This window comes from Cellvibrio sp. QJXJ (genome assembly GCF_024452345.1).
Classification (GTDB): Bacteria; Pseudomonadota; Gammaproteobacteria; order Pseudomonadales; family Cellvibrionaceae; genus Cellvibrio.
The window spans coordinates 2823596-2881266 of record NZ_CP101662.1 but is presented as its reverse complement, the minus strand read 5'-3'; the positions used below and the strand labels follow the sequence as shown (position 1 = coordinate 2881266).

Below are 57671 nucleotides of genomic sequence, written 5' to 3'. Positions count from 1 at the left end.
ATGCACAGAGTCTTGCCAGTGAGGTGCTTGTGGAAGTTCAGCCGCAGCTGGCAGAAAAGTTAACGGAATTTATGCTATTGCAAAAACCGTATTTGGAACCGCACATCACCGTAGAGCGTTTGGCGATTAAATTAAATGTATCGCCCAAACTGTTGTCCGGAACCATTAATAATGAATTGCAGATGAATTTTTTTGAACTGATCAGTAATTATCGTGTGTTGGAAGCCAAAAAACGTCTAGCTGACCCGACACTGCAGGATAAACCGATTTGCGAAATTATGAAAAGTTGTGGTTTTAACAGTAAATCTGTTTTTAACCAGGCATTTAAAAAAGCGGTGGGCGTAACGCCTAGCATTTATCGGCAACAGCACTGCCGCTAACAGCTTGCAGGCACTCAATAACGCTGCGCTTAAGTAACTCTTTTAGAATTTGCTGACGTTCGACTTTTAGTAGTGACAGTACGACTTTGGTTTTGCTGTGGCACTTAAAAAAACAGAATGTTAGCGTCGGAATTTGCGCTTTAACGAAAAAATAAGGCTGCTTTTTTGTTTGTCGATAAATCTCGCACAAACATTGACAGGGCCGCGAGTGCAAATGGGGAAAGTCATCGGGTTTATAAAGTGTTAGTCCTTTATAAGTGTCGGTATTTTTGCGAGAGAAAAAAACTAAAGGGGTTACTTATGTTTAACAGCAAAAAAGGTGTGGCAGCAATGTCAGGCACTCACTTCAAACACTCACTGCTTGCAGCATCGATTATGGCACTTAGTGTGCCGTCGTTTGCGCAAACCAATAACGCTGCCACGGCTGACGTGGAAGAGGTTGTGGTTACGGGCATGAGAAATAGTATTCAGAATGCGCAGGATTTAAAAAGAAATTCCGATACGGTAATTGATGCTATTACCGCTACAGATATTGGCGCATTGCCTGATAAATCAGTAACGGAAGCCTTGCAGCGTGTTCCGGGCGTTACTATCGAGCGCTTTGCCTCGTCGGAAGATCCAAATCACTTTGCCGATGAAGGTACCGGGGTATTGGTGCGTGGTTTGGATCGCGTGCGCAGTGAAATAAATGGCCGCGATGCATTCAGTGCAAATCCCTGGGGTACTTTAAATTTTGAGGATATTCCACCGGAATTGTTGGGCGCGGTAGAGGTTGTAAAAAACCAAACCGCTGACCGTATTTCGGGTGGTATTGCCGGTACAGTAAATTTGGTTACGCGTAAGCCATTTGATTCCGAAGGGCGCGTATTAGCCGCAAGTGCAAAAGCCTCTTATGGTGATATGCGCGAGACAGTAACACCGGTTGCTTCCGCATTATTTAGTGATCGCTGGGAAACCGGTGCTGGTGAATTTGGTTTCTTGGTCAGCGCTATTCAATCTGAACTTGAAACACGCGGCGATGGTATAGGTGTAGGTAACTATTATTCGCGTGGCCCTGGTGCCGATGCTGATGGGGCTCCGTTGAATGGCTATGAAGACCAGCAGGTATACATGCCTGGGGTTATCTCCATTCGCACTGCCAATAATGATCGTACCCGCGAAGGTTTCGGCAGCTCGCTGCAGTGGCAAAATGCCGATGAAACTATTGTTGCCACAGTGGAATACATTAAAGCTGAAGCCGAATTAATTACGCGCGAATATGTGGTTTATTCACCCTATGAGCAGGGTTTTGTGATCGGTGGTAACACGGCGATTAATCTTTCAACCAATCCTGATGATGCAGATTTTCCGACAGTGATTGAAGATGGTTTCTTCAAAGCTGGTGCATTGGATTCAGGTTTGTTGTGGTACAACACTCGCTTCAATGACACCGATAACTCAGTGGAAGATGCGAGTTTTAATCTGAAGCTGCGCCCGATGGATAACCTGACCATCGATCTGGATGTTCAGCGTGTTGATTCTTCCAATACGGTTATGAACAATAGTTTTATGTCGCAATCAACCGGTTCAAGATTCTATGTGGATCTGCGCGGTTCAAATCCAAGTATTGAATACCTCAGTCCGTCGGTAAGAAATCCAAACACCAACGGTGCCGCTGCGACCAATACCAATTTTATCCGTTCGCTGTTAGAGCAAAACGTTGATAACGATGCAAAAATGGATGCCTATTCGGCAGACGTTACCTATGAGATAGATGACAACTGGATCACCGGTGTTAAAGCGGGTGTTTATTATGCGGATAAAGATCTTGTGGTGCGTGACACCGAATATTCCAACTGGGGTGTAGTGGGTGGTTGTGGTTGGTGTGCCGGTGGCCCAGGCTTCTCCGGAACCAGTGCCGATTTATCCCAGAGCCCAACCGAATTTGAAAAAGTGACCTTTGATAATTTCTACCGCGGCGCAGGCATTAATGGTGATACCAATGAATTCTGGTTTGCCAAAATGTCCAGCGTGGAAAATCTGGTTGAAACAACACTGCGCGGTTACGAAAATGGCTGGATGCCCTACGGCACTGGCTCACAATGGTTGAGAACGGACCGTATTCCCGGCACACCGTTTGCGCCTAATCATGTTGGCGCTGTGAATGAAGAGCGTCAGGAAGCTTATGTGCGCGTTGATTATGCGTTTGATGATTTGGCAATTCCGTTAAAAGGTAATTTGGGTTTGCGTCAAGTGAATTACCAATTGACCTCTACCGGTTTTGAAAATTATCCAACACTGTCAAATAACGCCGCGCTCTATCCACAAAATGTGCAGGATTTTGCAACCGGTGGTTCGAGCGAAGGTGTCACCGTAGAGGGCACGGATTACTCCACGGTTCTGCCAACATTTAACCTGACCGCCAGTTTGCAAGATGATTTGATTGCGCGTTTTGCCGTTTCCAAAGGGCTTTATTACCCATCGCTTACCGATACGCGCAATATCAAAGTGATGCAGATTAGTAAAACGGATATCACTGATCCAAATGATCCTACACAAGTGATTGGTGTTACCGATGTTCAGTTAACGGGTCAGGCGAAGAACCCCTTCCTTGAGCCGGAGGAGTCAACCAATATTGATGTCACTTTAGAGTGGTACTTCAATAAAACGGATTCCTTAACTGCCAGTTTATTCCACAAGAAACTCGACAATATTATTCGTGAGCGCGCCTTTGCTGCACCGGTTACTAATAATGGTGTGACCTTGCCTGGCAGCTTCAGTGGCCCGGTAAATGAGGGCTCGGGTGATATCCAGGGTATCGAATTGTCCTACACACAATTCTACGATTCCCTGCCAGGCTTGTGGTCCGGTTTGGGCTTGCAACTTAACTACACCTATATCGATCAGCAAGATATTAATGACTCGGAAGGTATCGATGTTATTGAAGATATTCGTTTAGGTGTTGATGGCCTGCCATTGCCTCAGGATGGTCGCAATACTTTCCGTTCGTTTACGGATTTGCCACTGCCTTCCTATTCAGAAAATACCTTCAATATCACCGGTATGTACGAGTATGAAAGTATTTCGGCGCGTCTGGCCTACAACTGGCGTTCGGAATATTTGATTACCCGTCGCGACAGTGACTGGTTTGCTCCGGTATATGCTAAAGACACCGGTTATTTGGACGGTTCGGTTTTCTACACCCTCAATGAAAATATCAAAGTGGGTCTGGAAGTTTCTAACCTGTTAAATACCGAAACCAGAACCATGAATCAGTTGAATCAGGAAGGTGATAAAACCGATGGTTTGAACTTTGTCACTGACAGACGTTATGCGTTAAGTCTGCGCGCGCAATTCTAATCGGCGTAGGTTTGGTGAAAAATACGCGTCGCTACAGCGGCGCGTATTTTTTTCGGTGATATAGTTAGTTATCGCAGCTACGTTATATCGAGAAAAAAATGCAGCAAAACAAAACTCAGCAAGATGCGATGCAACAACAAGGGTTGCAAAAAAAAGGGTTTCAAAAAACGGTACAGTCCATTGTTATTGTGGGTGGTGGTACTGCAGGTTGGATGACCGCCGCTGCGTTGAGTCACTTTTTAAGTGCACAGCATTATCACATAACGCTTATCGAGTCCGATCAAATCGGCACTGTGGGTGTGGGCGAGGCTACGGTTCCGCACATCCGCTATTTTAATCAGACCTTGGGAATTGATGAAAATGAGTTTATTCGTCAAACCAATGCGACCTACAAATTAGGCATCGAATTTATTGATTGGGGAAAGCTGGGTGATGCCTATATTCACCCGTTTGGTATTTACGGCCGAACAATTAACGATGTCAGTTTCCATCACTATTGGTTAAAGGCAAAACTCGCTGGCGATAGTCGGCCAATCGGCGATTATTCTCTGGCTGTGCAAGCGGCCTTACAGTCCAAATTTTCTTACCCCTCTGCTAACCCGGAATCACTGGCCTCCAAATACAGTTATGCATTTCATATTGATGCATCGCGTTACGCACAATTTTTACGTACCTATGCTGAGCAAAAAGGCATCACCCGGCGCGAAGGAAAAATTCAACAGGTAAATCAATGCACTGACTCGGGTTGCATCACCTCAGTCATATTGGATGATGGTTCCACCATTGGTGGGGATTTGTTTGTCGACTGTTCCGGCTTTCGCGGCTTGCTAATAGAGCAAACTTTACAGGTGGGTTACGACGATTGGAGCCAGTGGCTGCCCTGTGATCGCGCTATTGCCGTTCCCTCCGAAAAAATGTCTCCACCGCTGCCCTACACCAAAGCAACGGCCAAAGCTGCCGGTTGGCAATGGCGAATTCCGTTACAAAATAGAAATGGCAATGGCCAGGTTTATTGCAGTCACTATGTGACGGAAGAGCAGGTTGCTGAAAATTTATTGGCGAGTTTGGATGGCAAACCTCTCGCTAATCTTAATCATATTCGTTTCACTACCGGGTGTAGAAAAAAGACCTGGTATAAAAACTGCGTTGCAGTAGGGCTATCCAGTGGATTTCTGGAGCCACTGGAGTCGACCAGTATTTATTTAATTCAAATGGCCATCACCAAACTGGTTGAGTATTTCCCGCGCACCCAAAATGACATTACGTTAACGGAAGAATTTAATCGCGACATGCGTTTGGAGTATGAGCGTGTGCGCGATTTTCTGGTTTTGCATTACACCGCAACCACACGTGACGATACCGAGTTTTGGCGTTACATGCGCAATATGAAAAAGCCCGCCAGTCTGGATGAAAAAATCGCTCTTTTTGTAGAGCAGGGGCATGTGATGCAATACAAAAAAGGCATGTTTCTTGAGCCTAGTTGGGTGGCGGTTTATCTGGGGCAGGGCATAGTTCCCACGGGCTATCACCCGGCCGTGGAGCGTTTAAGTAAGACCGAACTGGATTCGCACATGGCGAACCTGCGCGCAGAAATTAATAATTATTGCGCTGACATACCGCCGCACTCCCTGGCGATAGAAAAACATACCAATGCAATGTCAAATGTGTGGCCGCCCGCTGCCTTGAGCCTGTACGAGGTGTTTTCATGAGTATGCAGCAAACGCGAGTGTTTAGCCTTGTGATTGTGGGCAGTGGGGTCGATGCTGCGGTCACCGCGGCAGTGCTCGCCAATGCGCTTGAAAACACAGCGGTTAAGATTACCGTGATTCAAACGGCGCAAGAAAGCGAAGTGGATCGCTGCGCGGCGTTATCGCCGTCCATACAGGTATTCAATAAAATTCTGGGTATTCACGAAGTTGATCTTGTGGCGGCAACAGCCGCTACATTTACGCTGGCCCAGCGTTATACCGGTCATCATAAATCTGCATATTTTTTTCCTTATGGTGAACATGGTTTTACGCTAAAGGGCATGAACTTTTTTTCCTATGCAGCGCACCTGCAATCTCTGGGTGACAACACTCCCTATGATCAATATTCGCTAAGTGCAGTTGCGGCTTCACTCGGGCGCTTTCGGCATCCGGCAGCAGAAGCGAAATCCTTATATTCAACCTTGGCTTATGGATTAAATTTCTCTACGTCATTATTTTCCCGTTACTTAATACAATATGCACAAAAAAAATCCGTTGAATTTATTGATGCAACCATTGAGCAATATGTGTTTTCTACGAACACAGGCAATATTGATAAAGTAATGCTGCAAATTAATGCGACAGGGGAGAGCTACACACTCGGTCAGCAAGTAACACTGGAATGCGACTTAATAGTGGATTGTTCCGGTAAGCGCGCCGCGGTGATGGGGGATGCGTTAGCCGTCACTTGGCTTGAGTCAACCCGGTCACTTCCGGTTGATCGCCGCATAGATGTTATGCAAGCTGGTACTCGCGGCGCGCCTGTGAATCAGCTGCAGTTTTTATCTTCAGGGTTGAGTCGCAGCGTATCCCTAAAAAATAATAATGCTATTTCTTATATTTATAACTCTGCTTTTATAACCGAGGACCAGGCATTATCTGAGTTGTCAGCGCAGTATGAAATTGCGCGCCACTCGCTCGAAAACAATAGTGCAGCAATCCAGTTAAAACCGGGAAGAAGAGCAAGTTTCTGGTATAAAAATTGTGTGGCTATCGGAGCCTCTGCAGGTGATTTGACCTCAACCTACATCGATCAATTGCATCTCACCCAAAGCGCCGCTTTGCGTTTGGCGACGCTGTTTCCTGCGTCGCCTTCATTTGCGCATTTGTCGGCTGAGTACAATCGCCTTACGCATCTTGAATATGATCATGTGGAGGATTTCCATTCACTTCATTTTCAGGTGCCGGGCATGCCGCTTACTGATTTTTGGTCAGTGCAGAAAAAGGCTGTTATTTCTGATCGACTCCAGCACCGTATCAGTTTATTTACGTCAGCAGGGCGAGTGCCTTTTTTTGAAGGTGAAACACTGGCTGAATCCGCATGGTTGTCGTTTATGGTGGGCTTGTTCGGCTGGCCGAAAGATTACAGCTGTTTAATCGAGCAAAATGATTCTGTGTGGATTAAAGAGCAGCTGCAGAAAATGCAGAACATGATGTACCAAGCAGCGCAAGCAATGCCAGATCACAATACTTATCTGGCGCAATATCTCGCCAGCAACGCGCCATAATCCCGCTAAGTTTTACAGGATTTTTTTATGAACGATAATGCCAAGCGTAGAATTAAAAAGATAATCATAGTGGGCGGTGGAACGGCGGGTTGGATGACGGCTGCAGCCTTTTCAAAAGTGTTAGGCACAAGTTGCTACGACATAGTGTTAATTGAATCCGACGATATTGGAACTGTGGGTGTGGGTGAGGCAACGATTCCATTGATTACATCCTTTAACCAAATTCTGGGTTTGGATGAAAGTCAGTTTATGAAAAAAACCCAAGCGACATTTAAGTTGGGCATTGAGTTTGTTAACTGGGGAAACATTGGCGACCGCTATATTCACCCATTTGGTGTTTATGGCAAAGGCATTGGCTCACTGGCTTTTTATAATTTTTTGCTTAAACAGCAAAAAATTAAGCCGGATACTGATGTGGGGGATTATTCAATTAATATCCAGGCGGCGCGCCATAACAAATTTATGCGTGCACCCAACTTACCAAACTCCCCGCTTGCTGACATTCGTTACGCCTATCACTTTGATGCAGGGCTTTATGCGCTTTATCTGCGTAATTACGCTGAGCAGCAAGGTGCTATTCGTGTTCAAGGCGAGATAACAAACGTAAGCCTTGATGATGATTCCGGTTGCATAACGTCAGTTATCTTAAAAGACGGACAGACGCACAGCGCCGATTTTTTTATTGATTGCAGTGGCTTTCGCGGTTTGTTAATTGAGCAGGCATTAAAAACAGGTTACGAGGATTGGAGCCATTTACTGTTGTCGGATACTGCGGTCACAGTCCCTTCGGAAGTTATTCATCCGTTACCCTCTTTTACTCGTTCGACTGCACATTCTGCTGGTTGGCAATGGTGTATTCCGCTGCAGCACCGCACGGGCAATGGGCATGTTTTTTCCAGCCGTTTTATGTCGGAAGATGAAGCAACCAGTTTACTGTTGCAACATTTGCCCACACCTGCGCTTGCAGAGCCAAGAACAGTAAAATTCAAAACGGGTATCAGGCGAAAACTGTGGAATAAAAATTGTGTCGCCATTGGTTTGTCTAGCGGTTTTATCGAGCCGCTGGAGTCCACCAGTATTCATCTGATTCACAGTGCAATTCATAAATTGCTAACGTTTTTTCCTACCGGTGCTTTGTCGCAAGTGGATATCGATAAATACAATGATGTAATGCGGACTGATATAGAGTTTATTCGCGATTTTATTCTGCTTCATTACAAGGCAACGTCCCGCACTGACTCCGCTTTTTGGAATCACTGCAGAACTATGGATGTGCCCGATGGCCTGCGGAAAAAAATGGAGCTTTATATCAAGAGTGGCCGCCTTTACCGGGATAACAATGAGTTATTTACCGAAGATAGCTGGTTTGCAGTGATGGAAGGGCAGGGTATGAAGGTGGAGGATTATCATCCGCTGGTTGATTCAGTTGAACAGGTTAAATTCGATGCAATGCTTGGTGATATTGCGCGAGCGATTCGCGAATCTACCGATGTTATACCTTCCCATGCTGAATATATTGCGCGTTACTGTAAGGCGTAATCTGCAAGTAATCAAAACGATAGGGCAGTGTGATGGTAATCGATGAATATCGCGATATAAACCGCGAATTATTTTTTAATGACATTATTCCTCGCTACAGGCCCTGTGTGTTCAGAGGGCTATGTTCGGCGTGGCCTTTGGTAAAAAAGGGCAGGGAATCGTCACATGGTTTTGCGCAGTATTTGTTGGAGAGTAGTGCCGGCCACCATGCTGATGTGGTTGACATTTTTTATGCGCCGCCCGGAGCGGATGGACGCATGCACTACAATGATGCCATGAATGGTTTTAACTTTAATAAACTTAAAGTTCCATTTTCTCATTGTCTGGAGCGATTGCTGTTGGCCCAGCGCGAAAATCCATCGCCGTTAATTTATATGGGCTCCACACCCACAGAGGATTTATTGCCGCGTTTAAAGCACGAAAACCCAATGACATTGTTGGGAAATAGTATTAAACCGCGCCTGTGGTTGGGCGGAAAAACCTTGGTGCAGCCGCATTATGATGTGTCCGATAATATTGCGGTGGTGGTTGCGGGTCGCCGGCGATTCACCCTATTTCCTCCCGATCAAATCGGCAACTTATACGTTGGGCCGATTGATGTTACTCCCGCCGGCCAGCCCATGAGTTTGGTTCCCATCAACAATCCTGATCTGCAAAAATTTCCGCGCTATGCCGATGCACAGAAAAATAAAGTAGTGGTCGAACTTGAACCTGGCGACGCTATTTTTATTCCCTCGTTGTGGTGGCATGGTGTTGAGGGGTTGGAATCTTTTAATGGTTTGGTCAACTACTGGTGGAAATCATCAGCGTTAGCGAATGACGATCCCTATGCCGCACTTATTCACGGCGTGCTCACGATTAGTTCGCTACCCGAGCCTGAGCGTCATGCATGGAAAGCTTTTTTTGATCATTATGTGTTTCAGGAAGGTGGTCACCCGCTTGATCACTTACCTGAATCGGCGCGCGGGGTTTTATCTACAATGACACCAGAATTACAACAACTTATTCGCAGCTATTTGTATGCGCGAATGGGAATTAAGTAGCTGCTATTTCTGTTTTGTATGAGGTATTTTTTTTCACCCATCGTTCGACTTTTGGTTTTGCGCAAAGTCATCATTGTCCCGCTAAAAAGCAGCTGCTACTGTTGATGTGAGTTTATTTTTCTGTGAGAAGTTTCATGCAAAGCAATAACAACAAATTGATATCCTTAATGCGTGTTATCAACCTCATGATGCTGATGATTTTTTTTGTGGTGCTCTGGCGTCTCTAGCCAATCAATTGTTGTTGTTTCCCGTGACTTGCCAGACTCTGTTCTGGCTTTTTTATAACTGGGTGTTCGTTTTGCAGTGCGGCGCTGAAAACAGCAATGCGTAAGGATTGGTTAAGTCGATTTGCGCCAGCTGGCAGCGCATCCAAAAAGGCTTACACTGCGTAAATCAAGCGAAACCATACATTGTTAATTGATAGCACCCACCACGAGGATTCATCTGTGAACAGTTTGATAAAACCTATCATCGCCCTTGCTGCTTTAGGTTTGGCACAGCTAGCCAGCGCCGCGTGCCCTGAGTATATGCAGGGCGAGTACCGCAAGTTGCACTCCAAAGACATGATCAATATCTGTGAGTTAATGGAAAATAAAACCGTGCTGGTAGTGAATACCGCCAGCCACTGTGGTTTTACCTCCCAGTTCAAAGGTCTGGAAGCGCTACATAAAAAGTATCAGGACAAAGGTTTGGTGGTGGTTGGTTTTGCCAGCGATGACTTTAAACAGGAAGACGCCAGTGAAGAGAAGGCGGCGGAAATCTGCTACCTGAATTACGGTGTGACCTTCACCATGCTCTCACCTACACCTGTCACGGGTGATAAGGCCAACACCCTATTCAAGGCGCTGGCTGCGCAAAGCGAACAACCCAAGTGGAACTTCAATAAGTATCTGTTGGGTAAAGATGGCAAGGTCATTGAGCATTTTGGCAGTATGACCAAGCCCGAATCGACGAAGCTGACCAGAGCAATTGAGAAGCACTTGTGATCTAGCTTATCAATAGCAGCACGCCAAGCGTGCTGCTGTTTTTCGGTAACCGGTTACTTTATTACCCATCAGTTGAGCCCTCTACCTGATTACCCTTCCTTCTAGTCCCCCTTCTCTTTCAGGTATCCAAAAAACATAACATTATGATTTTTAATGGATATTTCTGTTTTTACTAACGAAGGTTTCATTTTTTCCATTTTCTATTTTCAGAAGCAGCAAAAAATATAGAGTTTTTCCACTTAAAATAATTGTAAACGATTACATTTTTATGCAAGATATTCCTGAAATGAGGAAGGTAAACCTCATTGATACGATAAAAATTTACAGAGCAGGTGATCCTAACGCTTGCCTTACCACAGACCCATCGCCACCTGAAACCAATGCAGACCTAAGGTCGTTCAACATCATTTGTTGGGTGTTTTCTTATCGTTTTTGTGTGTTTCGGTATTGCGGTTTAATACTACGAGGGGTAGTTCATGAGTTATCCACAGTTTAGAAAGACTCTTTTATCATCGTTTGTGGCCGCTGTTTCAGTTGCCACATTGGGTTCTCCTGCTTTTGCTCAAAATGAATCCGATGAGCAAGGAATGATTGAAGAGATTGTTGTCACAGGAATCCGCGGCTCTCAAAAAGCGGCAGTAGATGTAAAGCGTAACTCGGCAGTAATTGTTGACTCAATTGTGGCGGAAGATATAGGTAAATTGCCGGATGTGACGATTGCTGACTCATTGCAGCGTGTAACCGGTGTGCAAATCCAGCGTACGGCAGGTGAGGGTTCTAGTTTGAACGTGCGTGGTATGCCGCAAGTTTTGACCACCCTTAACGGCGAGTCTTTTCTAAGTCCTTGGTCGATTACTGGTGTTGGCGCTAACTATTCTGATATCCCGGCATCAATGATTTCTGGAGTTGATGTCATCAAATCACAATCAGCCTCGACTACGGCGGGCGGGATTTCCGGTGTAGTTGATTTGAAAACCCGTCGTGCTTTGAATATGGACGAAGGTTGGACGGCGACGGCGGCAATCGAGGGTTCTGAGGGCTCTATTACTAAAGACACCAACCATGATTTTAATGGTTTTGTGGGTTGGAATAATGGTGATATGGGCTTCACGTTTGGCGCATTTAGCTCTTTGACCAACGCGGCTAACTATCAAATGTATGAAGATTCACGCTTGGGTTTTGTTAACTCTGGTGGTGACCCCTATGATCTAAATGATGACGGTAATACCACAACTGATCGATACTTGGTACATGGTGGTTATGGTGTAAAAGCTTATGTAATGGAGCGTGAGCGGGAAGGTTTTGCTGCGTCATTCCAATCCAATCTGAGCGATGCCCTGACTTTCACAGGTGAAGTTTTTTACACCAAAATGGATCAGTATGATCGCGGTGTAGAAACGCAATTTAACGGTAGTCGCGACTCTAACTACGATGTGCTTCGCCCTGGCACGGTGACCCAGAAAGAGGCGGTGGTTCCAGGCAGTGGCAGCACGCCTGATCGTGTTATTAACTCAGTTCAAGTTGCCGTAGTAGAGGCGCCGGATTTTCAGGCGACGACCAAAAGCAAACAAAATCATACCGATGCCATTAATACGAATTTCGAGCTGGCTTTTGATTCCGGTGATGCGTTTACAGGAACGATTCGTTACGTACACTCCGAAGCCAATAAAACCTTTGAAGAGGCAACGTTTCAGCAGGGTACTCCTGTTTGGTACTGGGTGGACGCTGACGGAGATGGACAGGATGATCCGGTTGACCCCTTTCTCGTAACCGTGGATTACACGAAAGAGTATCCAACATTTGCTTACGCCGATGATCTTTCCAGTGCCGACCGTTTAAACCTGTTTCAGGCGTTTGCTATAGGGCAAAAAGACGAAGCTACCATGGATGTGTTGCGTGGCGATGGCTCATATGAATTCGAATTCTCCGGCTTTAAATCGGTTGATTTTGGTTTGCGTCTGGATCGTCGCGATGTCGAAACCACAAAATATGATTATTTGACCCCAACTGGCCGTTACTCCACATGGGCTGATCCTAACGTTCCTACTGATTTATGGTTCGAGCCTTTGCCTGGTGATTATGTGTGGCAGCGTTATCCGGATTGGTATGACTTCAAAGGCAACGCCGATATTGGCCTGGCGCCGTTTGATGATTTGAGATCGCAATTGATCTCTTACACTGACTTTGGCCCCTTCCAGGGGTTTGAGACGGGGGTTGCTGCCCTTGATCCCAAATCACTGGATGATGTAAATGGCTTTATGAACTCCATTTATCCCGGTGCAACCAAGTTTGCTGATCCAGCCAAGGCTTATTCGGTGGTAGAGGAAACTGCATCAGCTTACCTCCAGGGCAACTTTGAGAGTGATGCTGGTCTATTTGGTATTCCCTACTCGGGTAATCTTGGTGTGCGGGTTGTGCAAACCGAGCGCGAAGTGGTCAACAGTACTTATGCCGCAAGTGCAGTACCGGCAGAAGGCACCTATTACGGTGGCGGTGCTGATGCTGCATTAGGTAAGCCGCCGCAAGGTTGGCAGGTAATGTTTAAGTCCCTGGGCACCAAAACGACTGAGGCATCATTCACTGATGTGCTCCCTGCTGCAAACATCAGTTTCTTCCCTGCAGATGATGTAATTGTACGTTTTGGCTACAACAAAACCATGAGTCGCAACGATTTGGTTAATGTGGGCGAAGACGAAACCCTGTGGTATCAGGAATACAAGGTCTATACCCCCGATGGTGATCGTGAAGATGCGGAGGGTAAATACAAAGTGGTCAATAGCCCCGGTGGCGGCAACGATCAAGGTAATCCCAACGTTAAACCTTGGCGCGCGGATAACTGGAATGCATCCACCGAATGGTACTTCAGCGAGGGTGGTATTCTTGGGTTGGGTGTGTTCTTAATCCAGGTAGATACCGCTACCGAAACTCTGCAGGAGGCACGTGCATATCCTGATTCGGATGGTGTTGTGCGCCGTACAGCCAACGTTTGGACTACCCAAAACGTGACTGGCTCTGACTTGAAGGGTTTTGAGATCGGCTATAAACAAGCGTTCGACTTCCTCCCCGGGTTATTGAGTAAAACCGGTATGGAGTTTAACTATACCTTCTCGGATAGTGATTCCGGTGATGAAGATTTGGAGGGTAGCAGCTTCCCGCTACAGTCCAACTCAAAGCATCAGTACAATGCCATCCTATGGTTCCAGGGAGACAAGATTAGTTCGCGTATCGCCTACAATTGGCGCAGCGAGATCTATCAGGGGCGCGTTGGTTTGAATACTAATGAAGCGGCCATAAGTTTGGGTAATTGGACCGAAGCGGCCGGTTATTTGGATGCTTCCATTAATTACGATCTAGTCGAAAATGTAACCCTTTATTTGCAAGGGACTAACCTGACAGAGACTAACTATCGCAATTATGCTCAATTTGAAGATCAATTCCACTCGTTATCCGTTCAGGAGCGTCGTGTAGCTCTTGGTGTGCGCGTGCGTTTGTAATTCCTCTATTCCGGCACACTATCCCTTTTGTCTAAATTAGATGGTGAGAGGTTGGATTGCCGGAGTTGGGAGGCTTAATCGCCCGGGGCTGTCATGGTCTCGGGCGTTTTTATTTCATCCCTTGGTTTTCACTATTTCTCCCCTATCTGTTGCCGTCCTTCGCAATTCCCATGAAGGTTAGCGCCTTCTTATAAAAGTTATTCTTTTGTTCAAAGCTGTAACCCGCCAGTTATCATCAAGGCCCATTTCCGATAAGTATCTTTATGCGACAAGGAAAAACTGTATTTACCTCGTTACCAATTACGTCAATCAGTGCGCAATAGATTGTCGAGTGAAATTACAAGCCATGGGAAATTGAGCTGGGGTTTTGCGATATTAAAAGTTCATTTCAAAACAATGCGATGGGCTTGCGTAGCAAGAAGGTAGCGCTGGTTTATCGGGAGTTGTGGAGGGGGTGTTGTTGGGTTGCAACCTCATTAGGGGGGGGGCGGCTATGTGGCTGTTGCGCATAAAAAGTGTCTGCGAGTCTGAGTTTTAAATTTGCCTATCAGTATATTGCCACGCAATTAATTGTGATGGGAGGTGCTCTGTCACCGCGAAATACCTTCGGATGATTATTGGAACTGCTTGGTAATACACTGAGCTGGTTATAAAAAAACGTCCGAGGCCATCACGACCTCGGGCGGTTAAGATTTTTCCAAAACCTTGGTTAATCACAATGCTGCTCCGCTTAAGGGAATAGCATTGCGAGGTCATCAGGGCTTTTTGAAAAAACTAATTAATGGCTAGCTTTTAATTGATGGTAGTTGTGTAACTTCTTGTACTTCCAATTACCCCAGACTTTGTGGGAACTTCGACAACAACTTTGAACGAACCTGATGCTGCGAGGGCTGAATCCCCTTTAATTGATACTGTAAAAGTTGTTGGGGTTGTTCTATTGGTGGCAATCTCTACTGGATCCGGGTTAATTGAAACGGTAGCGTTATCTACATCAGCATCATCGATAGTAACAGTTGTTCCCGCTGGCATACTGTTACCCTTAGAGTCTCGCAGTGTGATACTTATCAGCTGGGTTTCACCAAGAGCAACGGCAATATTGCCTGGCTGTCCAACTAGCAGGCCATCAATATTGGTGTCAGCTATACCTGTTGACATAACCAAAACAATATCTTGGCGTACGCTAACTGTGTTGCGTGTACATACATTTGGTGCGGCACCTGTGCGACAAAGGATTCCATTATAAATGCCGTTGCCTTCGTTGCGTATGCCGTCTTGGCCCAAGCTTCCGTTGGCATCATAAACATCTATAAACACCTCTTAGCCAATATCGTACTCACCAATGATACCGCCGAGTGCTGCTGGATGGCTGTCGACATAAGCCTCTCCAAGGTCATCGCAAGCATCACTGTCTTTTAATAGTGAGGGGGTTGGTGCATTGTTTTTACAAATACTGCTGCCAGCTGCAAAGGTGTCGGTCAAGTCATATAAGCCATTGCCGTTTGTGTCTATGAAGCTTTCATTGCCCAGTGCAGTGGCAAGTATGGTTACCCTACCGTCTGCGGGAGGATTTTGTGTAAACCAAGTTACGGTACAGGTACTCAGTAGGTTGGTTTCGCATGAGCTTTCGATCAGGCCATTGGAGGCGGTAAAGCTCACCGTAGTGCCTTCTTGTACGGGGTTGTTGAATGCATCTGCCATTCTGACTGTTACATCTACTTCATAGCCGTCTACATAGGCTGGCGGATTATATTCAGACGCCGCCATGGATATGCTGTCTTGATCAGGGATGCCAGTTGAAATAACCAAACGACTGGATTGGGTTGAAATAGTTTGCGCACTGTCATTTTCTGCAGTGGCGGTAACCCGTACTGAGGTTGCGATAGAGCCTGCCTGGACGCGTGCAGTTACCTCGCCAGCTGCGTTACTGGTTGCTTCTATCGATTGAACACAGTTTGCGCCGTCAATGATGCATACACCACCAATGGTGCTATTCAGTGTAAGTGTCACTGGAATATTTGCGACAGGATTACCATTGCTATCGTTTACGACAAAACGCACTTCTGAGATCTCCGGGCGCTCTGCACTGCCAGCACCTTGGAGACTGATTTGAGAGGGTTCGGCACTATCAAAGACGATATTTTGTGCAGAGCTATCAATCTCAGGTATTGCAAGAGTGGTTGTGGCGGTATTGCCGATCAAGCTCGGCAAGCTCGATGTTGCAATAACCTCGTCGCTGCCGGTACATGTTCCTGCATTGTATGTAATCGTTGCTCTGCCAATTGTTGTTACAGCTGTGTTGGTTACGTTGTTTGCCGAGTCGGTAAAGCTTGCCTTACCTTCTGATACACAATTGGAAGAGAAGGTAACAGCGGCATTACCTGTCGTCAGGTTTCCTTCTAAATCCACCAAATTGACGGAAAGGGACGTGCTTCCTTCAGGAGCTAAAACCGGATTTCCTGTCCCTATTTCTATCTCGCCCCCAATGAAGTTTTCTCCTAAGCCACGGCCTATATATTTTGCGGTAGTGTTATCTAAGGGTTTCGGTACAAGGCTAGTTTGGAAGGAAGTTTCCAGGTAAGGAGATTTTACCGCAATGCTGAATGCACCGGATGGACGCTCGGTTTTACTGGCCTTGAGCGTCACAGTAAATGCTGTCGGGCTGCGAGTGTTTGCCACGCCGCCGCTAGGCATACTGTGATTTATGGTTACATCGCTTGCGGTGTTGGTAATTAAAGAAATCGTAGTGCCAAGCGGCATTGAATTGCCGTGGATATCAGCCAAGGTAACGTTGAAGGAATAAGTTTCATTGGCGCCCATTTCAATGCTGGCTGGCTGGCCAATCAACAAACCATTTTCGCTGTAGGGCATATCGCTGGACATGACCAGCACGATGTCTTGTCGAATGTTGACGGGGTCTTTTGTGCAGCCTTCACCGGGAGTGCTACAAAGCACACCGTTGTAAATACCGTTCTCAATATCATGAGTACGATCTAAATCAAAGTCAGTGAATTCTTCAGTGTTGTCACGAACGCCATTTTCGTTTTTGTCGAGATAGGCTTCGGCCAAGTCATCACACGGCGCGTCATCACCATTTGACGATGCAGTAGATACCGGTACATTGGGATCGCAGTTGCCGTTGGCACCGGGAGTATTAAATGTGGTGAATACATCTATTTCAGGTGAGTAAAGACCGTCACCGTCAGTATCAACAAAGCTTTCATTGCCTACTGTGGTGGCGAGAATAGTTACTCTGCCATTGCTAGGGCGAGTATCCTGACTTTCCCATTTCACAGTACATACGCCATTAAGGGTGGTGCAATTTGGCGCTATCACGCCACCTTCTGTGGTGAATTGCACGGAGGTTCCGTTCGGTGGTGGGTTGTTAAACGCATCGGCAAGTCGAATAGTTATATCTACCGCTTCGCCATCATGATTCCAACCTGGTGGGTTAAAGCGCGAGGCTGAAATAGACATGCTGTTTTGATCAGGCATGCCGGTGCCTATAGAGAGCTTGTTGGAGCGCGCAGACACACCGGATTCGGTTTCAGTGGCGATCACTTCAACGGCGGTTGGAATTGTGCCTGCTTGAACAACGGTTGATGCATGGCCTGTGCTGTCTGTAGTTGCTGAAGCTGCGGTAAGGGCAATTCCACCGACTTGGGTGCTCAGGGCAAAATTGAGGGGAATATTTTTGATTGGTGCCCCTGTGCTACCGAGAACCAGGAAGCGCACAGCAGAAGTTTGGGCTCCACCGCTATCTTTCAGGAATATCTTGTCTGGAGTTGCATCAACAAACCGAATTGATTGCACGGTGTCTTGCGCTACATCAATGGTAACGCGTGCCACTTTGGCCGTGTTATCGATAACTGCGGATGCCGTTATTTCATCGGCACCAACGCAGCCTTTTGCAGTGTAAATAATGCTGGCTTGGCCTATTGCTGTAGAGGTTTTATTGGTTGCTGTTCCTCCTACAGTTAGGGTCGCTTCACCAGCCGCATAACAGCGTGAGTTAAATGTGACTTCAATCGGTGCGGTAACCAGCGTATTGGTGCTGCTGACGATATTTACTGACAGAGTTGTAGCTGCGCCCGCCGCTAACTCTTCAGTTGTATGGCTGACCGCTATTTGCCCTGAGACAAAGTTGTCTCCATCGCCACGACCTATATCGGCAGGTGAGGTTGTATCAATACTGCTTGCTGCTCCTGAGCTTGGCTGTGTTGCGGCGCTAGAGCTTGCCGCTGATGAGCTTGGCCTGGGATCTAATGGTGAACTGCCGCCGCCGCCACAGGCGGAAAGTAACAGGCTTAGAAACGCTGCACTGACAATCGTCGTTGTTTTTAGGGTTCGCATGGTGTCTTCCTAGGTTACCGGCCGCGCTGGATTGCAGTTCAGGCGGAAGCAGGTAGTGAATTCAATGATATAAATGGCATAAACAATCAGCGCTAAGCTCTTGAGCTTATTGGTACTTATCGCCACAGCTTACGTTAGCGTATATCCCTATAATGATAAAGTCCCGCGTGTTCAAAAAATGCGCTGGCTGGCGCATATATCCTGATATTTGTGCGTTTCTTAGCATTTTGCCGGCTGCATCGAGTTGACACGCGATCATTTTGTACGCTCCGCCTTTTTATTTCTGTGTGTTGGTCGCACAAGGCTTATAATCGCGCCACTTTATTTTGCCTGATGAGCGCTATCATGAATTTGCCAGTTCTAATTTTAAAACCCCAAGCCGATCGTCGACTGAAGCTGGGGCATTTGTGGATTTATAGCAACGAAGTGGATGTTGATAAATCGCCGCTCAAAACTTTTGCTATGGGGCAGCAAGCACTGGTAACAACACAGGGCGGCAAGGCACTGGGGATTGCATTGATTAATCCCAATGGTTTGATTTGCGGCCGCTTGGTGAGTCGCGATGAGAAATACCCGCTTAATAAATCCCTGTTGGTGCATCGCATCAAGCAGTCGCTGGCGCTGCGCGAGATGGCATTTCCCGAGCCTTATTACCGGTTGATTTACGGTGATGCCGATCTACTTCCGGGTTTGGTAGTGGATCGTTTTGGCGATTATCTGGTGGTGCAGATTGCCAGTGCGGGCATGGAGCTGGTGAAGGATGAGATTGTTGAAGCGCTGGTACAGGTGCTCAAGCCACAGGGGGTGTTGCTGAGCAATGAGCACAGTGCGCGCGGTTTGGAGGGGTTGTCTGAATACACCGAGGTGGCCTACGGTGAGGTGCCTGAGTCGGTGGAATTGATTGAGAACGGCGCGCGGTTTATGGCGCCAGTACGCGGCGGCCAAAAAACCGGTTGGTTTTATGATCACCGTATGAATCGCGCTTTGTTACAACAATATGTGCAGGGCAAGCGCGTGTTGGACGTGTTTTCCTATATTGGCGGTTGGGGGGTGCAGGCGGCGGTAGCTGGTGCGAGCGAAGTATTCTGTGTCGATGCTTCAGAAGCTGCGACCGATGCGGTGCTTGAGAATGCCCAGCTCAATGGTGTCGCCGACAAAGTGGCGGCGATTCAGGGTAAGGCAATTGATGTGCTGAAGGAGTTGATCGCCTCCGAGGAGCGCTTTGATGTAGTGGTGCTTGATCCTCCCGCGTTTATCAAAAAGCGCAAAGATCAAAAAGCCGGCGAGGCGGCGTATCGCCATATCAATGAATTGGGTATGCGTCTTTTAGGGCGCGATGGTTTGCTGGTGTCGGCATCCTGCTCTATGCATTTGGGCAAGGACACGCTACTGGAAATCGTGCGTGCGTCGGGTCGCCATTTGGATCGCCATGTGCAGATCATCGGTCAAGGCGGGCAGGGACCGGATCACCCGATTCACCCGGCTATTCCTGAAACGGATTATCTTAAAGCCGTGTTTGCCCGGGTTTACCTCGCTTAGTTTTTCCTCTGATCAAGCCTGTGCGCTAGTCGCGCAGGCTGATGATGTTCCAGTTGCGCTCATTAGCGATAGCGGTGAGACGCTCATCCGGATCTACTGCTACCGGCTTGTCCACTAATTCCAGCAAAGGTAAATCGTTGATCGAGTCACTGTAGAAATAAGCACCCGTTAATGAGTGATTGGTGTGTTTAAGCCACTCCTGCAGGTTGGTGATTTTGCCGGATTGAAAGCAGGGCGTGCCCACAAACTTGCCAGTATGGCGTCCATCAATTACTTCAGGGTCGGTGGCTAGAATATCGGCGACGCCCAGGCGTTTGGCGATGGGGCGTGTAATAAAGCCGTTGGTGGCGGTGATAATTAACAGGTGATCGCCCTGTTCGCGGTGCTGACGCAGCAGCGCTTCGGCTTTGTTGAGCATCAGCGGCTCAACATGTTGTTGCATAAACTCCGCGTGCAGCTCACGCAGTTCATCCTGAGTAAAGCGGGTCAGTGGTGCCAGTGAAAATTCCAGATAAGCACGAATGTCCAGGGTGCCATTTTTGTAATCCTGATAGAAGCGCTCGTTGGCAATCCGGTAGGTTTCGGCGTCAACCAATTGTTTCTCTACCAAAAAAACGCCCCAGCTGTAGTCGCTGTCGCCTGCAATCAGGGTGTTGTCGAGATCAAAAATAGCCAATGCCACAGGGGTAATCCTCATGTCGTTCGAAGTGGGACTTGCATCGGCCTTGGGCGCGATCAAGGGGGCGCTAGGATAGCGAGAGTGCTGTGAGCACTCAATCACAAAACCATTTCCAAGATTCAGGGTTGCGGCTTTGAGCAAGCCTGATATAGTGCGGAAAACGCTATTTCGTGGAACATGGCTGCTGCTTTTTTGTGCGCGTGCAGTTAGCGGCTCCATCAGCAAAACTCTTTATATGGATGATTCCCCCCGTGATAGATTCCGACGGATTTCGCCCCAATGTGGGCATCATTCTGACTAATGATCAGGGCCAGTTATTGTGGGCGCGCCGTGTGGGCGGGCATGATGCATGGCAGTTTCCGCAAGGCGGGATTAATCCTAACGAAACCCCCGAGCAAGCACTATATCGCGAACTTTATGAGGAAGTGGGGTTGCGTCGTGAGGATGTAGAAATACTGGCGTGCACTCGTGGTTGGCTGCGCTATCGCCTGCCACATCGCCTGGTGCGCCATAACTCTATGCCGCTTTGCGTAGGACAAAAGCAAAAGTGGTTTCTGCTGCGCTTGCGCAGTGACGACAATAAAGTGAGCCTCAACAATGGCGGCCGCGCCGAGTTTGATGACTGGCGCTGGGTTAGCTATTGGTATCCGCTGGGCAAGGTTGTGTCTTTTAAACGCGATGTTTACCGTCGTGCGCTCAAAGAGCTGTCATTATTCCATTCGCTGCACGAGGATCGCCGCACTCGCGCTCGCTAACCCGAATCATCTTTTAACAGGCTCAATCCAGACTCTATGTTGAACTCACTTAGGTCCATCGTTCAGGAAGTAAACGCTGCGCGCGATATGAAATCGGCGTTGGCGATTATTGTGTCGCGAGTCAAAGAGGTGATGAAAACCCAGGTTTGCTCTGTTTATCTGCGCGACCTCAAGGGTGATTATGTGCTGATGGCCACTGATGGCCTAAATGCTGATGCGGTGGGCAAGGTTCGTCTGGCGGCAGGCGAGGGGTTGGTTGGGCGCGTGGTGGTACGTGAGGAGCCGATCAATCTGGAGCATGCCGAAGCGCACCCCAGTTATCAATATTTCCCGGAGACGGGCGAAGAGCGTTACAGCAGTTTCTTGGGGGTGCCAATTATCCATCATCGCAAGGTGTTGGGGGTGTTGGTTGTCCAGCAGGCGGATCAGCGCCGTTTTGACGAGGGAGAAGAAGCGTTTTTAGTAACTATGTCAGCGCAGTTGGCTGGTGTTATTGCCCACGCTGAAGCTACCGGGGGCATAGTTCCGCCCGGCGCCAAGGCGACGCAAGCTAAATTCCTCGGTGTCTCTGGTGCATCCGGCATCGCTATCGGTGAGGCGGTGGTGTTCACGCCAACGGCTGATCTGCGCGCGGTGCCTTATCAGGTTTGTAAGGATGTTGAGGCGGAAATTGTCTTTTTCCAGCGCAGCCTCACTGCGGTGCGCGAGGATATCAAATCCCTCGGTGAGCAGTTGCGTGCGCGAATTAATCGCGAAGAGCAGGCGCTGTTTGATGCTTATCTCGCAATGTTGGATGACGCTTCGCTTGCCCGCGAAGTCACTGACCGTATCCGCAAAGGTGCCAATGCACCCTATGCCTGGAGCGAGGTGATCATCGAACACGAAACCATCTTTAACAGCATGAATGACCCCTATTTGCGAGAGCGCGCTACCGATGTGCGTGATTTGGGGCGTCGTGTGTTGGCTTATTTGCAAGAGTCCAATCAGAAGGCTCGCGTCTACCCCGACAAAACTATTCTGATTGGCGAGGAGCTAACGGCTTCCATGCTGGGCGAAATTCCCAAGGAAAAGCTTGCGGGCTTGGTGTCGGTATTGGGCTCATCAAACTCCCATGTTGCAATCCTGGCGAGGGCGATGGACATCCCCACGGTAATGGGGGCGGTGGATTTGCCTTATGCGCAAATGAATGGCCGCCCGGTCATTGTGGATGGCTATAAGGGAGCGGTGTACTGCGACCCTAGTGCTCAGCTGCGCAAGCACTACAAGGCTATCTATCTGGAAGAGCAGGCATTGGTGAAGGGCTTGGAGGCGCTTAAAAATTTGCCCTGCGAAACCCAGGATCGCTACCGTTTGCCGCTGCATGTCAATACGGGTTTGATGGCTGACGTGGTGCGTTCATTGGAGCGCGGTGCAGAAGGTGTCGGGTTGTACCGCACAGAGGTGCCGTTTTTGTTGCGTGATCGATTTCCCAGTGAGGAAGAGCAGCGGGCAATTTATCGCGAGCAGTTAGAGGCATTTGCCCCTCATTCTGTCACTATGCGCACTCTTGATATTGGTGGTGATAAGGCCCTGCCTTACTTTCCTATTGAGGAAGACAACCCTTTTCTTGGCTGGCGTGGCATTCGGGTGACGCTTGACCATCCCGAGATATTTTTGGCGCAAATCCGCGCCATGATCAAGGCCAGTGAGGGCCTGGACAATTTGCGTATTTTGTTGCCCATGATTACCAATATGCAGGAAGTTGATGCAGCCAAGGGGCTTATTCAGCGTGTGCACAAGGAATTGCTCGAAGAAGGGTATAGGGTTCGAAAACCGCAGGTCGGCGTAATGATTGAGGTGCCAGCCGCTGTTTATCTGGCGCCGGAGTTGTCGCGCAAGGTGGACTTTTTATCTGTCGGCAGTAATGACCTGACGCAATACCTGCTTGCGGTGGATCGCAATAACGCGCAAGTAGCGGATTTATACCAGGCCTTTCATCCCGCGGTATTGCGCGCCCTGCAATATATTGTCTATGCCGCCCACGATGCCGGTATTAGTGTCAGTATTTGCGGTGAATTGGCGGGTGATCCGGGGGCTGCCATTCTGTTGATGGCCATGGGCTTCGACGTGTTATCTATGAATGCCACGAACCTACCCAAGGTCAAATCCGTGATTAGAGGGATCACCTTTGCGCGCGCCAAACAGCTGTTGGCAGAGGTGATGAGTATGTCCAATGGCGATCAGATTCGCGATCACATCGCTCGTGAGTTGCGCGATACCGGGTTGACCCGTTTGATTCGGCCAGTCACTTCCGATAGTAATTGAGCGTAAAAAATATAGTTTTGTCATAAATCAGCGTCATAATCCCGGCCCCACGCCGGATGAGTCAGGTCTAACTGTTTATGCTGCAATACCCCGATATAGATCCCGTCGCGTTTTCTCTTGGTTCATTTAAAGTGCATTGGTACGGAATCATGTACCTCTTTGCCTTTGTCAGCGCCTGGCTTGTAGCTATGCATCGCGCAAAACAGCCCGGCGCTTTGATCAACAAAGCTCAGGTTGAAAATCTGATTACCTATGGCGCTTTCGGCGTCATTCTGGGTGGCCGTTTTGGCTATGTCGTGTTTTATAACTTTGACTATTGGTTGACCGATCCGCTTTGGCTCTTCCGCGTATGGGAGGGGGGTATGTCATTTCATGGTGGTCTTCTTGGTGTAATTGTTGCCATGATGATTTATGCCAAACGTATTGATCGCTCATTTATTGGGCTCATGGATTTTGTGGCCCCAATGGTGCCACTCGGCTTGGGTTTCGGTCGCTTGGGCAACTTTATCGGTCAGGAATTATGGGGGCGAGTTACCGATGTTCCATGGGCTATTGTTTTTCCCAAGGCCATGGATCCGGAAGGCGTAGGTCGCCACCCCAGCCAACTCTATCAGGCATGTCTGGAGGGTTTGCTGCTGTTCATTATTGTGTTTTGGTTCTCCGCCAAGCCGCGCCCACGCGGAGCTATTTCTGGCATATTTCTTATCGCCTATGGCACTTTTCGTTTCGCGACGGAGTTTGTGCGTGAGCCCGATAAAGGGGTGGCGCTGGTGGGCTGGATGACTCGCGGTCAGTTGCTTTGCCTCCCAATGTTTGCCGTGGGGCTTGGGCTGTTGATATACGCCTATGTGGTGACTGGTAAAAGTGATAGAGCTAAATAAATGACAATTTTTGACGGGTTATTGAATGAAGCAGTATCTTGATTTAATGCGTGATGTCGTAGAAAACGGCGTCACTCGCGGCGATAGAACCGGCACTGGAACTCGTTCAGTTTTTGGTCGGCAGCTACGTTTTGATCTTGGCAAAGGGTTTCCTTTGGTAACAACTAAAGCGGTGCATTTAAAGAGTGTCATCGTTGAGTTGTTGTGGTTTTTGCAAGGACGCACTGATGTGAACTGGCTCAAAGAGCGCGGCTGTAATATCTGGAATGAGTGGGCAACAGAAAGTGGTGATTTGGGGCCTGTCTACGGCAAGCAGTGGCGTAGCTGGGTTTGCCCGGATGGTTCTACAGTAGATCAAATTTCCCAGGTTATTGCCCAGATAAAAAAGAATCCCTACTCGCGGCGCTTGATTGTCAGTGCTTGGAATCCTGCTGATTTACCCGACGAATCCATGAGTCCACAGCAAAATGTGGAGCAGGGACGTATGGCGCTTGCAGCATGTCACACCTTGTTTCAATTTTATGTTGCTGATGGAAAACTGTCTTGTCAGTTGTATCAGCGCAGTGCGGATTTATTTCTCGGTGTACCTTTTAATATTGCCAGTTACGCATTGCTGACGCATATGATTGCGCAGCAGTGTGATTTGGGCGTGGGTGATTTTGTGCATACTTTTGGCGACTGCCATTTGTACAACAATCATATCTCTGACGACATAGTTTACGAACAATTAACACGCACTCCCAAAAACTTGCCTACACTAAGAATCTCGCGTCGACCTGATTCTATATTTGGGTACGAATTACAAGATTTTGAGTTTGAAGGCTATGATCCTCATCCTCGAATAGTTGCGCCTATTGCCGTCTAGTTGGTAGTTGTAGGTTGTTGGCAAATTTAAGTTTTAATAAAAAGGCGAAGGCTCCGCATGAAACTAGCCATTATTGTGGCGGCAGCAAAAAATGGTGTCATCGGTATAGAAAATCGTTTGCCATGGCACCTTCCGCAAGATCTGAAATACTTTAAGTCAGTGACCATGGGTAAGCCTGTAATCATGGGGAGAAAAACCTATGAGTCTATCGGTCGGTCTTTGCCGGGGCGCATGAATATTGTAGTGACGCGCGATAAGTCATGGAACGCATCATCTGATTTGGTGGTCGTACACAGTCTTGATGATGCGCTTAAGGTTGCTGCATGCAATGAGTCGGGCGCTGAAGAGGCAGTGGTTATTGGTGGTGAGCAAATTTATCGAGAAGCTCTTCCCTTGGTAGATAGGGTGTATTTAACCGAGGTGGGTATTGAGCCAGAGGGAGATGCTTTTTTTTCATTACCGGATATGCGGATTTGGTCTCTTGAGTCGTCAATAGCCGGCGAGGAATCTGCGCAGCTACCCCACCGCTTTTTGGTTTATCGGCGAAACGCCTAATTAAATGCATTTTTCTTTTTTTGATTTTTTTCGTTGTGGTTTTTGTTGTTTTAATTTTTTGTGTTACCGGTTCGCTTATTTTGAAAGGTAATGTGTTACCGGTTTGATACCTAAATACACATGTAGAAGGTATAAGGATAAATCATTGGAAGTAGGCTATGTCGCTTATTACAATGCCGCCGTTCTTAGCCGCCTCGAAGAGGCTACGTGGATAACGCGTCTGTGGCAGCCTGTTGCCGCAAACTCACTTGATTGAACACCCAGTTGGGGGGATTATGAAAAAGCAGCGATTGAAAGCGGTGGCAATGACCACGATGCTTTCTGCCGGCGCGCTAATGGGTAGCGTAGCCATGGCAGATCAAACTCTGGATGCCGTACTTAAGGCGGGTCAAGCCAAAACTACTTTGGCGCAAGACTCCCAGAAGCGCATCGACAGATTGGCTCAGGAAACTGACGATCTGACACAAGAATTCAAACAACAGAATAAGTTGATTGACGATCTTCGTGTGTTTAACGCCCAAATGGAAAAACAAGTTGCCAAGCAGCTGGTTGTTGTTCAAGAGCTCGAGCAGTCAATTGAGAAAGTGACTGTTATTGAGCGTCAGATTCAGCCTCTGGTCTTCCGCATGCTGGATAGTTTGGAGCAATTTGTAAGTCTCGATAAGCCCTTCCAAGTAGAAGAGCGTAAAGAGCGTATTACTATGCTGCGGGCGAATCAGGATCGTGCTGACATCTCTGTTTCCGAAAAATTCCGTCAGGTGTTGGAAGCCTATAAGATTGAATCTGCATATGGCAGCACAATCGAAGCTTACAAAGGTACTCTGCCTATTGATGGACAAGATCGTGAAGTAAACATTCTTCGTGTTGGTCGCATTTCATTGATGTACCAAACAACTGATGCCAAGCAGTGCGGTACTTGGGATGCTTCTCAAGGTCAGTGGGTTTCTCTTGATGGTTCATACAATTCTTCCATTCTCAAGGGGCTCCGCATCGCGCGCAATCAAGCATCCAAAGATATCATGACCATGACAGTTCAAGCGCCGGAGGCAGCACAATGAAAATGAAGTTTGTAAAAAGCTGCTTGATGCTTGCTGTTGCTGGTCTTCTTGGCAGTTCATTCGCTGTTGCACAAGAAAAGGCTCAGACTTTAGACCAGTTATTGGATATGGTTAAGAAGTCTCAAATCAGTGAGTCTGCAGAGCATAAGCAACGTGAAGCAGAATTCGCTCGTGACAAAGCTAATCAGGCCAACTTGCTTGCCCAAGCAAAAGCAACTCGTCAAGCGGAAGAAGCTCGTTCTGCTGCGCTCGAGAAAAAATATCAAGAACAAGATATTTTGGTAGCCGCAAAAAAGACTCAATTGAATGAGCGTTTGGGTTCTATGAAAGAACTCTTTGGTCATTTGACGTCTACAGCCGGTGACCTCCGGGCAACACTGGAAACTTCAATAGTAAGTGCGCAGTACCCTAACCGTGGCGAGTTCCTCGATACATTAATCGAGAAAATGAACAGCAATACTCAATTACCAGATATCGAGGAAATTGAGCGCTTGTGGTACGAAGTGCAAAGAGAAATGGTTGAGACTGGTCGTGTTGTGAAATTCAACTCAACAGTTATTAAACCAAGTGGTGAGCAAGCACAACAAGAAGTTGTTCGTGTTGGTGTTTATAACCTGGTTTCTAATGGCATGTACCTGACATTTGACGGTTCTAAGATACAAGAGCTGCCTCGTCAACCAGTTGATCATTTGGCAGGTGCAAAAGCACTGCAAGACTCGACTTCAGGAATTGTTGACTTTGGTGTGGATCCAACAGGTCCTGCTGGTGGTCAACTTCTGACGGCTTTGATTGATACTCCTACTTTCCTTGAGCGTGTTGATCAGGGTGGTGAGGTTGGATATGTAATTGTTGCGGTAGGTTTCATCGGTGTTTTCCTTGGTTTGTGGCGGATGCTAGTTTTGTTCGCAATGACCTCAAAGGTGAAGGCGCAATTGAAGTCAGATAAGCCCAACTCTAACAATCCTCTGGGTCGTGTGCTGAAGGTTGCAGAAGAAAATAAGAATGTTGATACCGAAACTTTGGAGCTGAAGCTTGAAGAGGCTGTTCTTAAAGAGCGTCCATCAATTGAAAGTGGTCTGGCCGTATTGAAGATCATCGCAGCTGTAGCACCTCTCTTGGGGCTCTTGGGTACTGTTACCGGTATGATCGAAACCTTCCAGGCTATCACTATCTTCGGTGCTGGTGATCCTAAAAACATGGCCGGTGGTATCTCGGCAGCGTTGGTTACTACTGTTCAAGGTCTTGTGGTTGCAATCCCGGTTGTGTTGATGCACACCTTGGTTAACGGTCGCGCTAAAGCAGTTATTCAAGTGTTAGATGAACAAACTACCGGCATTATTGCTGAAAACTCTGAGCGTAAGTAGGAGATAACACATGCAGGCTTTAACGGACGCTTTTGCAGCCATTGGAGCCTTTATGGATCAGGGCGGCCCTTTGATGTATTACATTGCCGCCCTTACCTTTGCAATGTGGACTCTCGTTTTTGAGCGTGTGGTCTACTTTAAAGGTGGTCTAAAAGGTGAAGTCCAACAGGCTCTGAATAGTTGGGAGCAGCGTAAAGAGCGAAAGTCATGGAATGCACATCAAATTCGTGCAGCTATGGTTTCGCGTATGTCAGCAAAAATTAACAAAAACTTGGACATGATCACTACATTAATTGCTCTCTGCCCCCTTATGGGGTTGCTGGGAACTGTTACCGGTATGATTGAAGTGTTTAGTGTTCTGTCTCTGACTGGTGGTGGTGATGCCAAGTCAATGGCGGGTGGGGTATCGAAAGCAACAATTCCTACAATGGCTGGCATGGTTGCAGCTCTATCTGGATTGTTTGTAAATACATATCTTTCTCGAATTGCTGAGCGTGAAGATCGCTTGTTTGCTGACCATTTGACAATGGATCACTAAGTGATGCCGCAGTATTAACCTGTAATTAAGAGATGTCTCATGAGCAGGAACAACGCAAAACCTGAAGAAGAACCGCAGGCAATCGACCTCACGCCTATGCTTGATGTTGTATTTATTATGCTGATTTTCTTCATAGTTACGGCAACGTTCATTAAAGAAGCTGGCAAAGAGGTTGTGAGACCTGATGCGGTTACTGGTGATTCGAAGCCTAATGCTAGTATTCTGATTGCTATTGGTGATGACAATGAAATTTGGATTGATAAGAAACAAGTTGATCCACGTAGCGTTGTTAAAGTGATTGAGCGTATGCGCGCAGACAATCCCAATGGTTCAGTTTCAATTCAAGCAGATACTAAAGCTCGTATTGAATTCGTATTGGAGGTCGCTAATGCTGCGCGTGAAGCTGGCATTACCGATGTGTCTGTCTCTACTGAAGAGAAATAGATTGCTATGAACTTCGCAAAAGTAGGTATAGCAGGGCTGTTGGGGGTGGTTACCACCTTCTTGCTCTTATTTTTGATGTATCAGTTAGTGAATAATGATTTAGGCGAAGTTGCGCAGAAAAAGTCTGTGAAAATTCCTGATATCAACATGCCTGATACAAAAATTGAGACTCGTTTTGAGGATGCTAAACCAGAGAAACCAGAAGCCCCTGAAACTCCTCCAGATCTTCCGGAGCCAGAGTTTGAAGCGCCTAATGTGTCTGGTGAAGCATTGAATATGAGTGCTCCTATTGCTAAAGCAGGCATTGATGTTGGTGCTGGTTCATTGGCTTTTAGTGAGGGTGAATATTTACCTATCGTTAAAGTGCCGCCAGAGTATCCAAGTACTGCGTTGTCGCGTGGTATTGAAGGCTTTTGTACGGTTGTGTATACCGTTACAGAAACTGGTGCTACTCGCGATCCAGAGCCTATTGCTGATCAATGCGTCACCAAAGAGGGCAAGCCGACAACAGTATTTAACCGCGCGTCTGTTCGTGCAGCGCTCAAATTTAAATACAAGCCAAAAGTTGTGGACGGCAAGCCAGTCGAAGTGCCTGGTGTGAAGAACCGCTTCACTTACACTATGCAGAAATAAGGGGTAATGAAATGAGACAAGTATTTCCTGCCGTTTCAATTGCTCTTGGCAAAACTTTGCTAGTTACCGCCGTTGCTATTTCGCCAATTTTTGTTAATAACGCTGTGAATGTTTTTGCTCCCGGCGTTATTGAAATCGGAGTTGTACACGCACAGGTTAAAGCGAAGAATAAATACGCTTCGGCGGAGCAACGCAAATTCCCCAATGTTAGCGAATCTTTCGGTAAAAAAATTACCGAGGCTGCAAACTTCCTTCAACCGCAAGACGAATCTGTAAAGCCCGATCCACGCAAGGCTATGCAATTGTTGAATGAAATGGCTGCTAACTCAGCTAAGGCGAATGCGTATGAGCTGGTGTTGCTTAATCAGTATACTGGTTATGCTCATCTTGGGGCCGAGAACTATACTAAGGCTATCGAAAGCTTCAATAAAATGCTTGCTCAATCGCCTAACATGCCATTAGCAACCGAGGCGTCCACCATTCGTATTGTTGGGCAACTTTATTCCCAGCTGGATAATCCAAAGAAAGCATTAGAAACATTGCTTAAGTGGACTGACTATGCTGAATCCTTGAAGCCAGAAGACTCGTACATGTTTTCTACGCTTTATTATCAGCTTGAAGATAATAATAATGCGCTATTAAATATTAACGAGGCTGTTAGGGCGCAGGAGGCAGCTGGTAAGGTTCCTGCTGAATCTTGGTATATTCTTCAGCGTGGATTGTATTTTGATAAAGAAGATTACAAGAGCGGCTTGGTTGTTCTTGAAAAACTTATCAAACACTATCCAAAGGCGCAGTACTGGAAGCAGCTATCGCAAGTTTATCGCATGATGGATCGCACTAACGATGCACTCTATGCACTTGAAACTTGCTATTTAATGGATGGATTGACTACTGAAAAAGATCTTATCAATTTGGCATATTCATTTTTAGAGGCGGAAGTTCCTTATAAGGCCGTTAAGGTTTTGAAAAAAGGTATTTACACTGATAAAAATGTTGAGCCTACTGCTAAGAATCTGAAGTTGCTTGCAGATGCATATCGCTTGTCGCAAAACGCCAAAGAATCTTTGGTCGAGTATGAAAAAGCAGCACAGAAGTCAACCGATGGAGAAATGATCATTGGCTTGGCGCAAGCTTATCTTGCCAATGATAAGTTCAAAGAGGCTTCTAAGTGGGGCCGCGATGCTCTGAAAAAAGGTGGTATTAAGCGTGTCGACCATGCGAATATCACTGTTGCCCAAGCGGAGTTTGAGCTGAAAAACTTTGATGAAGCTATCAAGTTTTTTAAAGAGGCGGCAAAAGATGCGCGCAGTTCCAAGCTCGCCAATCAATGGGTTACTTTCTCTGAGCGTGAACAAGCTAGATTGAAAGCGTTGGCACAGCAATAATCCTTGTTGCGTTAATAAACAGACAATAAAAAAGCCAGCATTAGCTGGCTTTTTTATTGTCGCTAACTTGTCAAAATGTTGCTAAGAACTGCTTGTGCATTTTGTAGCTGCGCAAGCAGTTATGAATGCCCCTTTAATCCAGTTTACTCAAATCGCGCACCGCGCCTTTGTCGGCACTGGTTGCCAGCATAGCGTAGGCTTTTAGCGAGGCGGAGACTTTGCGTGGGCGAATTTCAGTTGGTTTCCACGCAAGGGTGCCTTTAGCATTTTCTGCTGCGCGACGTGTTTCCAGCTCTGCGTCAGTCAAGACAACATTTATGCTACGGTTGGGAATATCGATGCGAATGATATCTCCAGTCTGAACCAGGCCGATCGCACCACCTGCAGCGGCTTCAGGGGATACATGGCCAATGGATAAGCCTGAAGTCCCGCCGGAGAAACGGCCATCAGTCAGCAGTGCGCAAGCTTTCCCCAGACCTTTCGATTTTAGATAGCTAGTGGGGTAAAGCATTTCTTGCATGCCTGGGCCACCTTTGGGGCCTTCATAGCGAATCACCACTACATCTCCAGCTTTTACCTTGCCATCTAAAATGTCGGCTACTGCTTTATCCTGACTTTCTACGACATAAGCTTTACCTTCAAATACCCAGCAGCTTTCATCTACACCTGAGGTTTTTACTACGCAGCCGTCAATAGCGATATTGCCTTTAAGAACGGCCAATCCACCTTCTGTGCTGTAGGCGTGCTCGATGGAGCGGATGCAGCCTTCAGCGCGATCACCATCGAGTGTTGGCCAGCGCGTGGCTTGGCTAAAGGCAACTTGAGTTGGGATGCCTGCCGGGCCCGCCTTATAAAAAGTTGCTACTGTTTCAGAGGAGGTACTTATGATGTCCCATTTATCCAATGCTTCTTGAAAGGTTTGGCTATGTACGGTTGGCAGTTGGTTGTGGAATAGGCCACCGCGATTTAGCTCCGCCAGAATGCCCATCACGCCACCTGCCCGATGGACATCTTCCATGTGATATTTTGGGGTATTGGGGGCGACTTTGCACAGTTGTGGTACTTTCCTGCTCATGCGATCCACATCAAACATGGTGAAGGGCACGTTTCCTTCTTGTGCGGCGGCGAGCAAATGTAAAATGGTGTTGGTGGAGCCGCCCATTGCGATATCCAATGCCATAGCATTCTCAAAAGCTTCAAAGCTGGCAATCGAGCGTGGTAATACGCTGTAATCATCTTGTTCATAGTAGCGTTTGGTTATTTCTACAATGCGACGACCGGCCTCGAGGAAAAGTTGTTCGCGATCGGCGTGAGTGGCCAGCAGCGAGCCGTTGCCGGGTAAGCTCAAACCGAGCGCTTCAGTCAGGCAGTTCATTGAGTTGGCGGTAAACATGCCTGAGCAGGAGCCACAAGTTGGGCAGGCAGAACGTTCGTAATCATTCACTTTTTCGTCGCTAGCTTGATCATCGGCAGCGATAACCATGGCATCGACCAGATCAAGTTTGTGCTCAGAGAGTTTGGTTTTACCTGCTTCCATTGGCCCGCCCGATACAAAAATTACCGGGATATTCAAGCGCATGGCCGCCATCAGCATGCCGGGGGTAATTTTGTCGCAGTTGGAGATGCAGACAATTGCGTCGGCGCAATGGGCATTGACCATATACTCAACCGAGTCGGCGATGATGTCGCGACTGGGAAGGCTGTAGAGCATGCCGTCGTGGCCCATTGCGATACCATCGTCCACTGCGATGGTGTTGAATTCTTTCGCTACACCACCTGCTTTTTCTATTTCGCGAGCAACTAGCTGACCGAGATCTTTTAAATGCACATGGCCGGGCACGAATTGGGTAAAGGAGTTGGCTATGGCAATAATGGGTTTGTCAAAGTCTCCATCCTTCATGCCGGTGGCGCGCCAGAGTGCGCGAGCACCGGCCATGTTGCGGCCAGAGGTGGTGGTTTTGGAGCGATAAATAGGCATAGCAGATGACCTCGTGGAGCTGTTGCGGGCAGTTAACAGCGGTGACATTCGAGTTACAGAAAAGAGCAAAAGCATAGCAGAAATCACCCGCTATCGGCAGGTAGATCTTGCGCGCTGAGTGCTCGGATTTGTGGATTGGTGTGTGTCCGGCCCCGAAGAGCCGGCAGGGCTAGAGTGTTTTGATGAAAATCTTGGAATTGCGTTGGTAGTTATAAAGCTGCTGCCGCTGCATTGGCAGATCCTCGAGTTTGCCCTGCACAAAACCTTGCTCGATAAACCAATGGGCGGTTTGGGTTGTGAGCAAAAATAGCTGTTTGATGTGCAATTTGCGCGCTTGTATTTCCATCTGTTGCAGTAGTGTCGAGGCCCGCCCTCCGTTGCGATATTCAGGGTGGGTGGCTACGCAGGATAGTTCGGCCATATCGCCATAGGGGTAGAGCGCGGCACACGCGATGATAGTGCCGTCTTTATCCATAACATGAAATTGGCCGATTTCCGTCTCCAGTAATTCACGGGAGCGCCGCACTAAAATACCTTGTTCCTCAAGGGGACGAATCAGCTCCAATATGCCTGCAACATCATCAATACTGGCGATGCGCAGCTGTTCGTACTGACCGGAATAGATCATGGTTCCCAATCCATCGCGGGTGAAGAGTTCAGTCAGTAGTGCGCCATCGGTTTCATAGCTAATTAATTGCGCGCGCTGCACGCCTTGCAGGCAGCTGTGGTAACAGGCGCTCACCGCCTGATACAGGTCGGTGCCGATGGTTTCCCCTTGGTTAGTCAAGTAGTCCTTGCACTCTGGCAGCGACAGTTGACGAATGAGATTGCCCTCGCTATCGCTTAGCCCATTGCCTGCAGTAAATGCCAATAACTTGTCGGCTTTGATGGCGCTGGCGACATGGGTAGCGACATCACTGAATGACAGGTTGAAAATCTCACCTGTGGGTGAATAGGCCAGTGGCGACAACAGAACTACAGCTCCGGAATCAAGTGCTGCGTTAAGTGATTTGGTGTGTACTTTGCGCACTTTACCCGTGTGTTGCAGGTCGACACCCTCGATAACGCCGTGGGGCATGGCAACCACAAAATTGCCGCTGATAACTTGCATATCGGCATCCTGCATTGGCGAGTTAGGCAGGCTGGTTGAAAGTGCCGCTTCGACAATTGTCCGTGCCTCGCCAATCGCTTGGATAACCAGACTCAAGTTGTCGCTGTCGGTGATGCGCAAACCTTTGTGGAATTGGCTCTGGCTGCCGGCAAGTTGCAGGCGCGCATCAATCTGCGGGCGGGCGCCATGAACTAATACCAGGCGCACATCCAGGCTACAAAGCAGGGCGATGTCATGCACTATATTGTGAAAATTGGTGTGCGTAATGGCCTCGCCTGGCAACATCAACACGAAGGTTTTGTCGCTGTGTCTATTGATGTAGGGCGTGGAGTGGCGAAACCACTTGACGTAATCCTGGGTGTTTGCGGGCACTGTGATTCTCTTTCTTAAAGTGATCAGTTAATTGTCAGTTGTTACAAGCAAAAGCGCTCTATTAAGCCACGAACCAGTTTTACGGCCGGTTCGATTTGATTAAGTGGTATGAACTCGTCGGGTTGATGGGCCTGGTTGATAGAGCCGGGGCCCAATACGACGGTTTGCATTCCCAGTTGCTGCATAAACGGCGCCTCAGTGGCAAAGGCAACACTATCGCTGGCATTGCCGGTGAGCTCGGCACAGGTCTTTATCAACAGGCTCTGTTCATCTTCGCCAAATGGATCGACGCCCTGAAATAATGAGGAGAACACTATATCGGTTCCGCTCGATTCGGCGATAGGGGCGAGACGCTGTTGTATAGCGGCGCGCAGCTCGTTGTTATCCATGCCCGGTAACAGGCGTAAATCAAAATGCAATTCGCACTCACCGCAAATGCGATTGGCGCCATCGCCACCGTGAATACAACCTAGATTCAAGGTGGGTGTTTGCACAGCAAACGCGGGGTTGCGATATTTGGTTTGCAGCTCCTGCCGCAGGCTTAGCAGCTCGTTCATTACCTGATTCATCGCCTCCAGCGCGTTGTTGCCAAGCGCCGGGTTTGATGAATGGCCGCTCTGGCCGCGCACTCGCACGGCTTCCATCATGATTCCCTTGTGGGCGCGGATGGGGATGAGATTAGTGGGTTCGCCAATAACGGCATAGCGGGGCGAGAGACCACCGAGCCCCTGTTGTGCCAATGCGCGGGCGCCATTCATGCTGCTCTCTTCATCCGCCGTTGCCAGCACAATAAGCGGGTGTTTGAAGTGGTGCGCAAGGTAGGGTTCTACTGCAGCCATTATGACCGGGAAAAATCCCTTCATATCGGTGGCGCCAAGGCCATAAAGCTTGCCGTCTTTCTCGGTGAGCTGAAATGGATCAGTCTGCCAGCGATTGGCATCGTAGGGCACTGTATCGCTGTGACCTGCCAAGACGAGGCCACCATCGCCCCGGCCGAGCGTTGCGATTAGATTGGCTTTACCTGCTAGGATGAGCGGCATAATACGGGTATTAAAACCCAGTGCGGAAAAGTCATTGGCAAGTTGGTCAATCACGCCCTGATTGGACATATCCCACTGTTCAATGGCGCAGCTCACCGAAGGCAGGGCGACAAGCCTGTGCAGACGGTGTTGATAGCGTTTAAGGTCGACGGTCATGATCCTGCTCGCAGAAAAACATTCGGGGTGTTATCGATGATTGCGCCTGAAAATGCAAGCTTATGGAAAACACCAGGCAATAAAAAACCCGAGCTGGTTTCCCGGCTCGGGTTTTTTTGGGTGGAATAAGACTTAACTGAACACGCCTTTGAGGAAGTAGAAAAACAGAATCGACAGGCCTGCTCCGGCGGGTAAGGTAATAACCCAAGAGGCGAAGATACCGCCTATGACCCGTAAATTTAATGCTCCTATCCCGCGCGCCAAACCTACCCCCAGCACCGCACCCACCAGAGTGTGAGTGGTAGAAATGGGCAGGCCGAGGCCGGATGCAATGACTACGGTGGCGGCTGCCGACATTTCGGCGGCGAAACCACGGCTGGGGGTGAGTTCGGTAATCTTTTTACCAATGGTTTGCATTACCTTGTAGCCATAGGTTGCCAGGCCAACAACAATACCAACGCCACCCAATAACAGAACCCATGGGGCGACGGCGGCTTTGGCGCCCACCTCACCCGATTGAACAACACTGATTACCGCTGCCATAGGGCCCACTGCGTTGGCTACATCGTTGGAGCCGTGTGCAAATGCCATGGAACAAGCAGTGAAGATCATCAATACCCCAAACACGCGCTCTACACTGGAGAAACGGTTGTCTTTATCCGCTGTCTTGTCCTGGGTAATGCGGCTGAGAAGGTACATCCCAAAACCTGCTACCACGAGGCCGATAATAGCCGCTATAAAGGTACTTTCCAGAAAGCTAAACGAAAGGTTGTGTGAGCTAAGTACATATTTCAGGCCTTTGAGGATGGTGACCATCGACAAAAAGAAACCTACCGCAAACATGTAAATGGGTATGTAGCGTTTGGCATTGGAAAACGGATCTTCTGTGTCCAGAATCAGGAATTGCACTGAGCGGAAAATCCAGAAAGCGAGGAAGCCTGCAATAACGGGGGTAATTACCCAGCTGCCGACGATGCCCCAAACCTTGCTCCACTGCACCGCATCGGCGGAAATGCCCACGGCGGCAAAACCAATGATGGCGCCGACAATCGAGTGGGTGGTGGATACCGGCCAGCCCAAAATACTGGCGATTAATAACCAGCTACCCGCTGCTAGCAGCGAGGCGAGCATGCCGAAGACAAATAAATCCGGGTGGTCGGTCATCACGTCCAGTTCAACAATCCCGCTACGGATGGTTTCTGTCACTTCACCACCAGCTAGGTAGGCCCCGGCAAACTCAAATACCATGGCAATTAAAATGGCCTGTTTCATGGTAAGCGCACGCGAGCCAACCGAGGTTCCCATTGCGTTGGATACATCATTGGCACCTATGCCCCATGCCATAAAGAGGCCAAAAGCACAGGCAAGAATAAACAGCACATGGCCGTATTCAGCAAATAAAGTCATCTTGAATTCCTCAAGGTAAAGGATTAATGCGCCAGCAGCAGTTGCAAACGGCCGCCCACATCGTGTGCGCGGTTGGCGATATCACCCACCCAGTCGATGATGTTGTACAGGAACATCACATCTACCGGGGGGAGCTGGGCTTCGAGGGCAAAGAGTGAGGTGCGCACGCCAATTTCCAATTGGTCGGCTTTCTCCTCAAGAATGTCCAATTCCTTGATCATATTTTCGACAACGGTCAGCTCGCGGCCGCTAAAACCGGTCTCGAGCAGCTCGTCCAGTTCGTTGATGGCGGTGAGCGCTTGCTCGGCTGCCGCAACACTAGCGCGCACAAATTCATTCATCTGCGGTTTCATGCTTTCGGGGATGGTCATGCGACGGCCCATGATGATACCGGCGATGTCTTTGGCGCGGTTGGGAATGCGGTCCTGCATAGTTAGCAGTTCGAGCAGGTCGGTGCGTGGTACCGGCAGGAACAGGCTTTTGGGCAGATGCAAGCGCAGGTGCTTTTTGATTTCGTCCGCATCGTTTTCGAATTTCACCACTTGCTGCTGAATGCTGCTGGCGAGAGGCCAGTCATTGCCGGTGACAGCTTCAAAAAAAGGTACGAGTTCGGCGGCGGCTTTAACAGCCAGCGCCATGTGCTCTTGCATGGGCTTGATGGGCGAGCGGCCAAACAGGTTCGACAAGTTTGCAAAAGGCATGGTTATCCCCTCGGGTTAAAAGTGTGCGCAGTATAAAAACATCACTCGCCAAGGTCACGCAGCTTTATTACTTATTTATGACAAAGTTGTGATGCTTTTTAGCTGAACTTTTGTTAGTGGCTGGTATGGGGTGTTAGACATAGGTGTCTAGGTTTCGGGTGTGTTGAGCTTAGTGGTTGCTGACCAAAACGCCAGCCTGTCGCCTTGTGGGCAGACTCGCGTCGGCAGAGCCGCTACAATCAGTGCATGTTTTTAGTCGCAGCTCTCTTATTTACAGGAATAACGTCGATGGTGCTGGATCGGGTATTGGATTTGCGCGGCTTGATTAATGATCTGGTCGTTGATGGGCGCATGTCGCAGCTGGATGCCAATATGTTGCTTGGCGCCTCGCGCAGCCGCGAACAGGCGATCATGCACCCGCTGGCCTATGTCGCCACCCAAAATCTGGAAGATTTACAGCGCCCGGGCAAGATTCTGGATGGCGATACGCTCACCGAGTGGTTAGCTAACAAGGCGCGCCTGCCGTTGTTTCATATAGATCCGATGAAGATTGATGTCGCCAAGTGCACCGAGGTGATCAGTTACGCCTTTGCCAAGCGTCACGGTATTTTGTGCGTCAAAGTGGAGTCGGATCACGTCATCATCGCCTGTACCCAACCCTTTATGGCTGGTTGGGAGCCACAGGTGGAGCATGTGGCGCGCCGCACGGTGAAACGCGTGGTGGCTAATCCCGCCGACATCGAGCGTTTTATGGTGGAGTTTTACACCTTGGCGCGCTCTGTCTCCGGCGCCAGCGGAGCGACGGCGGCCTCGGCGATTACTAACTTTGAGCAGCTGGTGGAGCTGGGCAAAGCCAGCGATCCGGATGCCAATGACCAGCATATCGTCAAGATTGTGGACTGGCTGTTGCAGTACGCTTATGACCAGCGCGCCAGTGACATTCATATAGAGCCGCGCCGGGAAGTAGGGCGCATCCGCTTCCGTATCGATGGCGTTTTGCATTACGTCTACGAATTGCCCGCCAATGTATCCACCGCTGTCACCAGCCGCTTCAAGGTGTTGGCCCGCATGGATATTGCCGAAAAGCGCAAGCCGCAGGATGGCAGGATCAAAACCCGCCGCAGTGATGGCAGTGAAATTGAATTGCGTATGTCCACCTTGCCCACCGCCTTTGGCGAAAAACTGGTGATGCGGATTTTTGACCCGGAAGTGCTGCTGCGCAGTTTTACCGACTTGGGTTTAGTGGGCGATGACTATGCGCGCTGGTACTCCATGCTTACCCGCCCCAATGGCATCTTGTTTGTGACCGGCCCCACCGGTTCCGGTAAAACCACCACCCTTTATTCATCGCTGCGACAAGTTGCCACCGATGAGGTGAATGTCAGCACTATTGAAGACCCCATTGAAATGGTGGAGGAGCGTTTTAACCAGACGCAAGTGCACCACAAAATCGGGCTGGATTTTGCCGCCGGTATCCGCAGCCTGATGCGGCAAGACCCTGACATTATCATGGTGGGTGAGATCCGCGACCTAGAAACCGCCCAAATGGCAGTGCAAGCTGCGCTTACCGGCCACTTGGTGCTATCCACCGTGCACACCAACGATGCGCCTTCAACCGTTGCGCGCTTGCTGGATTTGGGCATTCCTTCCTACCTCATTAATGCCACCTTGCTCGGGGTAATGGCGCAGCGTTTGGTGCGCACACTCTGCCCACATTGCAAAGAGGAGGGCAGTATCAGCGCGTCGGATTGGCAGGAATTGGTTGCGCCTTGGAAAGTGAATGTGCCGGCCAAAGTCTATCGCCCGGTGGGTTGTCTCGAATGTCGCAATACCGGTTATTTGGGGCGACAAGGCCTTTACGAAATTCTGATGTTGTCTGAATCGCTCAAGGAAAAAGTTAACAGCGACTGCAACCTGCAGGAGCTGCGCAAATTGGCGATGAAGGAGGGCATGCGCACCTTGCGCTTGTCGGGCGCTCAAAAAGTCGCGGCGGGACTCACGACGATGGAAGAGGTATTGCGGGTTGCGCCACCACCGGAGAAGGCGGGTTAGGTGGTGAATATGCCCAATAAAAAATGGCGACCCGTGAGTCGCCATTTTTTTATGGTTAGCGGCAAGGTTTACGGCTATCAGAACAGCAATTTGATCCCTACAAACACCAGCATAATCGCCAGCGCCGGGCGTAAATAATGGTCGGCCACGCGGTGTGCCAAGTGGCTGCCCAGGTAAATACCGGGTAGCGAACCAATCAACAGGTTTGCCAATAATCCCCAATCCACATTGCCTAAACCGGCATGCCCCATGCCCGCTACCAGCGTCAGTGGCACGGCGTGGGCGATTTCAGTTCCCACCAAACGCACGGTGGGTAGCAGTGGGTAGAGCATAAATAAAGCTACTGTGCCCAGTGCACCTGCACCGATGGAGGTGATGGTCACTACCGCGCCCAGCACCATGCCGGTAAGCACCGTCGCAATCATCTGTTCGCGACGGCTCATGCGGGTAATCCAGGCGTCATTTTTACGGCTGTAATCAAAGATTCGGCGTTTAAACAAAATAGCGATGGCGGTGAGGATCAACGCGTAGCCAAGGGTGGTGCGAATAATGCTGTTGAGGGTGTCGGTATCGGTGTGTAAATAATGCAGTAGCCAGAGGGTCAGTGCTGCTGCAGGTAGGCTGCCCAGTGCCAGCTCGCCGGTAATCTTCCAGTCGATATTTTTTTTCTTGTGGTGGACATGAATACCGCCCGCTTTGGTGATGGCGGCGTAGAGTAAATCGGTGCCCACTGCATTGGCGGGGCTAACGCCGAAATAGAGCAGAATCGGCGTCATCAGCGAGCCGCCGCCAACACCGGTCATACCTACAATAAATCCCACCACCAAACCGGCGATAACATAGCCAAAATGAAAATCCATACCACTCCACGTGCGCCGGCTACACCCGGTATCCGGTTAAAGGTGTCAGAAATTGAGGGTGTTTAAAAATAAACAGGGCGCGCAGGCTAACAGCCCATGGCGGAGGCGGCTAATAATCATTAGTTAGGTGCTTATAACTTTACGGATTAATCTGGGCTGATTGTGATCAATCAGTGCGTGTTTGGTTATGAAAGCGGGTGAGGGGGTAGGCAACGAAGAAGAGCGAGGTCCATAGCGTGATTTGGCTGCACATCCCTGTGCAAAAAATACCTAGCGATCTGTTTGATTCAATACTAACTGGCCATTTTCTACCGGGATACGCGAACCTGGGTCATAGTCCAAACGCAGGGAAGATTCCTTGTCTTTCAAACGGTAGGCAACGTCGTAGCCGATCACATCTTCACGGCTGTCGTAGACAGTCTTGCAGCGTTTTTCAACGGTGGTGTAGGTGTCTTTTTGCTGCATATTGGCCTGCACTTTATCACCGGCGTAACCACCGGCTACCGCACCGGCCACAGTCGCCACTTTTTTGCCGTTACCACCTCCCACCTGATTACCCAGGGCACCGCCCACTACCGCCCCTATTACTTTACCGGCAATACGGTTGGTGTCCTTTACGGGTTTTTGATGAACGACGGTTTCGTCATAGCATTCTTCGCGGGGAATTTTGGTGGTTTTAGTGACTGGCACTGAGCTGAGTACTTCAGCGTATGAAGGCTCTTTTAAAAATTGGTAGCTGGCGATAGCCCCACCTGCGGTAGCCACGCCCACACCTAACAGTGTTCCGATAATCATCGATTTGTTCATTTGGTAATCTCCTGCAGTGATGCCCTCTAATCAGGGGCGATGGCGCAGTCTACGCTTTATTTGTCTTAACCAGAGCTTAATGATTCCAAACGGGTTTTTGTGGTGAGATCTGGCTGGCATTTTGACTGTGAAGCTTGTACTCAATGGCACACAAATAGGGAATCAACTAGGGCTCACTATTGCCTTGTTTTCGCTGGCTGATTGTTCCTTGAGCGGATACGGATATAGTGAAATCCCCGTGCTATAAACTGCTAGTATTCCCCCGTCTGGCCAATAATCGTGCCCCCTAATAACCGCGTTAAGAGTCCTGCGTTTATGTTGAATTTTTCCGCAATTCCCGCCGAATTACATGCCCCTGCCCAGCGCTATTGGGATCAATTTGAAGCAGCTGTCCAGAGTCAGAATCTTCCGCATCCGCGCGATTTGTTACCATCCTCGGTTGCCGCTGACGAGTTTTTTCGTCAGTTGACGCGCGCGTTTGTCGCGAGTGAATTTATTGCCAAAACCGTCGCGCAACGGCCGCCGTATTTAATTGAGCTGGTGCAATCTGGTTCGTTGTTTGAGGCGCAGACGGATGCGCATTTGGAGGCATTTGCGGCGGCGGTTAATGCGTGCAATACCGATGCGGAGTTGGATAAATGTCTGCGGCAACAACGGCAGATGGCGATGATCCGGATTATCTGGCGCGACCTGAATCGTGTAGCGGATATGCGCGAGGTGACGGCAGAGTTGTCGCGCTTTGCGGATAAATCCATTTTGCTCGCGGCAGAGTTTCACTATCGCGCTCTTGAAAAAATGTACGGTACACCGATTGGGCGCGAATCGAATTTGGCGCAGCCGTTTATGGTGTTGGGCATGGGGAAATTGGGCGCGGGGGAATTGAATGTCTCCTCGGATATCGACCTGATTTTTACCTTTCCCGAAGGCGGTGAAACCAATCACGCCAGCCGTGCGATTAGCAACCAGGAGTTTTTTATCAAGCTTGGGCAAAAGCTGATTAAAAGTTTGGATACGGTGACTGCCGATGGTTTTGTTTTCCGCGTGGATATGCGTTTGCGCCCGCACGGCCAGAGCGGTGCTTTGGCGATGAGTTTTGTGGGTATGGAAGATTACTACCAGACCCAAGGGCGCGAGTGGGAGCGCTACGCGATGATCAAGGCACGCACGGTAGCGATGGCTGGCGGCGAAGGACAAATTGCTGCGCGCAAATTGCTGGGTAAAATGTTGCAGCCGTTTACCTATCGCCAATATATCGATTTCAGTGCGATTGAATCCCTGCGTGAAATGAAAGGATTAATTGCGCGGCAAGTGCAGCGCAAAGGTATGAATCTCGATGTGAAATTGGGCGAGGGAGGCATCCGTGAAGTGGAATTTGTGGTGCAGGTTTTTCAATTAATTCGCGGCGGACGCGATGCGCGTTTGCGCAAACGCAAAGTGCCGGTGCTCTTGCCGTTTTTGGAGCAGGAAAATTATTTGCCGCCAGGCGCGGGTTCGGCATTGCTTGAAGCCTATATTTTTCTGCGCAATACCGAGCATGCGATTCAAGGTTATCAGGATAAACAAACCCAATCGCTGCCGGTTGATCCTATCGGACAATTACGTTTGGCCTGGGTGATGGGTTTTGAAAATTGGGACAGTTTTTTTGAAACACTCAGTCGCTATCGCCACTGCGTTAACGCCGAATTTAAAGCAGTAATTGCCGCACCGGATGAAGAGGTTTCTGTTGATCAAAAAGCGGTAAGTTTTTGGTTGGGGTTGTGGGAGGGCAGTTTGCAGGGCGAGGATGCCATTCACGCGCTGGAAGCGAGGGATATTGAGGGGGCCGCCGCGCTAATTAAAAACCTTGCCGATCTGCGCGAGAGTCGCACTGTGTTATCGATGCAAGCGAGTGGGCGCACACGTCTGGATGCATTTATCCCGCGTTTACTGCTGATGCTGTTGCAGGAGGCGCAGCGCGGTAAGCTGCCGCTGACTATTGCCGAGGCTTTTGCGCGAGTCATCCCGCTAATCGAGGCGATTGCGCGCCGCAGTGCTTATTTGGTGTTGCTGGTGGAAAACCCTACGGCTATCCAGCAGCTAATTACACTCTGTTCAGCGAGCCCCTGGATTGCTGACCAGCTTGCGCAATATCCAGCGCTGCTCGACGAATTGCTCACCCCGGAAAGTTTGTATGCGCCGCCCGATAAAGACTTGCTGCGCGATGAATTGCGCCGCGATGTGCTGCGCCTGAATTGGGATGACCTTGAAGGCCATATGGAGGCGCTGCGCTATTTCCGCTCGGCCCATGCGCTGCGGGTATCGGCGAGTGAGGTAACTGGTGCATTGCCGTTGATGAAAGTGAGCGATTACCTGACCTGGATCGCCGAGGTGGTGCTGGAGCATGTGCTCAATTTGGGTTGGGAGCATATGGTCGAGCGTCATGGTCGTCCGCGTCGCAGTGATGGTTCGGTCGATACGGCGCCGGATTTTGTGATCGTCGGCTACGGCAAGTTGGGCGGGATTGAGCTGGGCCACGGGTCGGATCTGGATCTGGTGTTTATCCACAACGCCGATGCCAATCTCAGCACCGACGGCGAGCGCGCCATCGATAATATTACCTTTTACACCCGCCTCGGTCAGCGCATCATCCATGTGCTGAATACCTACACGCCCTCGGGCAAACTCTACGAAGTGGATATGCGCTTGCGGCCGTCCGGTAACTCGGGGCTGCTGGTGTCGTCACTCGCGGCGTTTGAGAAATATCAGGCCAATGAAGCATGGACCTGGGAGCATCAGGCCCTGGTGCGCGCACGAGTAGTCGCCGGTAGTGCAGCCCTCGGTGAGGAGTTCGAGCAGGTGCGGCAGCGCATCCTCACGCGCGAGCGGGATCTGGATAAATTGCGCGCTGATGTAAGCGACATGCGCCGCAAGATGCGCGAGCAGTTAGGCTCTGAGTCCAAAGCCAAAAATAGTGCAGTAAATGCCGCTAAAACGCCGGTTTTATTTAATTTGAAACAGGATGCGGGAGGTATCGTGGATATTGAATTTATGGTTCAATACGCGGCCTTGGCTTGGGCATCTAAAGCGCCCGGGATCATCCGGTACACGGACAACATTCGCATACTCGGATCACTGGAAGAGGCAGGTTTACTCGATGCCCAATCCGTGGCCCACCTGATCGCGGCTTACAAAGCATACCGATCCACCGGGCACCGCCTCGCGCTACAGCGTCAGGAGGCGGTATTAGAAGGCGACAATCACTTCCTGACCGAACGCGCGCAAGTCACCGCTTTGTGGCAGCAGCTAATCGATCACAACTGATTTTATCGCCCCGAACATTGAGTGCTGCGCGGCTGTGGCCGCGCCTAACAATCCCTCAAACATACATACAGAATTATTGGAGTTGCTATGTCTTTTGCCGATCGCGACGGCGTTATATGGCTTGATGGTGAACTCATTCCCTGGCGCGACGCCAAGGTTCACGTGTTAACCCACACTTTGCATTACGGTATGGGCGTGTTTGAAGGCGTGCGCGCTTACAACAGCTCAACCATGGGCACCAGTATTTTCCGTCTGCAAGAACACACTGATCGCCTGTTCCGCTCGGCGCACATCATGCGCATGAAAATGCCGTTCACCAAAGACGTGGTGAATGAAGCGCACAAAATGGTGGTGCGTGAAAATGGTTTGGCCGAAGCCTATCTCCGCCCAATGGCATTTTACGGTTCTGAAGGTATGGGCTTGCGCGCCGACAATTTGAAAGTGCATATCATGGTTGCTGCCTGGCATTGGCCTTCGTACATGTCTCCAGAAGCACGCGATCAAGGTATCCGCATCCGCACCTCCAGCTACACTCGCCACCACGTGAATATTTCCATGTGTAAAGCGAAAGCGAACGGTCACTACATCAATTCACTGTTGGCACTGCAAGAAGCGCTGGACAGCGGTTGTGAAGAGGCTCTGTTGCTTGATGCCGAAGGTTATGTGGCAGAAGGCAGCGGCGAGAATTTCTTTTTGGTGCGCGATGGCATTATCTACACACCGGAACTGACTTCTTGTTTGGACGGCATCACCCGCAACACCATTTTCCAATTGGCTGCCGATTGCGGTTATACCATCAAAGAAAAACGCATCACGCGCGATGAAGTCTATATCGCTGACGAGGCATTCTTTACCGGTACTGCAGCAGAAGTGTTGCCGATCCGTGAATTGGATGGCCGTATTATCGGTGAAGGTCGTCGTGGCCCGATCACTACCCGTTTGCAGGATTTGTATTTCAAATCCGTACGCGGCGAATTGCCCGCGCACACCAACTGGTTGGCGCCGGTTGCAAAATAACCGCCAAACTAACGGAGCCGAATGGCTCCGTTATTGTTTTTCCTCTTCGTAATATCAAACGCCTATGACCGAGTTGTCGCCTGTGATCGAAATGGATTTTCCTGCCGAGTTAAAAAAGATCCAAAAAATTTTGGTGGTTGGCCCTGCATGGATCGGCGATATGATGATGGCGCAAACCTTATTCAAATTACTGAAACTGCGGAATCCACAAGTACACATCGATGTGCTTGCCTCGGGTTGGACGCGCCAATTGCTCGCACGCATGCCAGAAGTTCATCGTGTGATTGATATGCCGCTCGGGCATGGCGCCTTTGGTTTGGGCGCGCGGCGCGCATTAGGCAAATCACTCGCCAGCGAAGGTTACGAGCAAGCCATTGTATTGCCCAATTCTTTTAAATCAGCGTTTATCCCGTTTTTTGCCAATATCCCCCTGCGCACCGGTTGGCGTGGAGAATTTCGTTACGGATTATTAAATGATGTGCGCGTGCTGGATAAAAAGCGCTACCCATTAATGGTTCAGCGCTATGCAGCATTGGCGCTACCAAAAACTGCAGCGCCGTTACACGTTTTTCCTTTTCCGGAATTGCGTGTTGATAAAACACAGCAACCACAATTATTAACAAAGTTTGCGTTGCAGCTTAATCGCCCACTGTTGATACTTTGCCCTGGCGCCGAGTACGGCCCTGCCAAGCGTTGGCCTGAGCATTATTTTGCTGAAATCGCCGATGAAAAAATTCGTGCGGGATGGCAGGTGTGGTTAATGGGGTCGGCTAAAGATAATCTAGTGACTGATGCAATTCGTAATTTGCTGTTGGATGAAGAGCGGCAGCATTGTTATAACCTGGCGGGCAACACGTCGCTGGGTGAGGCGATCGAATTAATGGCCTGCGCTGATGCAGTGCTCAGTAATGATTCGGGTCTGATGCATATCGCTGCAGCGCTGCAAAAACCGTTGGCGGTGATCTATGGCTCTACCTCACCTGAGCACACACCGCCACTCTCCAATAGCGTAAGTATTATCAGCAACAAAATTGAGTGCGCACCTTGTTTTGAGCGTGAGTGTCCTAAAGTGCATCACAAATGTTTGCGCGAATTAATGCCGCAGCAAGTGTTGGTGGCACTTGATAAGTTGCAGAATAAAAAGTTGAATTTTAGTGAGAGGGAAATATGAATATCGCCATTACTATATTCAAGTATTTTCCTTTTGGTGGACTTCAGCGTTATATGCTTGCATTGGCTAATGAAGCTGTTGCTCGTGGTCACAAAGTGACAGTTTTTTGTGGTGTATGGCAAGGCGATTTTCCTGAAGGGGTGGATGTTCGTGTTATCAAACGTCCCGTTTGGTTTAATGTTGCCGGTGTGCGAAGTTTTACCGCTGCATTTCAGGATGTTTATAACAAGTCAGAATTTGATCTGTTGATTGGGTTCAATAAAATGCCAGGGTTAGATTTTTATTTTCTTGGCGATAGCTGTTTTGCGCAAAAAGCTCTTCTGGAACGTTCGTTTTTATATAAATTTGCTCCTCGAAGTGTTTTGTATCTGAATTATGAAAAATCTGTGTTTGGGGGAGATAGTTGCACCAATATATTGACTCAAATAATGAGCGAACAAAAAGTGTTTGCCCGTTTTTATTCGACGGCAATTGATAGATTTTTTTTGTGGCCACCAGATATTTCTCTTAAACATATACAAAGTTCTGGTCTGCCAGAAGTTAAGCTTGAATTTCGTCGAAAATTACACTTGCCAGATGCCGCTAAAATTATTTTATGTATTGGATCTGGGTTTCATACTAAGGGCGTTGATATTAGCATCGCCGCATTTTTTGAATTAACAAAAATTGATACTGATAATAAATATGCTTTGGTAGTAGTTGGTGCAGATGAGCCTGGGCGTTACCTGGAAATTGCTAAAAATTTGGGTGTGGATGCGAGTGTGTTTTTTTTAGGTGCGCTAAGTCCAATTGGTGATGTGCTTGCAGCAGCTGATGTTCTTTTGCATCCGGCGCGTAAAGAAATGGGCGGAAACGTAATCCTTGAATCAATGATTTCTGGCTTGCCTGTCATAGCGAGTAAAGTTTGTGGGTATGCTCCATATATATCAAGGTACTTGATGGGTGAGGTCATTGATAGTGGTGAAAAACCGCAAAATATTGCACGAATTATACTTTCAGTATTAAGTGTGGATAAAAATTATTGGAGCTGCTGTGCGCAAAATCTGTTGCAAAAAGAAAGTTTTTTTTGCAGTACAAAAACGGTCGTTTCTATCTTAGAGGATTTTTTTACTTCGAGCAAACGACATCAAGTGGTTGTCGCTAATTCTAAGCAGAAGGTAATACTGCGTGAAGAGTTGCTCGCAGAGTTTTCAGGGAGAGATATCTTTTCGTTGATGGAGAATATGCCTGGTGTGGTTGCGCGCGAAATGTCTGATCGTCAGACTCTGCGCTTTGAAATAAATGGCCAGGGGTATTACCGTAAATGGCATCGTGGTGTGGGTTGGAAAGAGGTCTTCAAAAACCTTTTACAGTTACGCATGCCTGTACTAGGCGCTAAAAATGAATGGGATGCGCTTAACAAACTGTGTGCGTTGAATGTCCCCAGTTTAGTTCCTCTCGCCTATGGTGTGCGCGGTAAAAGCCCGGCGTATCAGCAGTCATTTATCGTCACGCGTGAGTTAACGGATGTCATCCAGCTGGATCATTTTTTTGAGCAGCATTCAGTAAGTATTAAGACCAAGCGTCTAATTCTAACAAAAATAGCTGTTATTTCACGCGAAATGCATGCTGCAGGCATTAATCATCGTGATTTTTACCTGTGTCATTTTATGTTAGATATGGCCTCTTTGGCAGAGAATGCTGAACCGGATATTTATCTAATTGATTTACATCGTGCCCAGTTGCGTCTACAGGTTCCTGAGCGGTGGTTGATAAAGGACTTGGGGGGTCTATTTTTTTCTTCGCTAAATTTACATTTCACCTCGCGTGATTATTTACACTTTTTGTGTGTTTATTTTAAGCAAGATCTACGTGTTATTTTATCTGACAAAAAAAAACTGCTTGAGAAGATACGGGCGCGTGCTTGTTCAACATATCGTCGCGACTTTGGTCATGATCCATTATTGCCGGGGTGAAGGGGTTAGTTTTTTATGAATTTATTTAAGTGTGAGTGGCTAGAGCAAAAGTTGTTTGCTTGGTCATTCGGTGGGTTATTGGTATTTATAACGGCATTTTTCTGGGCGCCATCGCGCGATGGTCTGGAGGCTGTGTATGCCTTAGCTTTTTTTATTCCAATTCTGTTTGTGTTTTCCTTGAGCAAAATGAGGCTGTATTTTAGTTGCGGCTGGTATTTCGCAACTGCACTGATCTATGCAATTTATGCAGGGCTAACCACTTTATGGTCTGCGGAGCCAGATATAGGTTATTTCACTCTTCAAGTTGTGGTGTTAACTGTTTGGTTGTTCGGTGTCACTTGGCTGGCATCGCTGAAAGAAATTAATATTGATGTGCTCATGGATCGATTGATCATAGTAGGGATTTTGGTGGGTATATCTTTATTGGTGGTTTTCTATCTTAAAAATGACGTGACATCACGGTTGGCTGGATGGTCAGTTTTGCGCAACCCTAATTCAGTTGGGGCTGCTTTTGGGGTGTTGACTTTTTTTGCATATTTTAAATGGTTGGAATCTAAAAGCATTAAGGGCGATGTTAAATATTTTGTTGCAATAATCTTGTTGGCAATTCCGTTGCTAATGTCGCAAAGCCGGGGGGCGATCCTGGCGTTATTTGTTGTTGCTGCTATGTCCCTACTTTACAGGTGGCCAAGTCCTAAGAAGATTTTTTTACATGTTTTTGCTGCGGGAATTGTTTTTATCGGCGTGCTAATCAAACTTGATGACTTGCTTGTTATGTTTTCGTCACGGTTGGATGACGGATACCGATTAACGGTATGGACTGAAATCTTCTCTCGCGCAGTAAGTGAACACTTTTGGTTTGGTGTTGGAATGGAAAAGGAAGGGAGAATCATCATTCCCGATGTGGATGTATTTAATCATGCGCATAATGCTTGGCTGGATATTTTCTACAGGACTGGCTTTATTGGCTTGGTACTGGCGTTAATTCACTTGTTTTATTTGTTGAGTAAGTTTTCACCTTCGAAACAGCTGCTGCCTTTATATCTTTGGCTTTTGTATGGCTGTTTAACCGCTATGGTTGATTCAAGAGGCTTTTTTTGGCAGATCGATGTTAGATGGTTTATGTATTGGATCCCGGCGGGGTTGATTACTGCTTTGCAAATATTGTCACACCCTTCATTTTCTTGTAATCAACGTATACCTGAACAGTCAATGGAGACTAGATGACAAATAACGCTATCGTTGAAACCTCCTCCTGGCGTATCTACCAGCGCCTGCTGCGCTACCTTAAACCTTATTTGCTCTGGTTCGGTGTCAGTGTAGTGGGCTATATCATTTACGCCGCCGCAAACGTGATGTACTCCCATGTAATGGAGCAGCTGGTGGTGGCGATTGAATCTGCCGATCCAGCGGCGCGTTGGTTGGTGCCACTGCTTATTGTGGGGGCGACCCTTATGCGTGGTTTGGGCATGTTTATCGGCGGTTATTTTATGGCGAAGGTGGCCTTTAATGTGGTTAATGACTTGCGCGTGCAGGTGTTCAACCACATGACCCAGTTGCCGGTGAGTGCGTTTGATGAGCGCCCCAGTGGTCATATGATCTCCCTGATTACCTACAACATTAATGGTGTGACGGTAGCCGCTACCGATGCACTAAAAAAAGGTATTCGCGAAGGCGCAACGGTGATTGGCTTGTTGGGCTGGTTGTTCTATCTGGATTGGAAGTTGACGCTGCTGTTTTTATCCGTAGCGCCAATCATGGGGCTACTGGTGACTAAAGTGGCCAGACGTTTGCGTCGCCTGAGTAGTAAAGTGCAGGATTCGGTGGGGGATATCACCCAGGTATCGAGCGAGATGATCAATGGCTATCAGGTGATGCGCACCTTTGGCGGTGAGACCTATGAGCAGGATCGCTTTATGCAGGCGAGCAAAAAGAACTATGCGCAGAATATGAAAATTGTGGTGACCAGTGCGGCCAATGCACCGGTGATGCATTTGTTGATTGCAGTATCCATGAGTTTGTTGATTTATGCCGCGTTGAGTTTTATGCAAATGGATAGCACCGCTGCCTTTATCGGCTACATCACTGCTGTAGGGTTGATTGTTACGCCGATCCGCCAATTAGGTGAAGTGGCACCAATGATTCTCAAGGGGGTGGCGGCAGCGGATAGCGTCTTTACCTTGCTCGATACACCCACAGAAAAAGACACCGGCACTTATGAAGTGGCGCGGGTTAAGGGGGAGGTCAGTTTCAAGGGTCTTGGTTTTAGTTATGCAAATCAGCAGCGGCCTGCACTGCGCAACGTGAATTTGTCGGTGCGCGCTGGCGAGGTAATTGCTTTAGTCGGTAGGTCGGGCAGCGGCAAATCCACGCTGGTGAGTTTGCTGAATCGCTTTCACGATACTACTGAGGGCGATGTACTGATTGACGGTGTTTCGGTGCGCGATTACCGCCTCGCGAATTTACGCAGCCATATCGCGTTGGTGAATCAGAATGTGACCTTGTTTAACGATACGGTTGCCGGGAACATCGCCTACGGCAGTTTGCAAACACGCAGTCCTGAAGCTATTCGGGCCGCGGCTGACGCCGCCTATGCGACGGAATTTATCGATAAGCTGCCCGAGGGGTTTGAGACCATGATTGGTGAATCCGGCGCGCGCTTGTCTGGCGGCCAGCGCCAGCGGTTAGCGATTGCCCGTGCGCTGTTAAAAGATGCACCTATCCTGATTTTGGACGAGGCCACCTCCGCACTCGACAATGAATCAGAGCACTATATCCAGGCGGCGCTGGAGCGTGTGATGAAAGGGCGCACCACCTTTGTGATTGCTCATCGCCTGTCGACGATTGAAAACGCCGATCGCATTATTGTGATGGAGCAGGGCGAAATTATGGAGCAGGGCACCCACGCAGAGCTGATTGCGCTTGGTGGGCATTATGCGCGGCTGCATGCCAAAGAATTTAATGACCAGGATGAGTCGGCTTAGTGGTTAGCGCCGGTACAGATTGATACTGGCGATCAGTGTGAAATTAATGTGAATGACAGGAATGGGTTTTTTAATGGAACTTACCTCTGCAGGAATGACTATGCATATAACGATGCCCCATTTTGAAAATGCGCGTGTATTGGTGGTGGGCGATGTGATGCTGGATCGCTATTGGCATGGCATGAGTACTCGCATTTCGCCGGAGGCGCCAGTCCCCGTCGTGAATGTCAATCAAACCGAAGATCGCCCCGGTGGCGCCGCCAACGTGGCATTGAATATGAGTGCCCTGGGGTGCAAGGTGTCATTGGTGGGAGTGATTGGCAATGACGAAGCGGGCGAGATTCTGCAGCGCAGCCTCGCGGCGGCCAAGGTGCAGGCTGATTTTCAAATCTCTGCCACCAAACCCACAGTAACCAAATTGCGTGTTATCAGCCATCACCAACAGCTGTTGCGCATGGATTTTGAGGACAAATACGGCCCTGAAGACAGTTGCGATTTTGTCGCCAAAGTTGAGCGGTTGATTGCGGATGTTGATGTGCTGGTGCTCTCCGACTATGCCAAAGGCAGCTTGCAGGACTGCAGTTCGCTGATTGCCCTCGCGCACAAGGCGGGCATTCCGGTTCTGGTCGACCCTAAAGGTGATGATTTCAACCGCTATCAGGGCGCTGACGTTATCACTCCCAATTTTGCCGAATTTGAAACGATTGTGGGCGAGTGTGCGAGTGAAGAGGAGATCGTCGCCCGCGGCGAAACCCTCATGGCTGGCCTTGACTTGCAGGCCTTGCTGGTGACTCGCGGCGAACATGGCCTCAGCCTGTTGCGCCCCGGCCAAGCGGAGCTGCATTTGCCAGCGCGCGGCCGCGAAGTATTTGATGTAACCGGCGCGGGCGATACCGTTATCGCGACACTGGCCGCTGCTATTGCATCCGGGCAGCGCCTGCCTGAGGCAACGGCGCTGGCGAATATTGCCGCCGGTATAGTGGTGGGCAAATTGGGTACGGCTATTGTGAGTGGCCCGGAGTTGCGTCGCGCCATTATTGCGGATCAGGGTGCGCAAAGGGGGGTGGTGAGCGAAGAGCAGCTGCTGTTGGCGATAGAAGATGCCCGCGCCGCTGGCGAGCGCATTGTATTCACCAACGGCTGTTTCGATATTATCCACGCCGGCCATGTCGGTTACCTGGAGGAGGCGCGCAAGCAGGGAGATCGCCTGATTGTGGCGGTGAATTCCGATGCTTCCATCCGTAAACTCAAAGGTGTAGGTCGCCCCATCAACCCGCTTGATCGCCGCATGGCGGTGCTGGCAGGTCTGGAAGCTGTCGATTGGGTGGTGCCTTTTGAGGAGGATACCCCCGAACGTTTATTGCGCCGCGTCAAACCTGAAGTATTGGTCAAAGGCGGCGATTACCGCGCCGATCAGGTAGTTGGCGCACCGCTGGTCAAAGCTTACGGCGGCGAGGTACGGGTGCTGGGTTTTGTCGAAAACTGCTCGACTACCTCGATTGTGAATAAAATTCTGCATCAGTAATCTCACAGTGCAGCTATAACCGCTATGGCTGCACATTTTTGGTGCCGCCTTGTCATCAGATATTGACTAGACTTCGTATAGTGTCTTATCCGACAACAAGGTGTTCCTGTGAAAACCTCATACCCCTCTCGTTCTGCTTATCCATCCTCTTCCCGAACCAGTAGTCTGGTTGACTTTGTGATTAACTATCGTCACCACATCGATAACATCATGCTTTGGGTAACGGGGCTGGCGTGGCTTATGTCGCTGCTCTATGCCGCGGTACATGGCACCTGGATGCTGGCGTTGGTTGTCGGTGGTTTGTTTATGGGCATTAACTGGTTTGCCATCAAACTGGTGAATCATCCACAGATCACACCGGCAATCATTGCCATTGTTTATATGTTGTTTGTTTCGCTTCATGTGCATCAACTCAAGGGCATGATTGAGGCGCATTTTGGTTATTTTGTATTTCTGGCTGCACTTTTTACCTACCTTGATTGGCGCCCCTTAATCTGGGCTGCTGTCGCCGCTGCGGTGTTGCATGTGGTTATTCACCTGCTGCAAGAGGCGGGAGTCCCGATTTATCTTTTCCCTGATCATATGCACTCCTGGTCGATAGTGGCCATGCACGCCTTTTATGTGGTGATTGAAACCGCGGTGCTGGTAATTCTGGTGCGGCTTGCCAGCCGCCTGTTGGTAGTGGCTCGCGAGTTGGTTGAGGTCACCGAAACGATGGTGGTTGATGATAGCCGTATCGATCTGGGGGTTCGCTCCCGCGCGCGCAATAATGCTATTTTGGATCGATTAAATTGGCTGCTGGAGTCTATTGCCCAAGCGGTTCGCTCTGCCTTGTCCGCACAGGATGAGGCGGATAAAAACCTGAGTGTGCTCGCTGCCAATGCCGGTGAGCTGGTAAATATGGCTGGGCAATCGCGCCGTGGCGCGGAAGTCATTCGCCATGCTATGGACAATATGCATCAATCGTTTGTGGAGGTTGCCGCGCAGATTCAGCGTGCGGCCGTGCTCACCGAAGAGACGGTGCATGCCCAGCGCGAGGGTCAGGTGGCAGTGAAAGGCGCGCGCGAGGGGATTGCCGAGTTGTCGCGTATTTTGGGGGATACCGCCCACTCTATCGATACCTTGGCGAGTGATTGTGCTGCCATTACGTCTACCCTGACAGAAATACAGGGCATTGCTGAACAAACCAATTTGCTGGCGCTCAATGCGGCGATTGAGGCGGCTCGTGCTGGAGAGCAGGGCCGTGGTTTTGCCGTAGTTGCAGATGAAGTGCGCACCTTGGCGCGACGCACCCAGGTCTCCACCGAAAATATCAAACAGATCGTCAGTCGTTTGGTGTCAGGCTCAAGCGCATCGGTGCAGGCGATGAGTGAAAGTCGACAGCGCGTACTGGCGAATGTCACCAGTTCCGAGGCGGTAGAGCAGATCTTTGGCCGTATTGCCAAAGCAGTTACCGAGATCAATAAAATTAGCCAACAAATAGCGGCCGCCACTGAAGAGCAGACCCAGGCTTCCGAGTCCATCACCCAGCAAACCGGACAATTGGATAGTTTGAGTGAGGAAACGGCGCGCATTGTGGCGCAAAATCGTCAGATGATTGCGCATTTACAAAGTGCATTTGCGGAGCTGCAACAAGCGTTGACCAAATTTCACTAAGCGATGGTGTCGATTCGGCAGCATAAAAAAAGCCCCCGTCAGCACAACTGGCGGGGGCTTTGTTTTATGGGTTGTGGGTTACAGGGCGTGGCGATTAAGCCGCCAGCTCCAGAATTTCACGGGAGGCTTCCGGGGTGATGGCGCCGTGCTCACCCAGTGCCAGCAGCTCGTGTTTGACCAGCATATCGACCAACTTGGGGATGGAGTCGCGGCCTACACCGTAGCCACTGAGCGTGGTGGGGGTGCCCATCTGCTCAAAGAAACCGCGGGTGGCGGCGATGGCGGCATCGATCAAAGCCTCTTCATCGCTGTGATTCAGGTTCCATACGCGGCGACCGTATTGCACCAGCTTGGCGTGTTTTTTCGCGCGCTGATGTTGCATCACTGCCGGTAAAACAACCGCCAGGGTTTGGGCGTGATCCAAGCCATGCATCGCCGTCAGTTCGTGGCCGATCATATGGGTCGCCCAGTCTTGCGGTACACCCACACCGATCAAACCGTTGAGCGCCATAGTCGCGGCCCACATTACATTGGCGCGCACGGCGTAGTTGGTCGGCTCTTTCAGCGAGCGCGGACCTTCTTCGATCAAGGTCATCAATAGGCCTTCGGCAAAACGATCTTGCACCTTGGCGTCTACCGGGTAAGTCAGGTACTGCTCCATAATGTGCACAAAGGCATCCACTGCACCGTTGGCAATCTGGCGCGGTGGCAGGCTGTAAGTGGTGGTGGGGTCGAGAATTGCAAATTGTGGATACACCAGCGGGCTGCCGAACGCCAGTTTCTCGTGGGTGGCTGCTTTGGTGATCACCGAATTGCCATTGCTTTCGGTGCCGGTGGCAGGCAGTGTCAAGATGCAGCCAATAGGCAGGGCGCTATTAAACGGCGCATGTTTAGCCAGAATATCCCAGGGTTCACCGTCAAAATTCACCGCCGCTGCAATCAGTTTGGTGCCGTCAATCACGCTGCCACCACCAACGGGTAAGAGGAAATCGATCTGCTCTTTTTTGACCAGTTCTACTGCTTGCATCAAGGTTTCATAATGGGGGTTGGGTTCGATACCACTGAACTCAAACCAGGTTTTGCCTTCCAGCGCTGTTACCACCTGATCATAAACACCGTTCTTTTTGATGGAACCGCCGCCATAGGTCACCAGAATGCGGGCATTGGCGGGAATCAGGTTGGCGATTTCTTTGATTTGGCCTTCGCCAAAAACAATTTTGGTGGGGTTGGAGAAAGTAAAATTTTGCATGGCATATAATCCGGTAAAAGATAATTAATATTGTATTACAAATTGGTAATCACTTTAGCTGTTGCACTGCATTAATACGATGGGGTTTACCCAAATTTACGAGCGAATAATCGACAGCTGGTTGTCGTCGATGCGAAAAGGAATCGCCTCAAGCTTGCGGCCAGCGCAGGGCCCGGCCACACATTTACCTGAGTCGATCACAAACAGTGCGCCGTGGTTGGCGCATTGGATCATGGTGCCGCTGCTATCCAGAAACTGGTGTTCTACCCATTCCAGCGGTATACCCAAATGGGGGCAGGCATTGCGATAGACAACTATCTTGTCCTGCTGCTTGACCACCAGCAGTTTCAGATCGCCCTGCACAAACCCTCTGCTACTGCCCTCGGGTATTTCGTCAAGCGTGCACAGGGGGATCAATGCAGTCACAGATATCAACTCAGGTTGGGGCTAGTCAGGGCTAGTCAGGCGCAATTTGCGGGTGAGTAGTTTGCCATCGCGCACCACACTGACATTAACCTTATCACCGGGTTTGTAATGCTCCAGAGCGCTGAGTAGTTGATCGTCGTTGGTGACCGGATAGTCCTCAATCGCCACAATCACATCTCCCAAACTAATTTGCCCCCAACTATTGCGTTTGGCGCCTTGCAGACCGGCTTGCGCGGCGGCGGAGTTGGGTTCTACCCGTAAAATGGGCACGCCTTGAATACCAATTTGTTGCGCCCAGTGATCGGGTGCCACCGCTACGCCCAATACGGGGCGCACGATGCGGCCATGTTTAATCAGCTCCGGCACCACTTCTTTTACGGTATTCACTGGAATCGCAAAGCCGATGCCAGCGCTCGCACCGCTAGGGCTATAGATCATGGTATTCACACCAATCAGCTTGCCCTCGGAGTTGAGTAGCGGCCCACCCGAGTTGCCGGGGTTGATGGCGGCGTCC

General features: G+C 49.1%; 42 protein-coding genes and 1 pseudogene (2 of these 43 running past the window's edge). 30 read left to right on the top strand and 13 right to left on the bottom strand.

Annotation, left to right across the window (positions count from 1 at the left end; all coding sequences use genetic code 11):
- From NNX04_RS12610 to NNX04_RS22910, 9 genes and pseudogenes are all read left to right on the top strand, one after another.
- Positions 1 to 380: the 3' end of a helix-turn-helix domain-containing protein gene (locus NNX04_RS12610; protein WP_007639755.1), read on the top strand. The gene continues 424 nt to the left of window position 1, outside the view; only the last 380 of its 804 coding nucleotides appear in the window; its start codon lies beyond the left edge, outside the window; the stop codon is at positions 378 to 380.
- Between the two features lie 300 nt (positions 381 to 680).
- Complete coding sequence (locus NNX04_RS12605; RefSeq protein ID WP_261945987.1) at positions 681 to 3719, top strand: TonB-dependent receptor; 3039 nt, start codon at positions 681 to 683, stop codon at positions 3717 to 3719.
- A 98-nt stretch (positions 3720 to 3817) separates the two neighbouring features.
- On the top strand, positions 3818 to 5428 hold the full coding sequence (locus NNX04_RS12600) for a tryptophan halogenase family protein (RefSeq protein WP_261945986.1): 1611 nt from the start codon (positions 3818 to 3820) through the stop codon (positions 5426 to 5428).
- Positions 5425 to 6975, top strand: coding sequence for a tryptophan 7-halogenase (locus NNX04_RS12595; RefSeq protein ID WP_261945985.1), 1551 nt, complete (start codon positions 5425 to 5427; stop codon positions 6973 to 6975). Before NNX04_RS12600 ends, NNX04_RS12595 begins: the two co-directional genes overlap by 4 nt.
- Before the next feature lie 27 nt (positions 6976 to 7002).
- The gene (locus NNX04_RS12590) at positions 7003 to 8514 is read left to right on the top strand and encodes a tryptophan halogenase family protein (protein ID WP_261945984.1); all 1512 of its coding nucleotides are present in this window, start codon (positions 7003 to 7005) and stop codon (positions 8512 to 8514) included.
- A gap of 32 nt (positions 8515 to 8546) precedes the next feature.
- On the top strand, positions 8547 to 9557 hold the full coding sequence (locus tag NNX04_RS12585; RefSeq protein ID WP_261945983.1) for a cupin-like domain-containing protein: 1011 nt from the start codon (positions 8547 to 8549) through the stop codon (positions 9555 to 9557).
- Between the two features lie 446 nt (positions 9558 to 10003).
- Positions 10004 to 10543 carry a glutathione peroxidase gene (locus NNX04_RS12580; protein WP_261945982.1) on the top strand — a complete coding sequence of 180 codons (540 nt, stop codon included), beginning with the start codon at positions 10004 to 10006 and terminating at the stop codon, positions 10541 to 10543.
- A gap of 476 nt (positions 10544 to 11019) precedes the next feature.
- Positions 11020 to 14037, top strand: coding sequence for a TonB-dependent receptor (locus NNX04_RS12575; RefSeq protein ID WP_261945981.1), 3018 nt, complete (start codon positions 11020 to 11022; stop codon positions 14035 to 14037).
- A gap of 275 nt (positions 14038 to 14312) precedes the next feature.
- A pseudogene (locus tag NNX04_RS22910) lies at positions 14313 to 14826 on the top strand (IS4 family transposase); the annotation flags it as partial.
- Positions 14827 to 14829: 3 nt separating this feature from the next.
- Here the strand turns inward: NNX04_RS22910 and NNX04_RS12570 are convergent.
- Together NNX04_RS12570 and NNX04_RS12565 are read right to left on the bottom strand one after the other, a co-directional pair.
- Positions 14830 to 15351, bottom strand: coding sequence for a hypothetical protein (locus NNX04_RS12570; protein ID WP_261945980.1), 522 nt, complete (start codon positions 15349 to 15351; stop codon positions 14830 to 14832).
- A 3-nt stretch (positions 15352 to 15354) separates the two neighbouring features.
- Complete coding sequence (locus NNX04_RS12565) at positions 15355 to 18387, bottom strand: hypothetical protein (RefSeq protein WP_261945979.1); 3033 nt, start codon at positions 18385 to 18387, stop codon at positions 15355 to 15357.
- Positions 18388 to 18732: 345 nt separating this feature from the next.
- Between NNX04_RS12565 and NNX04_RS12560 the strand changes: the two genes are divergently transcribed.
- On the top strand, positions 18733 to 19926 hold the full coding sequence (locus NNX04_RS12560) for a class I SAM-dependent rRNA methyltransferase (protein ID WP_151054664.1): 1194 nt from the start codon (positions 18733 to 18735) through the stop codon (positions 19924 to 19926).
- A 25-nt stretch (positions 19927 to 19951) separates the two neighbouring features.
- Here NNX04_RS12560 and NNX04_RS12555 read toward each other — a convergent pair whose 3' ends face one another.
- Positions 19952 to 20608, bottom strand: coding sequence for an HAD family hydrolase (locus NNX04_RS12555; RefSeq protein WP_007639781.1), 657 nt, complete (start codon positions 20606 to 20608; stop codon positions 19952 to 19954).
- Positions 20609 to 20856: 248 nt separating this feature from the next.
- Here NNX04_RS12555 and rppH point away from each other — a divergent pair, with 248 nt between their 5' ends.
- The 11 genes from rppH (at position 20857) to NNX04_RS12500 (ending at position 31390) form a co-directional block, all read left to right on the top strand.
- Positions 20857 to 21360 (top strand): RNA pyrophosphohydrolase, encoded by a 504-nt coding sequence (gene rppH / locus NNX04_RS12550; RefSeq protein WP_198284738.1) that lies wholly within the window; start codon positions 20857 to 20859, stop codon positions 21358 to 21360.
- Positions 21361 to 21396: 36 nt separating this feature from the next.
- Positions 21397 to 23664 carry a phosphoenolpyruvate--protein phosphotransferase gene (gene ptsP / locus NNX04_RS12545; RefSeq protein WP_261945978.1) on the top strand — a complete coding sequence of 756 codons (2268 nt, stop codon included), beginning with the start codon at positions 21397 to 21399 and terminating at the stop codon, positions 23662 to 23664.
- Positions 23665 to 23741: 77 nt separating this feature from the next.
- The gene (gene lgt, locus NNX04_RS12540; RefSeq protein ID WP_261945977.1) at positions 23742 to 24545 is read left to right on the top strand and encodes a prolipoprotein diacylglyceryl transferase; all 804 of its coding nucleotides are present in this window, start codon (positions 23742 to 23744) and stop codon (positions 24543 to 24545) included.
- A 25-nt stretch (positions 24546 to 24570) separates the two neighbouring features.
- On the top strand, positions 24571 to 25410 hold the full coding sequence (locus NNX04_RS12535) for a thymidylate synthase (protein WP_261945976.1): 840 nt from the start codon (positions 24571 to 24573) through the stop codon (positions 25408 to 25410).
- Between the two features lie 57 nt (positions 25411 to 25467).
- The gene (locus NNX04_RS12530; protein WP_261945975.1) at positions 25468 to 25965 is read left to right on the top strand and encodes a dihydrofolate reductase; all 498 of its coding nucleotides are present in this window, start codon (positions 25468 to 25470) and stop codon (positions 25963 to 25965) included.
- A gap of 275 nt (positions 25966 to 26240) precedes the next feature.
- A complete protein-coding gene (locus NNX04_RS12525; protein ID WP_007639787.1) occupies positions 26241 to 27023 on the top strand; it encodes a DUF3450 domain-containing protein in 783 nt (260 codons plus the stop codon).
- Positions 27020 to 28387 carry a MotA/TolQ/ExbB proton channel family protein gene (locus tag NNX04_RS12520; RefSeq protein WP_007639789.1) on the top strand — a complete coding sequence of 456 codons (1368 nt, stop codon included), beginning with the start codon at positions 27020 to 27022 and terminating at the stop codon, positions 28385 to 28387. Before NNX04_RS12525 ends, NNX04_RS12520 begins: the two co-directional genes overlap by 4 nt.
- A 10-nt stretch (positions 28388 to 28397) precedes the next feature.
- Positions 28398 to 28925 (top strand): MotA/TolQ/ExbB proton channel family protein, encoded by a 528-nt coding sequence (locus NNX04_RS12515; RefSeq protein ID WP_007639790.1) that lies wholly within the window; start codon positions 28398 to 28400, stop codon positions 28923 to 28925.
- A 39-nt stretch (positions 28926 to 28964) separates the two neighbouring features.
- The gene (locus NNX04_RS12510) at positions 28965 to 29369 is read left to right on the top strand and encodes an ExbD/TolR family protein (RefSeq protein ID WP_040391150.1); all 405 of its coding nucleotides are present in this window, start codon (positions 28965 to 28967) and stop codon (positions 29367 to 29369) included.
- Positions 29370 to 29375: 6 nt separating this feature from the next.
- The gene (locus NNX04_RS12505; RefSeq protein ID WP_007639798.1) at positions 29376 to 30002 is read left to right on the top strand and encodes an energy transducer TonB; all 627 of its coding nucleotides are present in this window, start codon (positions 29376 to 29378) and stop codon (positions 30000 to 30002) included.
- 11 nt (positions 30003 to 30013) lie between these two features.
- The gene (locus NNX04_RS12500) at positions 30014 to 31390 is read left to right on the top strand and encodes a tetratricopeptide repeat protein (protein ID WP_007639800.1); all 1377 of its coding nucleotides are present in this window, start codon (positions 30014 to 30016) and stop codon (positions 31388 to 31390) included.
- A 133-nt stretch (positions 31391 to 31523) separates the two neighbouring features.
- On the opposite strand, the gene ilvD is transcribed toward NNX04_RS12500, so the two are convergent.
- The 5 genes from ilvD to NNX04_RS12475 all read right to left on the bottom strand — a co-directional run bounded on the left by ilvD (position 31524) and on the right by NNX04_RS12475 (position 38155).
- Entirely contained in the window at positions 31524 to 33368 is a 1845-nt protein-coding gene (gene ilvD / locus NNX04_RS12495) for a dihydroxy-acid dehydratase (protein ID WP_261945974.1), read from the bottom strand.
- Between the two features lie 169 nt (positions 33369 to 33537).
- A complete protein-coding gene (gene argA / locus NNX04_RS12490; RefSeq protein WP_261945973.1) occupies positions 33538 to 34851 on the bottom strand; it encodes an amino-acid N-acetyltransferase in 1314 nt (437 codons plus the stop codon).
- 41 nt (positions 34852 to 34892) lie between these two features.
- The gene (gene argE / locus NNX04_RS12485; protein WP_261945972.1) at positions 34893 to 36047 is read right to left on the bottom strand and encodes an acetylornithine deacetylase; all 1155 of its coding nucleotides are present in this window, start codon (positions 36045 to 36047) and stop codon (positions 34893 to 34895) included.
- Between the two features lie 132 nt (positions 36048 to 36179).
- Positions 36180 to 37454, bottom strand: a complete 1275-nt coding sequence (locus tag NNX04_RS12480) for an inorganic phosphate transporter (protein WP_007639810.1) — start codon at positions 37452 to 37454, stop codon at positions 36180 to 36182.
- 23 nt (positions 37455 to 37477) lie between these two features.
- A complete protein-coding gene (locus tag NNX04_RS12475; protein WP_007639812.1) occupies positions 37478 to 38155 on the bottom strand; it encodes a TIGR00153 family protein in 678 nt (225 codons plus the stop codon).
- Positions 38156 to 38443: 288 nt separating this feature from the next.
- On the opposite strand from NNX04_RS12475, the gene NNX04_RS12470 reads away from it, so the two are divergent.
- On the top strand, positions 38444 to 40207 hold the full coding sequence (locus NNX04_RS12470; protein WP_261945971.1) for a GspE/PulE family protein: 1764 nt from the start codon (positions 38444 to 38446) through the stop codon (positions 40205 to 40207).
- 77 nt (positions 40208 to 40284) lie between these two features.
- Here the strand turns inward: NNX04_RS12470 and NNX04_RS12465 are convergent, their stop codons facing one another.
- Positions 40285 to 41067, bottom strand: coding sequence for a sulfite exporter TauE/SafE family protein (locus NNX04_RS12465; protein WP_007639816.1), 783 nt, complete (start codon positions 41065 to 41067; stop codon positions 40285 to 40287).
- A gap of 270 nt (positions 41068 to 41337) precedes the next feature.
- Positions 41338 to 41874: a glycine zipper 2TM domain-containing protein gene (locus tag NNX04_RS12460; protein ID WP_261945970.1), complete on the bottom strand. Its 537-nt coding sequence runs from the start codon at positions 41872 to 41874 to the stop codon at positions 41338 to 41340.
- A gap of 315 nt (positions 41875 to 42189) precedes the next feature.
- Here NNX04_RS12460 and glnE point away from each other — a divergent pair, with 315 nt between their 5' ends.
- From glnE to NNX04_RS12420, 8 genes are all read left to right on the top strand, one after another.
- Entirely contained in the window at positions 42190 to 45174 is a 2985-nt protein-coding gene (glnE, locus tag NNX04_RS12455) for a bifunctional [glutamate--ammonia ligase]-adenylyl-L-tyrosine phosphorylase/[glutamate--ammonia-ligase] adenylyltransferase (protein ID WP_261945969.1), read from the top strand.
- A gap of 87 nt (positions 45175 to 45261) precedes the next feature.
- Positions 45262 to 46191, top strand: a complete 930-nt coding sequence (locus NNX04_RS12450) for a branched-chain amino acid transaminase (RefSeq protein ID WP_261945968.1) — start codon at positions 45262 to 45264, stop codon at positions 46189 to 46191.
- Between the two features lie 64 nt (positions 46192 to 46255).
- Positions 46256 to 47362 carry a lipopolysaccharide heptosyltransferase II gene (gene waaF / locus NNX04_RS12445; RefSeq protein WP_007639821.1) on the top strand — a complete coding sequence of 369 codons (1107 nt, stop codon included), beginning with the start codon at positions 46256 to 46258 and terminating at the stop codon, positions 47360 to 47362.
- Positions 47359 to 49317, top strand: a complete 1959-nt coding sequence (rfaP, locus tag NNX04_RS12440; protein ID WP_261945967.1) for a lipopolysaccharide core heptose(I) kinase RfaP — start codon at positions 47359 to 47361, stop codon at positions 49315 to 49317. Before waaF ends, rfaP begins: the two co-directional genes overlap by 4 nt.
- Positions 49318 to 49332: 15 nt before the next feature.
- Positions 49333 to 50544, top strand: a complete 1212-nt coding sequence (locus NNX04_RS12435) for an O-antigen ligase family protein (protein WP_261945966.1) — start codon at positions 49333 to 49335, stop codon at positions 50542 to 50544.
- Entirely contained in the window at positions 50541 to 52301 is a 1761-nt protein-coding gene (msbA, locus tag NNX04_RS12430) for a lipid A export permease/ATP-binding protein MsbA (protein ID WP_261945965.1), read from the top strand. Before NNX04_RS12435 ends, msbA begins: the two co-directional genes overlap by 4 nt.
- A 100-nt stretch (positions 52302 to 52401) precedes the next feature.
- The gene (hldE, locus tag NNX04_RS12425; protein ID WP_040391153.1) at positions 52402 to 53826 is read left to right on the top strand and encodes a bifunctional D-glycero-beta-D-manno-heptose-7-phosphate kinase/D-glycero-beta-D-manno-heptose 1-phosphate adenylyltransferase HldE; all 1425 of its coding nucleotides are present in this window, start codon (positions 52402 to 52404) and stop codon (positions 53824 to 53826) included.
- 108 nt (positions 53827 to 53934) lie between these two features.
- Positions 53935 to 55482 (top strand): methyl-accepting chemotaxis protein, encoded by a 1548-nt coding sequence (locus NNX04_RS12420; protein ID WP_261945964.1) that lies wholly within the window; start codon positions 53935 to 53937, stop codon positions 55480 to 55482.
- A 94-nt stretch (positions 55483 to 55576) separates the two neighbouring features.
- Here NNX04_RS12420 and NNX04_RS12415 read toward each other — a convergent pair whose 3' ends face one another.
- From NNX04_RS12415 to NNX04_RS12405, 3 genes are all read right to left on the bottom strand, one after another.
- Positions 55577 to 56731 carry an iron-containing alcohol dehydrogenase gene (locus NNX04_RS12415; RefSeq protein ID WP_261945963.1) on the bottom strand — a complete coding sequence of 385 codons (1155 nt, stop codon included), beginning with the start codon at positions 56729 to 56731 and terminating at the stop codon, positions 55577 to 55579.
- 96 nt (positions 56732 to 56827) lie between these two features.
- Positions 56828 to 57157 carry a Rieske (2Fe-2S) protein gene (locus tag NNX04_RS12410; protein ID WP_261945962.1) on the bottom strand — a complete coding sequence of 110 codons (330 nt, stop codon included), beginning with the start codon at positions 57155 to 57157 and terminating at the stop codon, positions 56828 to 56830.
- 21 nt (positions 57158 to 57178) lie between these two features.
- Positions 57179 to 57671, bottom strand: the final stretch of a protein-coding gene (locus NNX04_RS12405) for a S1C family serine protease (protein WP_261945961.1). Its footprint extends 551 nt past the window's final position; 493 of the gene's 1044 nt are visible here — the last part of the coding sequence; its start codon lies beyond the right edge, outside the window — the gene reads right to left on this strand; its stop codon occupies positions 57179 to 57181.

Excerpts from the sequence above, each read along its gene's own strand:
- NNX04_RS12605 (WP_261945987.1), top strand. The coding sequence starts at position 681 with ATGTTTAACAGCAAAAAAGGTGTGGCAGCAATGTCAGGCACTCACTTC.
- NNX04_RS12600 (WP_261945986.1), top strand. The coding sequence starts at position 3,818 with ATGCAGCAAAACAAAACTCAGCAAGATGCGATGCAACAACAAGGGTTG.
- NNX04_RS12595 (WP_261945985.1), top strand. The coding sequence starts at position 5,425 with ATGAGTATGCAGCAAACGCGAGTGTTTAGCCTTGTGATTGTGGGCAGT.
- NNX04_RS12590 (WP_261945984.1), top strand. The coding sequence starts at position 7,003 with ATGAACGATAATGCCAAGCGTAGAATTAAAAAGATAATCATAGTGGGC.
- NNX04_RS12585 (WP_261945983.1), top strand. The coding sequence starts at position 8,547 with ATGGTAATCGATGAATATCGCGATATAAACCGCGAATTATTTTTTAAT.
- NNX04_RS12575 (WP_261945981.1), top strand. The coding sequence starts at position 11,020 with ATGAGTTATCCACAGTTTAGAAAGACTCTTTTATCATCGTTTGTGGCC.
- NNX04_RS12565 (WP_261945979.1), bottom strand. The coding sequence starts at position 18,387 with ATGCGAACCCTAAAAACAACGACGATTGTCAGTGCAGCGTTTCTAAGC.
- NNX04_RS12560 (WP_151054664.1), top strand. The coding sequence starts at position 18,733 with ATGAATTTGCCAGTTCTAATTTTAAAACCCCAAGCCGATCGTCGACTG.
- ptsP (WP_261945978.1), top strand. The coding sequence starts at position 21,397 with ATGTTGAACTCACTTAGGTCCATCGTTCAGGAAGTAAACGCTGCGCGC.
- lgt (WP_261945977.1), top strand. The coding sequence starts at position 23,742 with ATGCTGCAATACCCCGATATAGATCCCGTCGCGTTTTCTCTTGGTTCA.
- NNX04_RS12535 (WP_261945976.1), top strand. The coding sequence starts at position 24,571 with ATGAAGCAGTATCTTGATTTAATGCGTGATGTCGTAGAAAACGGCGTC.
- NNX04_RS12530 (WP_261945975.1), top strand. The coding sequence starts at position 25,468 with ATGAAACTAGCCATTATTGTGGCGGCAGCAAAAAATGGTGTCATCGGT.
- NNX04_RS12525 (WP_007639787.1), top strand. The coding sequence starts at position 26,241 with ATGAAAAAGCAGCGATTGAAAGCGGTGGCAATGACCACGATGCTTTCT.
- NNX04_RS12520 (WP_007639789.1), top strand. The coding sequence starts at position 27,020 with ATGAAAATGAAGTTTGTAAAAAGCTGCTTGATGCTTGCTGTTGCTGGT.
- NNX04_RS12515 (WP_007639790.1), top strand. The coding sequence starts at position 28,398 with ATGCAGGCTTTAACGGACGCTTTTGCAGCCATTGGAGCCTTTATGGAT.
- NNX04_RS12510 (WP_040391150.1), top strand. The coding sequence starts at position 28,965 with ATGAGCAGGAACAACGCAAAACCTGAAGAAGAACCGCAGGCAATCGAC.
- NNX04_RS12505 (WP_007639798.1), top strand. The coding sequence starts at position 29,376 with ATGAACTTCGCAAAAGTAGGTATAGCAGGGCTGTTGGGGGTGGTTACC.
- NNX04_RS12500 (WP_007639800.1), top strand. The coding sequence starts at position 30,014 with ATGAGACAAGTATTTCCTGCCGTTTCAATTGCTCTTGGCAAAACTTTG.
- ilvD (WP_261945974.1), bottom strand. The coding sequence starts at position 33,368 with ATGCCTATTTATCGCTCCAAAACCACCACCTCTGGCCGCAACATGGCC.
- argE (WP_261945972.1), bottom strand. The coding sequence starts at position 36,047 with ATGACCGTCGACCTTAAACGCTATCAACACCGTCTGCACAGGCTTGTC.
- NNX04_RS12480 (WP_007639810.1), bottom strand. The coding sequence starts at position 37,454 with ATGACTTTATTTGCTGAATACGGCCATGTGCTGTTTATTCTTGCCTGT.
- NNX04_RS12475 (WP_007639812.1), bottom strand. The coding sequence starts at position 38,155 with ATGCCTTTTGCAAACTTGTCGAACCTGTTTGGCCGCTCGCCCATCAAG.
- NNX04_RS12470 (WP_261945971.1), top strand. The coding sequence starts at position 38,444 with ATGGTGCTGGATCGGGTATTGGATTTGCGCGGCTTGATTAATGATCTG.
- NNX04_RS12465 (WP_007639816.1), bottom strand. The coding sequence starts at position 41,067 with ATGGATTTTCATTTTGGCTATGTTATCGCCGGTTTGGTGGTGGGATTT.
- NNX04_RS12460 (WP_261945970.1), bottom strand. The coding sequence starts at position 41,874 with ATGAACAAATCGATGATTATCGGAACACTGTTAGGTGTGGGCGTGGCT.
- glnE (WP_261945969.1), top strand. The coding sequence starts at position 42,190 with ATGTTGAATTTTTCCGCAATTCCCGCCGAATTACATGCCCCTGCCCAG.
- NNX04_RS12450 (WP_261945968.1), top strand. The coding sequence starts at position 45,262 with ATGTCTTTTGCCGATCGCGACGGCGTTATATGGCTTGATGGTGAACTC.
- waaF (WP_007639821.1), top strand. The coding sequence starts at position 46,256 with ATGACCGAGTTGTCGCCTGTGATCGAAATGGATTTTCCTGCCGAGTTA.
- rfaP (WP_261945967.1), top strand. The coding sequence starts at position 47,359 with ATGAATATCGCCATTACTATATTCAAGTATTTTCCTTTTGGTGGACTT.
- NNX04_RS12435 (WP_261945966.1), top strand. The coding sequence starts at position 49,333 with ATGAATTTATTTAAGTGTGAGTGGCTAGAGCAAAAGTTGTTTGCTTGG.
- msbA (WP_261945965.1), top strand. The coding sequence starts at position 50,541 with ATGACAAATAACGCTATCGTTGAAACCTCCTCCTGGCGTATCTACCAG.
- hldE (WP_040391153.1), top strand. The coding sequence starts at position 52,402 with ATGCATATAACGATGCCCCATTTTGAAAATGCGCGTGTATTGGTGGTG.
- NNX04_RS12415 (WP_261945963.1), bottom strand. The coding sequence starts at position 56,731 with ATGCAAAATTTTACTTTCTCCAACCCCACCAAAATTGTTTTTGGCGAA.